General features: G+C 53.1%; 9 protein-coding genes (2 of these 9 running past the window's edge). 8 read left to right on the top strand and 1 reads right to left on the bottom strand.

The window, feature by feature from the left end; all coding sequences use genetic code 11:
* On the top strand, positions 1-104 hold the 3' portion of the coding sequence (locus ACKKE8_RS25420; protein ID WP_409175468.1) for a DoxX family protein. Its footprint begins 61 nt before the window's first position; only the last 104 of its 165 coding nucleotides appear in the window; its start codon lies off the left edge, out of view; it ends in the stop codon at positions 102-104.
* 94 nt (positions 105-198) lie between these two features.
* On the opposite strand, the gene loaP is transcribed toward ACKKE8_RS25420, so the two are convergent.
* Entirely contained in the window at positions 199-729 is a 531-nt protein-coding gene (gene loaP, locus ACKKE8_RS25415) for an antiterminator LoaP (RefSeq protein WP_409175467.1), read from the bottom strand.
* 233 nt (positions 730-962) lie between these two features.
* On the opposite strand from loaP, the gene ACKKE8_RS25410 reads away from it, so the two are divergent.
* From ACKKE8_RS25410 to ACKKE8_RS25380, 7 genes are all read left to right on the top strand, one after another.
* Entirely contained in the window at positions 963-1,742 is a 780-nt protein-coding gene (locus ACKKE8_RS25410) for a 4'-phosphopantetheinyl transferase family protein (protein WP_409175466.1), read from the top strand.
* A gap of 98 nt (positions 1,743-1,840) precedes the next feature.
* Positions 1,841-2,533, top strand: coding sequence for an MBL fold metallo-hydrolase (locus ACKKE8_RS25405; RefSeq protein WP_409175465.1), 693 nt, complete (start codon positions 1,841-1,843; stop codon positions 2,531-2,533).
* A 13-nt stretch (positions 2,534-2,546) separates the two neighbouring features.
* Positions 2,547-5,840 (top strand): ACP S-malonyltransferase, encoded by a 3,294-nt coding sequence (fabD, locus tag ACKKE8_RS25400; RefSeq protein ID WP_409175464.1) that lies wholly within the window; start codon positions 2,547-2,549, stop codon positions 5,838-5,840.
* Between the two features lie 17 nt (positions 5,841-5,857).
* Positions 5,858-10,417, top strand: coding sequence for an SDR family NAD(P)-dependent oxidoreductase (locus tag ACKKE8_RS25395; protein ID WP_409175463.1), 4,560 nt, complete (start codon positions 5,858-5,860; stop codon positions 10,415-10,417).
* Positions 10,418-10,466: 49 nt separating this feature from the next.
* Positions 10,467-20,204: an SDR family NAD(P)-dependent oxidoreductase gene (locus ACKKE8_RS25390; RefSeq protein ID WP_409175462.1), complete on the top strand. Its 9,738-nt coding sequence runs from the start codon at positions 10,467-10,469 to the stop codon at positions 20,202-20,204.
* Between the two features lie 40 nt (positions 20,205-20,244).
* Positions 20,245-28,131 carry an SDR family NAD(P)-dependent oxidoreductase gene (locus ACKKE8_RS25385; protein ID WP_409175461.1) on the top strand — a complete coding sequence of 2,629 codons (7,887 nt, stop codon included), beginning with the start codon at positions 20,245-20,247 and terminating at the stop codon, positions 28,129-28,131.
* Between the two features lie 140 nt (positions 28,132-28,271).
* Positions 28,272-42,172, top strand: partial view of an SDR family NAD(P)-dependent oxidoreductase gene (locus tag ACKKE8_RS25380; protein ID WP_409175460.1) — the 5' portion only. 1,705 nt of this gene lie beyond the right edge of the window; only the first 13,901 of its 15,606 coding nucleotides appear in the window; the start codon lies at positions 28,272-28,274; its stop codon lies off the right edge, out of view.

Raw genomic sequence — 42,172 nt, 5'->3', positions numbered from 1 at the left:
TCCGCCACGGTGACGCCAAACCAGTGGTGGGGAACCTGATCTATCTCGCGCAGGCAGCATTCATAGCGTGGGGCCGCTTCGGACCCGAGTCCTTCATCGGCTAACCGATCGCAACAAACGGGGAACGATAGTTAAATAAAACACACCACGAGGCTGCCAGGTAATTGACTCGGCAGTCTTTCTGGGCTATATGGATATTTATTCCAATATTTCAATTCCAACGTCAATCATTCTCTCGTCTCCTAGAAAGTCAATTACAATTTTGGCTCTTTTCTTTCGCCGATTCACTTTCTTTATTATTCCTTCTTTTCCGGCAAGGGGACCTTTCTTGACGGTAATTTTGGAGTCGATAATCATTAAGGTTGAATATCCGAGTACCCCGTCTGTGTCTAGCATTTTTAAAATCGGACTGATTTCTGCTTCTTCGATTTCGGACACTTGCAGTAAACCATCCGATCGTTGTCTTGTCTGCTTATTGTTATTTAGTAGTCTGAAAGTTCTAGGGGTTTCTTTAAGGTCGTAGTATGTCTTCGTGTCCAAATTCGTTTGGATGAGTAGATAACCCGGAAACATAATTTTTAAAGGGTGGGTAATAAGACCCTGTTTTCGTTCAGGAAGCCTTCTTTTCGGTACAACGGCCCTTAATTGGCGAGAAGAGAATTTATCCGAAAGAAATTTGGCCACTCGTTCTTCGTATCCGGTCTCTACATAAAGGGCATACCAATTCATCAATTCCCTCCTCATAGGGTGACATAATTCTAGTAAAATTTACATAATTCGACTTTTGTGGTACAATAAGATTATAATTCACTAAACTATCTTTGTACATAGTCCCAAACGGCACGAACTAATCGTTGTTGCGGCACGTTAGTTCGCTTTGGATTCTGAATATTGGATGCATTTTTTGCTGCTATATAGCCGCGAAATGTCTCGTCATGTCCATTTTTGGGTGGTGGTCATCTTTGCAGTGGCGTTCGTTCGAGAAATGCATCGTGTTGAATAGGCCCGATCTAACCATGAACGCCGGGCTAAGCTTCGTTCATATCGGCGAGGATAAGGAACCTGGGATAGATCCGCTTATATTCGGCCTCGACGAAATGGAATATTGTCAAAAATTGACATTTGATGTCGGAAAAAGAAATTATTTGTTAGGCAGAACAGCTGCCAAACGAGCGGCTTCGACAATGATGAGCCGATCTGATTTAACAAAGATAACCATTAGCCGTGGAGTCTTCGGACAGCCAGTTCTTCATACCGGCAGCCCGGAAAAATTAGCCGTCAGCATTTCTCATTGCCAATGCATGGGAGCTGCTATTGTTTTCCCAGAAGGGAGCCCAATGGGAATCGATGTGGAAGCCATCAATCCGTCAAGAAACGAAACAATGGCCAGTCAAATGACAGTGGCGGAGATGGAGAGCGGCGCAACTGTTATTAGCAGCAAAGCATTCTTGTTAACGTTGTTGTGGTCTAGCAAAGAGGCGCTGTCAAAGGTGCTTCGTACGGGACTTACCATCCCATTCGAATTGCTAGAGATCGAAACGATTCAGGCTTACGACGGGTTTTATGTGAGTACGTTCACGCATTTTCCGCAGTACAGCGCCAAAACATACCTGACTTGCGGCTACGTCTGGTCAATCGTAGCCCCTCGCAAAAGCGAGTGGCATTTAGATCCCTTGCAAATGCAAAATCATTTTCTGGCATTCGATTGCGGCTGCCGTAAACGAAGTGCAATTATAAAATAAAAGCCGTGTTTATAGAAAAATGATGTTTCGAAGGATAAGCTCCACTTAATGGGGCTTTTTTGTTTTGGGTTTTGCTCCTGAAGGGAGAGTTAGCTGCAATGAGCGAATCCTATCAGATCCATACCATTTCTACTAGCTATCTCAATGAATTGTCCAATTACAATTATTTAATCGTCGATAAAGCGACAAAGCTGGCTGCTCTTGTAGATCCTTCTTGGGAACTCGATCGAATTTTGACGGTGATCGAGGGGCTGGGCGTGAAGTTGCATGCCATTTTGTTAACTCACTCCCATTTTGATCACGTCAATCTTGTGGAATTGCTAAGTGTACGGTATGCGCCCAATTTGTACATATCAGCGAAGGAAGCGCGGTATTACGCGTTTTCTGCGCCCAATTTACATACGTTTAACGATCTGGATACCATTTCGCTGGGCAACACCACGATTACTTGCATGCTTACGCCGGGTCATACGGCCGGAAGCGCCTGTTATCTATTATCCGGTTGTTTGATAACAGGAGATACGCTATTTATCGAAGGGTGCGGCAGATGCGATACAACCGGCGGAAATCCGGATGATATGTTCGACAGCTTGCAAAAAATACGAGACACCGTGCCGATCTACGCCAGAGTCTATCCTGGACATTCATACGGGAAAGAGCCTGGATATCCGCTTTGGTATTTATTGGAGAACAACATCTATTTTCACCTTGTGAATCGCGCGCAATTCATTTCGTTCCGAATGCGTCATGCTCAAGGCTATGGCTCGGATGCGAGAGAGAGACGAAAGTAAAACGGAGGGGACAATGGAGAAAAAAGTCGTGTTTATGTTCTCGGGTCAAGGCTCCCAATATTATCACATGGGTGAGACGCTCCTGGCTGAGGGAGATGTATTCGAAAAATGGATGACCCGGCTGGATCAAATTGCCGAACCGTTAGTTGGCCGATCCATCATGCAGCTGCTCTATGACCCTCGACATTCGAAAGCACAATCCTTCGATAGAACGCTTTTTACTCATCCGGCTCTTTTTATGGTGCAGTACGCCTTGGCACAAGAGATGCTTCATCACGGGATCTTTCCTGATTATGTATTGGGCAGCAGTCTCGGGGAATTTGTCGCGGCCGCTGTCTCCAATATTATAGACCCGGAGCAGGCCCTCATTGCTGTCATCAAACAGGCTCAAACCTTTGAGATGAGTTGTGAAGGCGGGGGGATGCTGGCCGTATTGGATGATCCGCGCACCTTTCGGGAGAACCCACTCTTATATAACAACACCGAGCTGGCAGGAGTTAACTACGATGAGCATTTCGTGATAGCAGGCGGTAATGTGGGCTTGGACGGCATTCATACGCAATTGAGGGATAAAGGTATTGCTTCCGTTCGACTTCCTGTCTCCTACGCGTTCCATTCTAGGGAAATTGATCCTGCCGAAAACGCGTTTATCAGTCATCTTCGTACTTTATCGCTTCAGAAACCGGCCGTTCCTTTTTTATCCGGCATGTCTGGAGAATTGGTTGAAGCTTTGAGGCACGATTACTTCTGGGATGTGGTCAGGCAGCCGATGAGGTTTCGGGAAGCAGTAACTGCTATGGAGCGGGAACAGCCGGCCGTTTATTTGGATTTGAGCCCTTCAGGGGTGCTCGCAAATTTCACGAGACGTCTCTTTAAGGACGATTCAAGCTCTGAAAGCGCCGGGCTTCTGACGGTTTACGGTTTTGACTTTGAGAAAATGAATGAGCTCAAGCGAACGATCGCACGACCAAATGACTCGATTACGGGAGGGAAAGACGAAAGCATGATCGCATATCTTTTTCCAGGACAAGGCTCGCAGCATGTTGGCATGGGGGAGGGACTTTTTGATGAATTTCCGGATATGACTGCAAAGGCGGATGCCATTCTTGGTTATTCGGTAAAGGAGCTATGCCTGAACGATCCGAAGCATCAGCTGGGCAACACCGCTTTTACCCAACCGCTTTTATACACCGTCAATGCTCTGATGTATATGAAGAAAAGAAAGGAAACAGGCAGACGTCCCGACTTTGTAGCCGGTCATAGCTTGGGCGAGTACAACGCCCTGTTTGCGGCAGAGGTTTTCGATTTCGAAACCGGACTGCGTCTCGTTAAGAAGCGGGGCGAGCTGATGGCCCTGGCTACAGGGGGAGGAATGGCGGCAGTAATCGGCATGCAAGCGCAAGAGGTTGAAGACATTATTCGCCGGAATGGACACTTGGAAATAGACGTTGCCAATTATAATTCGCCCGTGCAAACCGTCTTGTCGGGGCGTAAAGACCATATAATGGAGGCGCAGCGCATTTTTGAACAGGCCGGGGCAGGGATGTACATTCCGCTTAATGTCAGCGGCGCGTTCCATTCCCGGTATATGAATGAAGCAAAGAAAGAATTCGAGCAATTTCTGAATAACTTTATCTTCAGCGAGCCTGTTATCCCTGTCATCGCAAACGTGTCTGCCCGTCCCTATCCGTTCAACGAAATTAAACGCAACTTGACTGAGCAAATCACAAGCTCCGTCAATTGGACGGACACCATTCGCTATTTAATGGGAAAAGAGGTAGAGCTGTTCGAGGAGGTTGGGCCGAAGGACGTGCTTACAAAGCTGACGGAGAAGATCCGGCAGTCGAGCTCTCCGTTATTCGTAGAGGAAGAAACGCCGGAGGAGCCGAGCACAAACGAACAAATGAACGACCTGTCGTTCGTTGACAGGGAATCGGTCTCCATGCCCAGCGCCCGGAAGACGATCACTGCAGCTTCGCTTGGCAGCCCGGCGTTCAAGGAAAGGTATGGTCTGAAATATGCCTATGTTTTGGGCGCGATGTACAAGGGGATTGCCTCGGCTGAAATGGTTGTGAAAGCCGGAAAGGCCGGCATGCTCTGTTTCTTTGGCTCCGGAGGACTAAGGATTACGCAAATCGAGGAAGCGATTCGGGACATTCAGCGCCAATTACGCGGCGGCGAGCCCTATGGAATGAATTTTCTTCACCATCCGGATAACCAGGCTCTCGAGGAAGCGGTTGCCGATCTTTACTTGAAGTACGGTATAACCGTAATAGAGGCTTCTTCCTTCATTACGATGACTCCCGCGCTAATTAAATATCGGGCGAAGGGGCTGACAAGAAGAGCGGACGGAACGGTGGAGATTCGAAACAAAATTATCGCCAAGGTTTCCAGACCTGAGGTCGCATCCAACTTCCTAAGGCCGGCACCGGAGCGGATCATCGAGAGGCTTGTTCAAGAAGGTAAAATCACGCAGGAAGAAGGCCGCTTGCTACAAATGGTGCCGGTTGCCGACGATCTGTGCGTCGAAGCGGATTCGGGCGGACATACCGATCAAGGCAGCGCGTATGTGCTCATGCCGACATTGATTAGGCTGCGTGACGATATGGTACGCGAACATGGTTATACGAGCGAAATTTCCGTAGGTGCTGCCGGAGGGATCGGAACTCCTGAGGCTGCGGCTGCCGCGATATTGCTAGGTGCGGATTTCCTTGTGACCGGTTCCATTAACCAATGCACGGTGGAGGCTGCGACTAGTGATGCCGCTAAAGACCTTTTGCAGCAGGCGAATGTGCAGGATACCGATTATGCGCCGGCGGGCGATATGTTTGAAATTGGCGCCAAGATACAGGTTTTAAAGAAGGGCCTGTTTTTCCCCGCAAGAGCGAATAAACTGTATGATCTGTACCGGCATTTCAACGCCTTGGAAGAATTAGACGAGGCGACAAGGGAGCGTCTTCAGGATAAGTATTTCCATCGCTCCTTTGAAGAAATCTATCAGGAAGTCATAGCACACAAAGCTCCTGCCGAAATCGAGAAGGCGGAGCGTAATCCGAAGCATAAAATGGCCCTTATATTTAAGTGGTATTTCTCTTATTCGACGCGGTTGGCGATGACGGGCAGCAAGGAATATAAGGTAGATTACCAAATTCATTGTGGTCCTGCGCTCGGAGCATTCAACCAGTGGGTGCTGGGCACGGAGCTGGAGCATTGGAGAAACCGTCATATCGATCAGATTGGAGAGATGCTGCTGAATGAAACGGCAGCCCTGTTGAACCGCCGAATTTCCGAATTGGTTGGCAATTGACTGAGAAGGAGAACGTTATGGTTGATATAGCAATCATCGGTATGTCCTGCAGACTACCTGGGGCGCGGAATTATCATGAATACTGGTCCAATCTGATCGAGGGCCGTTCATCCATCCGGGAAATTCCCAAGGAGCGGTGGGACTGGAGAGACTATTGGGGAGATCCGAAAGTTGAATATACGAAGACTAACAGCAAATGGGGCGGCTTTATTGACGATGTAGACGCTTTTGATGCTGCGTTCTTCGGCATATCGGCCAGAGAGGCGGAGGTGATGGACCCGCAGCAGCGGATGATGCTTGAGCTTTCCTGGTCGTGTCTTGAAGATGCTGGGGTCGTCCCGTCAGCGTTATCGGGCAGCAAGACAGGGGTCTATATCGGTGTGTTCAACTTGGATTACAAGGAACTTCAGGAGAGGCCCTCCAGCCTTATTGAAGCTCATTATTCGACGGGAACCGCAGCTGCTGTTATCGCGAATCGAATATCCCATTTTATGAATCTGAGAGGGCCGAGCCTTTCAGTGGACACCTCTTGCTCAAGTTCGCTGCAAGCGATTCATTTGGCGGTCCAATCGCTGCAGGCAGGTGAGTGCAGCATGGCTTTGGCGGGTGGTGTCAGTCTGATCCTGACTCCGACCCGCCATATTTCATTTTCCAGAACAGGCATGCTGTCACCTACAGGCTCCTGTAAAACGTTTGATGATAACGCGGATGGCTATGTCCGTAGTGAAGGCGCCGGTCTTATTTTGCTTAAGCCCTTGGCACTGGCGGAAAAAGACGGCGATTTAATCTATGGCGTCATTAAAGGAAGCGCTGTGAATCATGTCGGCAAGACACACACCTTAACTTATCCGAATGCACAGGCGCAGGCTGAAGTCATCGAGGAGGCGTTCCGCAAAGCGGGTCTAACACCGGATCAGGTGAATTATATGGAGGCACACGGCACAGGAACGCCTAAAGGCGATCCGATTGAGTTTCAGGGCCTTACGCTTGCGTTTCAAAAACTCGAAGCAGAGATGGATAAGCCGCTTAGTCATCGTTATTGCGGCATCGGTTCAGCCAAAACAAGTATCGGGCATGCCGAATCCGCAGCAGGCATCGCGGGCGTGATTAAAGTGCTGCTTTCCATGAAGCACCGAACACTCCCCGGATTACAAAATTTCAAAACGTTGAACCATCGGGTTGAATTAACCGGGACTCCTTTCTATATGGTGGACCGGACGCGGGAATGGGAGCCGCTTCTGGATCATAATCAACAGCCGCTTCCGAGAAGAGCCGGCGTAAGCTCGTTCGGCTTCGGCGGGACGAATGGGCATGTGCTGATCGAGGAAGCGCCGCAGAGGCCGTCTCGCAAGATGGCGCAGCATGAATTGCCGTGCCATCTATTTTGTTTTTCCGCAAAGTCTGAAAAATCGCTTCTTCTATCGCTAGAGACGTTAGTTGCATGGTTGGACAGCGAAGGAAGCGAGTGCGAAGCTGCGGACCTGAGTGCCGCCTTGCTACTACGTAAGCAGCATTTTGGCATTCGTACCGCTATCGCGGCTCAAAGTGTGGAGGAGCTTAAAGGTCGTTTAAAGGAGCTGTTATCCGACCGGAAAGAAGCACAGCAATTTTTGAAGCAGGAAGCTTCAAAAATAGAAAAGACCAAAACTGCGCTTTTTCAAGAGCTGGCAGGTCTACTGATCCGGGAGCTCCGAGAATGTGTGAATGATACGCAAAAGTATCGGGAGAAAATATCGGCTTTGGCAGAGCTGTACGTAAAGGGCTATGACTTCGATGCATTGGCGCTCTTTGAAGGAATGGACCTGAACAGACTTCGATTGCCTACCTATGCTTTTACCAAAGAACGATACTGGATTACGGGCAATGCTCCGGAATCCGCCATTGTGCCGACGTCAGGCAACGGAGGTGTAGGTGAGCTTCATCCTGTACTGCATCGGAACACATCGGACTTTGCCGGAGTTCGCTACAGTTCGGTTTTCACAGGAGAGGAATTTTTTCTCGCTCATCATGTCGTCGCCGGGAAGCGTGTATTGCCGGGTGTCGTTTACTTGGAAATGGTCCGTGAGGCGGCTGAACAGGCCGGCAGGAAATGGTTAGGCGAACGTAAGCGTATCGTGCTGAATCGGGTGGTCTGGTCGAAGCCTGTTATTGTGACGGATAGCTCCGTTGAGGTTCATGTGTCGCTTTCGGTTCAAAATGACGATAGCTGCAGCTTTCAAGTGTACAGCGTATCCGGTGAATCAGAGCAAGATCGTGTTCTTCATTGCGAAGGTCATGTCTCGTTTCGTTCGGCTGATCCGGCTTCCAGAAAACTGCAAATTCAAGATTTCTTAAACTCCGGGCGAACCCCTGTCCCATCGCTCGTCTGTTATGAACATATGGGGGGGATGGGTCTTCATTATGGTCCGGCTCATCAAGGAATTGAGCAATTGTATCAAATGGACGGCTTTATTGCCGCTAAGCTGTTGCTGCCGGAACCCATTTCCGATACGCGAAATCACTTTGTTCTTCATCCGAGCTTGATGGACGCAGCTCTGCAGACGGCGGTTTACGGTTATTCAAATGCCGGACAAACGGCCGTTGGTGAAAGCGGCAAGCCCTTGCTGCCTTTTACACTGCGGGAGCTCGAAATTATACGTCCGTGCGCTTCTGCTGCTTGGGCGATTGTAAGCGAGGAAGAAGCGGAAGACAGCAAAATGACTAAACGTCTCCGTATTGATGTATGCGATGTGGACGGCAGCGTCTGTGTGAGCATCAAGGGCTTCGTCCTAAGGCCGCTGGAGGGCGGGTTCGCCGGCAGCGTCCCAGACCCTGCAAAACCGGAGGCGTCAAAGGCATATGCGGGATTAATGGTGCCGCTATGGGACCCGATCACACCGGCTGCACGTAAAACGGATGCTCCGAACATACGAACCGTAATAACCGGGGGTTTGGCAGCGAGCCGTGACAAGATATGGCGGGTTATTCCGAATGCGCAGGATGTACAGCTGCAGGCGGAGGATGACCTGGAAGTATTGGCACGAAAGCTGGAGCAGTGCGGCGAGATCGGTCATTTTGTTTGGATTGCGCCTGCCGATTCGATAGAGTCAGCGGAATCGGATGTGATGCTTGCGGCGCAGCATGAAGGCGTGCTTTTCCTGTTTCGGATCATCAAAGTTCTGCTTATGCTTGGATATGGCGCAAAGCCGTTAAAGTGGAGTGTCATCACATTCCAAACGGTGCAGGTATTCCGGAAGGAAACAATTCGGCCGGCCTATGCAAGCCTGCATGGGCTTATCGGCTCAATGGCCAAGGAATATCCGAACTGGTCGGTTAGCTTTGCCGATTTGGAGCGGGAAGATGCTTGGCCGATCGAAGAGTTGATCGCATTGCCGCCTGATGAGCGGGGCGACGTATGGGCATACCGGTCCAAGAAGTGGTACCGGCAGAAAATGATCCCGGCGCGGATCCCCAAACCTGAAGGTACAGCATACCGGAAAGGAGGGGTCTATGCGGTAATCGGCGGAACCGGCGGAATCGGAGAAGCATGGAGCGAATATATGATTCGCCGGTATCAGGCGAACATCGTCTGGATTGGCCGACGGGAGATTGACGCCGGTATTCAGGAGAAGATCGATCGGCTGTCAAAACTGGGGCCGTCTCCGTGCTACATCCAAGCAGACGCAAAGGACGGGAAGGCGCTGGAACTGGCGTACGAGAGTATAAAATCCAGCTACGGACGGATCCATGGTGTCATACACTCGGCAATTGTGCTTTTGGATCAAAGTTTGGCGAATATGTCGGAGGAACGGTTCGCAGCGGGATTGACGGCAAAGGTGGACGTGAGCGTAAGGATCGTACAGGTATTCGGAAGGGAACAATTGGATTTCGTCCTGTTCTTCTCTTCCATGAACTCTTTTGCAAAACCCGGAGGTCAGAGCAATTACGCGGCAGGGTGCACCTTCAAAGATGCATTCGCACAGCGTCTGGCGCTGGAATGGCCATGCAAAGTGAAGGTCATAAACTGGGGCTACTGGGGAGGCACAGGAATCGTTTCCTCGGAACATTACCGAAAGCGCATGGCACAAGCAGGGGTTGGCTCCATCGAGCCGGAAGAAGCGATGGACGCACTGGAAACGCTCCTTGCCGGGCCGTTTGACCAAATGATGCTAATCAAAACAACAAAGCCTTATCCGCTAATTGATATGAAGCATGATGAATGGATTGCAAACTATCCGGAACAGCTCTCGTCCAATATCCAACGGCTGATAACGGAGCGAAAGAGGCGCAGTGTATCGGAGCAGGAGTATCCTGTCCCAGCTTCTTCGGTATCGGCCGATGAGACAGCCGATCCTGTGCTGACGTATTTATCCGGTTTAGCCGCTCAATGGCTTCAAGTGGATTTCGGTGAAATTTGTGTGGATACTCGGCTGGAGGAATACGGGATCGATGCGGTTGTTCTTAACGAAATGCTTGTGTCCGTAAACCAGCAATATCATATCGATATGCAGCCGGCTGAGCTGTCTGCTCAAGCATCGCTACGTCAGATCAGTTCATGTGTGCGCGAGGCAATAGGAATCGGCGCTGACAAGGGCTGATACCCAATATCCGAAGGCGATGCATAATAAAAGAAAGGATGGCCTGCTAATGTCGGGATTTAAGGTTGGAAGTCTGCAAATGAAGTGGAACGATCCGCTTCTTTGCCGGTTGCTCTGGGCTCAACTGCAATCGATTGGCATGTTTAGGGAACGAAATACGACACTGGATGCGCTAAAAGCAGCTGCCGGCTTGCGCGGGATATACGATAGATGGCTGGAAGAAAGTGTCGCCGCACTTGCGCGGCACGGTTATCTCGAGGTTAGCGGCAGCAATATCAATGTTTACGATCCATCGCTTGTCCATATCGAGACCATCTGGGCAGAATGGGACCGACAAAAAATGGAGTGGCTCGCCGACCCGAATCTTAAATCGCAGGCCGTCTTGGTCGAAGCCTCGCTTAAGGCGCTGCCGGAGATCATTACGGGCAAAATTCCTGCAACCGACGTTATATTCCCTCAAGCCTCCATGGCGCTGACGGAGGGGATTTACAAGAACAATCTGGCCGCGGATTACTTCAATGAAGTGATCGCAGACCTCGTGGTCGATTATGTACAAGAACGAAAGCGTCAGGACGCATCGGTACGCATCCGGATTTTAGAGATCGGCGCCGGCACGGGCGGAACGAGCGCGATGGTCTTTCGCAAGCTGAAACCGCACCAGGCGAATATTGAGGAGTACTGCTACACGGATCTGTCCCGCGCTTTTTTTATGCACGCCGAGAAAGAATACCGGTCTGACAATCCGTATTTGACCTGTCAAATATTCGATCTGGAGAAACCCCTAGCGGAGCAGCGCATAGAGCCGGGAGCCTATGACCTGGTGATTGCGACGAATGTTCTTCATGCTACAAAGCAGATCAGGCAAACCCTGCGCAATGCCAAAGCCGCGCTTAAAAAGAATGGGCTGCTCCTTCTCAATGAATTAAATGACAACTTCCTGTTCTCCCATCTTACCTTCGGATTTCTGGATGGCTGGTGGAAGTATGAGGATGCAGAGCTCCGAATACCCGGCTGTCCCGGCTTGTACCCCGAGACATGGAAGCGAGTGCTGGAGGAGGAGGGCTTTCGGCACGTATTTTTCCCTGCTGAAGGCAGACATGAATGGGGGCAGCAAATTGTCATTGCAGAGAGCGACGGCATCGTTCGACAGCTTGAAAAACGTCCGGCCTCTGCCAGTGTTGCAGAGACTGCGAGATCCCGGGCTTCGTCTTCGGAACGCTTGGATCGGATCGAAACGCAGCATGGTTACCCAGCGCCGCCTGCCAAGGTAGAAGCGGCGAACGTTCAGGACATCGACCGACACGCGATATCGGAAAAGATTCGAGTGGTTATTCGGGAGAAACTGGCCGAATCGTTGAAGGTGAGTGCCGATATTATCCAAGACGATGAATCGTTTGCTGATTATGGCGTTGACTCCATCCTTGGCATTCATCTGGTGCGTATACTGAATGAGGCGCTAAAGGTGGAGCTGGAAACTACGAGTCTGTTCGACTACTCCTCCGTGAACGAACTGACTGCACATATCCAGGCGGCTTATATGGACGTTTTTATACATAATAATGTGCTTGAACCAAAAGCAGAAGCAGAAGCAGCTAGTGCTGCAGCCGGCAGCGTTGTAATCGATACTCCGGAGCAAGAAAAGGAGATTGCGCGTGACCCGATGACGGTGGAGGGCATTGCGATTATCGGGATGAGCGGACGGTTTGCCGGCTCGGAAACGACGGACGAGTTGTGGCAGCATATCGCAAGCGGCCATGATTTGGTGGGCCCGATCACCCGCTGGGATCTTTCTTCCCACCTAGCCTGGAGCGACTCGGATGCCTGCCGCGACGGCAGCTTTTTGGACCAGATCGACCGGTTTGATCCGATGTTCTTCAATATTTCGGGACTCGAAGCATCGTATATGGATCCCCAGCAAAGGCTGTTTCTCGAAGAAGCGTGGAAGGCGCTTGAGGATGCGGGCTACGCGGGATCGGCAGCTTCAAGCCGGCAATGCGGGGTCTATGTCGGATGCTGCGGAAGCGATTACAATGAATTATTCGGCAATCATCCGCCTGCTCAATCGTTTTGGGGGAACGCCCTATCCGTAATCCCATCCCGTATCTCGTACTTTCTTAATCTGCAGGGACCTGCGGTTACGATTGACACGGCCTGCTCCAGCTCGCTGACGGCTATTCATTTGGCTTGCCAAGCGCTTATGTCCAATGAGGTTGAAATGGCATTGGCAGGCGGTGTTTTCGTGCAAGCGACGACTCGATTTTATGAAAACGCCATTCGAGCCGGCATGCTCTCGCCGAGCGGCCGCTGCTATACGTTCGATGAACGGGCGGACGGCTTTGTACCCGGCGAAGGGGTTGGTGTCGTGATGCTGAAGCGGCTGAAGGACGCATTGGCAGACGGCGACCATATTTATGGTGTCATCCGGGGCTCCGGAATTAATCAGGATGGGACGACCAACGGCATTACAGCGCCAAGCGCCAAATCCCAGGAACGACTGGAGCGCCAAGTGTATGACCGCTTCCAGCTCGATCCGCAGGGGATCCAAATGATGGAGGCGCATGGAACGGGAACAAGACTGGGCGATCCGATCGAGTTTCAGGCCTTAACGCGTGCGTTCCGGCATTATACGGATAAGGAGCATTATTGCGCTCTTGGTTCGATCAAAACGAATATCGGCCATTCGGTCGGCGCTGCCGGAGTAGCCGGCGTTATGAAAATATTGCTTGCTTTGAAGCATAAGCAGCTACCGCCGTCACTGCACGCAGAGCGCATCAATTCGAATATCCGCCTGGAAGGCAGTCCGTTTTTCATCAACAAGTCCATTCGGGCTTGGGAGACGGAGCCCGGCACGCCGCGCCGCGCTGCTGTCAGCTCGTTTGGCTTCAGCGGCACGAACGCCCATGCGGTCATTGAGGAGGCGCCGCCGCATATCGGACGCGATAAGCGACGGCGCCCTCTCTACTTGATTGTACTATCCGCCCGGACAGGTGAGCAGCTGCGCAGGCAAGCGGAACGACTCGCTGCGTTTTGCAGGGGGGAGAACGGCAGTATATTCATCGGGGATATGAGCTTAACGCTTCTTCTCGGACGGAGACATTTTGCCGACCGGCTCGCCTTCTTGGCCAAGGATACGGAGGAGCTTCTTCTCCGGCTTGAAACTTGGCTGATGAATGGAGAGGGTCCGGGTATCTATGAATCTGATGCCTTTACGAAAGAGCAACGGGAGAAGCCGGTTCTGAAACAGTATGGCAATGAATGTATAGCCATTTGCGCAGCGACAGACCAAGATGCCAAGTTTATCGAGAGTCTGACTGCGGTGGCAGACTTATACAGCCAAGGCTATTCCTTGAACTATGAACAATTGTTCGAGGGGTGCAGTTATAACAGAGTGTCTCTTCCAACCTACCCCTTTGCCGATGAGCGGTATTGGGTAAACGAGGGCGAGAACAGTCCGCGTGCAGGAGCACAGGAAGCTTTGCAATCCTCGGAGGCTTTCCATCCGTTGCTGCATCGGAATGTCTCTACGTTTGCCGAACAACGGTTTAAGTCGATCTTTACCGGCAAAGAGTTTTTCTTGGAAGACCATGTGGTGCACGGGCAGCGGGTGCTGCCGGGAGCTGCATATTTAGAGATGGCAAGGGCGGCCATTCAGTCGGTCGTAAGCGATGGGGAATACAGCGGGAAGAAGATCCGGCTCAAAAATGTGATATGGGCTAAGCCCATCACGGCAGGGGCTGCAGCCGTTTCGGCCGAAATTACGCTGACACCGTCGACCGACGGTGATATTGCTTTTCGGGTATACGGTCCGGCAGAAGCCGAAACCGTCTTATGTAGTGAGGGATCCGTATGCCTGGAGGAGCTGGGTGAGCAGCCTCGCATTCCGATCGACCGGCTGCTGAAGGAATGTGATGCACGTTCGATCAGCCGGATGGAATGCTACGAGACATTTGATAGGATCGGTGTCAATTATGGTCCTGCTCATCAGGTCATGGACATTCTGTTCACCGGACAGGGCAAGGCGCTTGCGAAGCTGGTGCTTCCCGAATCCTTAGCTGCGTCTGTGCAGAGTTTTGCGATGCACCCGAGCTTGCTGGACGGCGCGCTGCAGGTAGCTTCATGTCTGCTGCTCGGACTCGATACGGAAGCCGGCTGCCAACCAGGTACTTCTCCGCCGCTTCCTTTTGCGCTGCAGGAGATGGAGCTGCTGAATGAATGCCTGCCTGTTATGTGGGCTTTCGCCCGCTTCAGCAGCGGCAGCGGTCGGCATAATCAGCTTCCAAGCCTTGACATCGATCTGCTGGACGAGCAGGGTAATGTTTGCGTGCGAATGAAGGGGTACTGCGCCAGATCGATGGAGGCGGGTACTAGGCAAGAGGATGTCCTCTTTATGGTTCCAGAATGGAGTGACAAAGCTCCACAGCCTGGAATTGCGAATTCGCAGGTAACCGAGCATACCGTGATACTGTGCGAGCCCGCTCCCATGCTGCAAGCATCGGTGGAAAGCGCGTTTCCCGGCGTCCGTTGTTTGGTGCTGGCGGCTGAAGAGGCCGCCATGGAGCAGAGATTCAGCCGCTTCGCGCAGCGGATCTTAGAAGAGACCCAGCGCTTACTGCGCCAAGTAACAGAGAGAGGCGTCATACAGATCGTTTATACCCCCGGTAGCGGACACGAGCTGCTAGCGGGACTGCGCGGGTTGCTAAAAACGATGCGTCTGGAAAACCCGCATATGGCAGGGCAACTGATCGAAATATCGCAAGACGATACAGAGCTCGCAATCGTGCAAAAGCTTCGCGATAATCTCGATCATCCCGAGGATACGCATATCGGCTATCAAGGTTCCCGCCGTATGGTGATGACACTCAAGAGGCGGGCTCCTGGAGAGGGAACGAACTCCCGGTTATGGAAGGACGATGGCGTTTATCTCATTACGGGCGGAGCAGGTGGCTTGGGTATCATTTTTGCGAAGGAAATCGCCCGAGCCGTACGCGGAGCGACGATCATTCTGACCGGCCGAGCACAGTGCGATCCATATAAGCTGTACGAGATCAAAAATTCAGTTTCGGGAAACGTCGACATTGTATACAAGCAAGCCGATATGACACGGATGGAAGAGGTAAAGCGGCTGGTTCAAGCTATCGAGACGGAATACGGCGGATTGAACGGGGTCCTACACAGCGCTGGCGTGCATGCGGATAATTATTTACTTCGCAAAAGCAAGGAAGAATGGAATGCGGTATTGGCTCCTAAGGTTTCGGGGCTCGTCCACCTGGATCAAGCAACGAAGCATATTCCTTTGGATGTATTCGTCATGTTTTCATCTGTGGTTGCTTGGCTCGGCAATCCCGGACAGGCGGACTATAGCACGGCGAACGCGTTTATGGACGCGTATGCCGCCTTCCGCAGCAGACTGACCGCGGAGGGCCAAAGAAAAGGCCTTACTTGTTCCATTAACTGGCCGTTATGGCAAGAAGGCGGCATGCGGGCAGGCGAACATGCGGAGCGTGAGCTCGCCAAGGCGATCGGATTGATTCCGATGTCCACCAAAGCCGGAATCCGGGCCTTCGATCAGGCGATGTCAATCGGTTCGCCGAACGTGATCGTCGCGGCCGGAAGCGCTGATCGATTGGAGCAAGCCCTGACAGGGGAAATCCAAGTATCGTCGGATGACGTGCAGCAGTACGAATCGGCAATGGACACCCTTTCGACCGAAGTGGAAGAACGTGTCCTCCTAAAAGTGAGGGAGATCGTTTCCTCCGTCATCCGGCTGCCTCTGCATCGAGTGGAAGCGGATGCGCACATGATGACGTTCGGGCTGGATTCCATTATCGTCATGCAATTGACTGGGCAGCTCGAGCGTCTGTTCGGCTCCTTGCCGAAAACGCTGTTTTTTGAATATCAAAATCTGCGTGACTTGGCGAAGTTTTTCATACAGCGGCACGAATCACGTTGTGCGCAATTATTCGGCGATCGTCCTCAGCCAAAGGTGCTGCAGGAAGATGCGCGTATGCCAGAACATTCTGCTGCACGGCAAACGGTACTTTTAACAGAGAAGAAAAGCGAGGATGCCGCCCCTAAGCAGCGCAGCCTTCCCGGAAGCGCCCCCCTTGATATCGCGATAATCGGTGTTGCCGGCAGATATCCGGGTGCGCGAAATATGGATGAGTTTTGGGAACTGCTGCAAGGGGGCGTCGATTGCGTGACAGAAATTCCAAAGGAACGGTGGGATCATACCCCTTATTTCCACCCTGCCAAAGGAACGACCGGCAAAACAAATGGCAAGTGGGGCGGGTTTCTGGAGGGCGTCGATCAGTTTGACCCGTTGTTTTTTAATATTTCGCCGCGTGAAGCCGAGCTTATGGATCCTCAGGAGCGGCTTTTTTTGCAGTGTGTCTATGAAACAATCGAGGATGCTGGCTACACTCGGGACAGTCTTGCAGGAAGAAAAGGGGACGGTTCCAGTTCCAGTGTAGGGGTATTCGCAGGCGTCATGTACGAGGAGTACCAGCTTTACGGAGTTCGGGAGACGATGAACGGTAATCCGGTCGCGCTGAACGGAAGTCCGGCGTCGATTGCAAATCGGGTATCGTATGTTTGTAATTTTAACGGTCCAAGCGTTGCTGTTGATACGATGTGCTCGTCCTCGCTGACGGCCATCCATTTCGCATGCCACAGCCTGCAAAGGGGAGAGTGCGATGCAGCCATTGCCGGCGGCGTAAACGTCTCGCTGCATCCGAACAAATATCTGTTGCTTGGCCAAGGCAATTTCCTGTCCACCAAAGGCCGGTGCGAAAGCTTCGGAGACGGCGGAGACGGCTATGTCCCCGGGGAAGGCGTTGGAGCCGTGCTGTTGAAGCCGCTTGAGAAGGCCGTCGCCGACGGTGACCAGATTTATGGCGTCATTAAGGGGACATCCATTAATCACGGCGGGAGAACGAACGGTTATTATGTTCCGAATCCGAATGCGCAGGCTTCCGCAATTGCGCGCGCGTTGAAGGAGTCGGGTATAGACGCAAGGTCAATCAGCTATGTAGAGGCCCATGGTACGGGCACATCTCTTGGGGATCCGATTGAAATTGCCGGGCTTTCTAAAGCGTTTGAAACTTATACCGAGGACAAGCAATATTGTGCGATCGGTTCCGTCAAATCGAATATCGGTCACTGCGAAAGTGCCGCAGGCATAGCAGGCCTGACCAAGGTGCTGCTGCAGCTCAAGCACCAGAAGCTGGTACCGTCGCTGCATGCCGACACGCCCAACTCATTTATCGATTTTGCTACTACGCCGTTTCAGGTTCAGCAGGAGCTAGGGGAGTGGGAGCGTCCGGTGATGGCGATTGACGGGAAAATCGAGGAGCAGCCGAGAATGGCCGGCCTTTCCTCATTCGGAGCCGGTGGTGCGAACGCTCATCTCATCGTTGCCGAGTATATTCCGGATCGTAAGCGTGCCGTGCATGCGTCAAAAGCTCAGCGAGAATGCATGATCGTGCTCTCCGCCAGAAGTGAAGACCAATTAAAAGAACGGGCTCGGCTTCTGCTGCAGGCGGTTAATAAAAACCTTGAATATGACGATTCTTTCCTGATTAACATGTCTTACACACTCCAGGTAGGCCGGGAGGCGATGGAAGAGCGTATGGCCTTCGTCGTAAGAACGATCGAGGAGCTGCGGGCAAAGCTTATCCAATATGTGGATGGGCAGCTAGGAATTCCGGATTTGTACAGAGGATCGGTAAAACAGAACCGGGAAACCGTTGCGCTCATTGCGGCGGACGAAGATATGATGAAAGCGGTCGGGGCATGGATAGCCAAAGGTAAATACGCGAAGTTCCTGGATCTATGGGTAAAAGGGCTGGATATCGACTGGAGCAGTCTCTATGAAGAAGGCGATAAGCCGGAGAAGGTCAGTCTGCCCACCTATCCGTTCGTACAGGAGCGTTACTGGCTGCCGTCGGTATCGTCTACGGATGAATCAAGGGCGTTCCGCTCTTTAGAACGACATACTTCCGAGTCCGCTCTTGAGCCTGATGAGAAGGCAAAGGTTATTTCTGCTGAGGAATCTAGATCTCCGCTTGCACATAACGGATTGCTCGTGCCGGTGTGGGACCCTGCACCACCGACAGTACGAAACGCGGCTGATCGGAAGCCGTATGGCCGCACAGTTATTATTGGCGGTACGGCCGCAAAGGTCGCGGAGATCAGGCGGCATATGGAGGATGCATCGGATGTGCAGCTACATGCGGGAGAGAGCACGGAGGAATTGGCACGGAAGCTGGAGCTGTCCGGTCCAATCGGGCATTTGATCTGGATTGCTCCGGATGATTCGATAGAAACAGCGCAATCGGAGGCCGTGTTGGAGGCGCAGCGTGAAGGGGTACTGTTCCTGTTTCGGACCTTAAAAGCCTTGTTGGCTCTTGGATATGGCATGAAGCCGTTACGGTGGAGCATCATCACGGTTCGAACCGTCCAGGTTTACCGCGGCGAAGCGATTAAGCCTGCTCATGCAAGCCTCCACGGGCTAATTGGCTCAATGGCCAAGGAATATCCGAACTGGTCCGTTTGTCTTGCGGACATGGAGACGGATAACGGCTGGCCGCTCGAGGAACTGTTCGCACTCCCGCCAGATGCGCGGGGCGATGGATGGGCGTACCGGTCCGGGGAATGGTACCGGCAGAGACTGATGCCGGTGCGCATGACCAAGACTGCAGGTACCGTATACAAGAAGGGTGGCGTCTATGTAGTCATCGGCGGTACGGGCGGCATCGGAGAAGTGTGGAGCGAATATATGATTCGGCGTTATCAGGCCAACATCGTTTGGATCGGGCGACGGGGGAAGGACACCGGCATACAGGCCAAGATTGATCGGCTGGCGGAGCTTGGACCGGCTCCACGCTATATCCAAGCGGATGCGACTGATGGGAATGCGCTGGAGCGGGCGTATGAGGAAATAATAAACCGATACGGACGCATCCACGGACTGGTCCACTCGGCCATCGTACTGCTGGATCAAAGCCTGGCGAACATGGAAGAGGAGCGGTTCGCTGCGGGATTGCGCCCGAAGACAGACGTGAGCGTACGAATGGCGCAAATATTCGGCCATGAAAAGCTGGACTTTGTCCTGTTCTTCTCATCAATGAACGCGTTTCTGAAGCAGGAGGGGCAGAGCAATTATGCAGCAGGCTGCACGTTCAAGGATGCGTACGCGCAGCGTCTGGCGACGGAGTGGCCATGTGCCGTGAAGATCATGAACTGGGGCTATTGGGGCAGCACGGGCGCTGTGTCGTCAGAGCATTACCGCCGGAGAATGGCGCAAGCAGGCATTGTCTCCATTGAACCGGACGAGGCGATGGACGCGCTGGAATTGCTGCTTGCCGGACCTTTCGATCAGCTTGCCCTGATGAAAACGGCGGCAGGTAGCGAAACGTTTGGCCAGCCGATCGCCGATGAGCTGGAAGCTTATCCGGAAGAGGACAGCCTGTCTTTCGAGCATATCGTCAATCATCTTCGTTTGCCCGCGGTACCGAAGGCTGAAGCTTCGGACTTGCTTAGAGAGGGAGAGTCTGCGAACCGGCTTGGAAATTCCCTGCTACGGGCGGCAGCGAGCATATTGAATGTGCAAGCGGAAGAAATCGAAGCGGACATCCCATTCTATGAGTATGGATTCGACCCTGTTAAGCTGGCTGAATTTTCCCGGTGGATCTCTGATCACTATAAGCTTGCTATGACAAGCGATACGCTCCTTCAACAGGCAACGCTTGGACAGTTGGAGGCCCTCCTTGCGGAGCAGATCGGATAAACAACCGGATTCAGAAAAAATCGGAGATGGAGGCTTCTGTATGAGGGAAATGGAAGAACTGCTATGCCGGCTGCTATGGCAGCAGCTTCGAACCATGGGGGAATTTGCGGAAGCCGGTTCTATTACGTCCGCATCAATGGCAGCAGCAGGAATAGACGGTAAATATGAGCGCTGGTTTGAGCACACCCTGGCCGTTCTGACAGAACACGGCTGGCTGAGGATGAAGGATACGGCTTATTTTGCTAACGATCGAGGCACCGGGCTGGAAACAGCATGGAGCGAGTGGAATAACTGCAAACAGGCCTGGCTGGAAGATTCGAGCTTGCGCGCGCGGGTCACCTTGCTTGATGCGGTGCTTCATCGGCTCCCGGACATCTTAACAGGCAAGCTGCCAGCTACAGATGTCCTTTTTCCTAACTCTTCCATGGAATTGGTTGAAGGTATTTATAAAGACAATGAGATTGCGGATTACTTTAATGAGGGAATGGCTAATGCGGCTGTTGCCTATATCGAAGCAAGTTTGAAACAAAATCCGCATGCGCGGTTTCGCTTGCTGGAAATCGGTGCGGGCACAGGCGGGACGAGCGCCATGGTGATCCGTAAGCTTACGCCGTATCAGGACCGGATAGCGGAATATAAGTATACGGACATTTCGCAGGGATTTCTTCAGCATGCTGAAGCCGTCTTTGGAACGAAGGCGCCATACTTGTCCTGCCAGCTCTATCATGTCGAGAAGCCTTGCGCCGAGCAGCAAATTCAAACTGGCGTCTACGATCTTGTGCTTGCGTCAAATGTGCTTCACGCGACGGCGAATATTCGGTCAACCCTCAGAAACGCCAAGACGCTGCTGAAAAAAAACGGTCTGCTGCTCATCAATGAGATCAGCGTCAATTCGCTGTTTGCCCATCTGACATTCGGGCTACTGCAAGGGTGGTGGCTATATGAGGATCATATGATTCGGATCCCGGGCTGTCCAGGCCTTTACCCGGAAACCTGGAGAAGGGTTCTGAGTCAAGAGGGCTTTCAGCACGTGCTGTTCCCCGTTGAGGAAGCTCATGCGCTGGGGCAGCAGATCATTATTGCCCAAAGCGACGGTATCGTTCGCCAAGCGCGAATCAGCGAAGCTGATGCTGCAGGGATGGAGGCAGCAGCCGGTTCTGCTACCATCACGGTGCAGAAGACGGGGAAGGACTCTGTCTCTGTACATGAAGCAATGGACGAAGGACAAGTTAAACGCCGCATCCGGAGTATAGTAATGGATAACTTGTCCGTATCGCTAAAGCTCGACAAACAGCGCATCGATACGGATGAATCGTTCTCCGATTACGGCTTGGATTCCATTACCGGGGTTCAATTCGTTAAGCAGATCAACAACGTCTTGGGGACCGCCTTACCCACGACGATTTTGTTCGATTACAGCTCGATCCGGAAATTGACCGATTATTTGTGGAGTGCTTTCGGTCCGGTTATTACGGCTCAATGGGCAGAAACAGAAACTGATGGCAACGTACCTTACATGTCCTCTGATAAAGAGGCAGGTCATCGAAAGCCGCCCGTGCAGCAAGAGAAGAAAACCGTTTCCTCCTATGATACAGACCAGTTGGGAGAGGCCTTTTATAAAGAGCCGATCGCTATCATCGGCATGAGCGGTAAATTTGCCAAATCGGATACACTTGAGGAATTGTGGAAGCACTTGGAAAATGGCGACGACCTCGTGGAGAAGGTGACGCGTTGGGACTTGTCTTCTTATATGGAGAACGATTCTTTCTGCAATTTCGGCAGCTTCATCGAAGGATTCGATCTTTTTGACCCGTTATTTTTTAACATCTCCCCGACGGAAGCTGCCTATATGGACCCGCAGCAAAGGCTTTTTCTGGAAGAGACCTGGAAGGCGCTGGAGCATGCCGGTTATGCCGGAAAGGGAATGGATGGGCGAGCTTGCGGGATTTATGCCGGATTTAATATGAATTATTACGCCGAGCTGATCGAGGACCGGCCTCCGGCACAAGCGATGTGGGGTAACGCAGGGTCCGTTATTCCCGCACGTCTATCGTACTATCTCAATCTGCAGGGGCCTGCAGTAACGGTAGATACCGCGTGCTCCAGCTCGCTTGTGGCCATCCATTTGGCTTGTCAGAGCTTGTGGAGCCGGGAGACCGAGGCCGCTATTGCCGGAGGGGTGTTTCTTCAGCCTACGCCAGGCTTCTATATTAGCGCAACCCGGGCTGGAATGCTCTCCGCAGATGGGCGATGCTATACATTCGACGACCGTGCCAACGGATTCGTTCCGGGCGAGGGTGTAGGTGTCGTTGTGTTGAAACGGCTGCCGGATGCGCTGAAAGACGGCGATTCCATCTATGGCGTCATCCGCGGTAGCGCCACGAATCAAGACGGGACAACAAATGGGATAACGGCACCAAGCGCGAGGTCTCAGGAAATGCTGCTGCGTCAGGTTTATGATTCATTCAGTCTTAACCCGGCGGACATCCAGTTGGTCGAGGCGCATGGGACAGGAACCCGGTTGGGCGATCCGATCGAGTACCAAGCGCTCAGCCGGGCATTCCGTCAGCATACGAGCAAAACCGGATATTGCGCATTGGGTTCGGTCAAAACGAATATCGGACATACGACAGCGGCAGCAGGAATTGCGGGCTTGCTGAAAATTTTGCTGGCCATGAAGCATCAGAAGCTGCCTCCTTCGCTGCATTTTCAATCGATAAATGGAAACATAGAGGCATCTGATAGTCCATTTTACATCAATACATCGCTGAAGAATTGGGAGGTTGAGGCAGGGGGGAAACGACGAGCCGCCATTAGCGCATTCGGATTTAGCGGAACGAACGCCCATATGGTAATCGAGGAGGCTCCGGATACGGCGCCGCCGCGTACGCAAAAGCCCGCCTACCTCATCGCACTGTCGGCGCGGACAGCCGGACAACTGCGCAGGCAAGCGGAACAAATGATGGCGTACGTTAAAGGCGAACCGGATGTCGATCTTGGACATGTAAGCTTTACGCTTCTTCTGGGCCGAAAGCACTTTCCGCACAGGCTCGCCTGCATCGTGCAGAACGCTGGACAATTGGCGGAGCGGTTGACCGCATGGCTGGAGAACGGGCAAGCCGTAGACCTTTTTCAATCCGATCCCGGAGCACAGCTGCCTCTAGAGGAGCTCCCGAGCGATCATTATGGCTATGCCTGTATGGATGCGTGTGCGCGGGAAACCGAGCGAATCAACTATTTGGAACGGATTGCGTCGATTTTGGAGCTGTATACGCAAGGCTATGAGATGTCATTCGACCGTTTATTCGCGGATGGCCGTTACATCAGGCTGGCGCTTCCTGTTTATCCGTTTGCGCGGGAACGTTATTGGGTGCCTGAATCCACCGCAAGGCCAGCTGTCCGGACAAAACCGCCGGAGGGCGCCGTCCTGCATCCGCTGCTTCATCGTAAAATGCCGGCGGTTGAAGGAACAGGCTTTCGCACCACGTTCACCGGCCACGAGTTTTTTCTGGCGGATCACGTCATTATGGGACGATCGTTATTACCGGGTGTAGCCTTTCTGGAGATGGCCCGAGCCGCTGTCGGGATGGCATTTGGATCAAGCGGCGGAGACTATGAAATCAGGCTGAAGGATCTGTTCTGGACCCGGCCCTATAGCGTGGACGGTCCGCATACGGAGCTTGAAATTCATATGGAAACCGGAGATAACGGTACCATTGACTATGGGATATACGCCACATCAGCTGCCGACAAGGACGAAGCGGTACGCTGCCACCAAGGCAAAGCCGCGGTCGTACCGTTTTCTCGCGCGGAGAATGTAACCCTGGACGCAATCCGGCAGAAGTGCAGCTTGGCGATGCTGGATGCACAGCAGTGTTATACGGCTTTCAGGCAGATCGGCATGCATTACGGTCCGACCTTCCAATGCATCGAACGCCTATATATCGGCGAGGAACAATCGCTGGCCAAGCTTCGGCTGCCGGCTGCCGCCCGGGAAACGGCCAGTCATTACGGGCTTCATCCCGGCATGCTGGATGCAGCGCTTCAAGCAGCGGGTGTCGTAGCTACGGCGGACCCCGCGGACAGAAGCAGCGTTCTTGACCGGATTAAATCGGTCATTCCTTTTGCACTTAAGGAGCTTCGTATTTATAAGAGCTGTACATCGGACATGTGGGCCCATATAAGACGGAGCGCGAATGCGCCGTTCGATGAACGGACCCGGCAGACCGACATTGATTTGTGCGATGAACAAGGGAACGTTTGTGCACGGTTTATTGGTCTAGCATTTCGGGAGCCCAAATTGGAAGACATAGCAGCTGAACAAGGAAATGAAACACTCTTGTGGGAGCCGGTATGGGTAGAAAAGGAGGCCGTCCATGAAGACGACTCCGAAACAGCATCGCGGCATATCGTCTTCCTATGCGAACCGAATGAATCGATCGTCAACTTCGTACAATCGGAAGCCGGCCGCATGACCCGATATGTGACGCTTAGCGCAGGCCGTGCAGCGGAAATAACGGAGCGTTATGAGACCTACGCCGTTCAAATGATGGAAGAACTCAAATCCATCTATTCGGAAGGCGTTCACGGGGAGGCGCTGATACAGATTGCTTCGTTCAGTTCGGAAAGCGATTGGCTGTTCCGAGGTCTGACCGGATTGCTTCGGACGGCATGTCTGGAGTATTCCGGTTTCATCGGGCAGTACATCGAGCTGGAACAAAATGTTCGAGCGGAGGACTTAATTCGGAAGCTTCTCGAGAACAAGAGCTGCCCAGAAGACTTTATGATTCGTTATCGCAAGGGAGTTCGACAGGTTCAGCATTGGGTTGAACGAGAGGAGATCCCTTCGGCGGTGGACATTCCGTGGAAGCATGAGGGCGTTTATTTCATTACAGGCGGTGCCGGCGGGCTGGGCTACGCACTCGCCCAGGAGATCGCAGGGAAAGTCGCCTCTCCGACGCTTGTGCTTGCCGGAAGAAAGCCGGCCGGTGCAGCGATCCATGAGAAGCTTGCCGCGTTAGGAAGGTTAGGCGCACAAGCGATGTACATGCAGATGGACGTATCCGATAAGGAGCAGACCGTTGCCGTCATCCAAGCCGTTAGGTCCAAGTACGGTCGGCTGAACGGAATCATTCATGCCGCAGGCTTGCTGAGAGACAGTCTTCTTATTCATAAAACCAAGACTCAGGTTGCTGATGTTATGGGTGCGAAGGTAAAGGGAGTTGTCCATTTGGATAACGCAACCCGGGAGCTGGAAGTCGACTGGGTGCTTGTATTCTCCGCTGCAGCGGCTGTGCTCGGCAATTACGGACAAGCCGATTACGCTGCGGCGAACGGCTTTATGGATGCCTACGCTGCATATCGAAACGGTCAATCATCCGTTGGCGGTCGTAAAGGCAGAATGCTCTCTATTAACTGGCCATTATGGCAAGATGGCGGTATGCGAATTACCCGCGAAACGGAGCAGAGCCTAAAAGACAGGATCGGTATGGCTCCCATGAAGGCAATGAACGGTATGCAGGCTTTGTACCGGGCATTTGGCACCGACCGGGATCAACTGCTTTTCATGCATGGCGATCCGGAACGGTTAAGGGCCTACATCCGTTTGGTGAACCGTCCTGCCCGTCCAAAGAAACCTAAAGCTCATCATCATGGCGCGGTGCTCCGGGACGAATTAACGGTATGGGTAAAACAGCAGCTGGCCGGTATTATCGGAATATCTGCGGACGATATTCACTCCGATACGGCATTCGATAAATACGGCATGGATTCCATCATGCAGCTGGATCTGATCCGCGAGCTGGAGAAGCTGACCGGAGAGTTGCCCAAAACGCTCCTTTTTGAACATAACACTGTCCGTGAGGCAGCTGCTTATTTGGCCGATCAATATGCGGAACAGATTCGAAAATCATGGCAGGCGGATGTTATGGAGCAGCCTCCAGCCCCGGTCTCTGTCCGTGAAGCGTTTGTCGATACGCAACAGCAGGATGTGAATTCGAATGCCTTGAAGCAGGAAGGTATCGCCATAATCGGGGCAGCGGGCAGATACCCAAAAGCTAATCAATTGGAGGAGCTGTGGGAGCGGCTCCGGTCGGGAGAGAACTGCATCACGGAAGCGTCTGCTGACCGATGGTGCCGAACGTTGCTTCGGGGGTCGTTGGTCAACGAAACCGAACAGAAGGCCCCGTATTACGGCGGGTTTTTAGATGCGGTCGATCGCTTCGACCATCAGTTGTTCGAAATGGATGCCGAAGAAGCCCGGGATCTTCCACCGGAAGCACGGCTCTTCCTCGAGACGGTCTGGGAAACGTTCGAGAGCGCAGGTTATTCCAAATCGGCGATACAGCATTGGCAGAACCGAAAGCAGGCCGGTATCGGCGTGTTTGCCGGAACGATGTACAGCCAATATGGCTGGCAGATGCCGTCGTTGGAGCAGGCGGCGCTTCATTCAAATCGGACCGATTGGCAGATCGCAAACCGGACATCGCATTTCTTCAACCTGACAGGTCCTAGCTTAACGGTCAATACCGCCTGCAGCAGTTCGCTTACCGCGATACATCTCGCTTGCGAAAGCCTTAGGCAGAACGGGTGTTCCATGGCTGTTGCCGGCGGAGTCAACCTGACGCTTGACGTGTCCAAATACGAGGCGCTGGAGCAGGTCAATTTTCTCGCGACCGGCGGTAAGAGCAAATCGTTCGGCGACGGTGACGGTTATGTTCCCGGAGAAGGCGTCGGGGCAGTGCTGCTAAAACCGCTTTCGCTGGCCGAACGTGACGGAGACCAGATCCTCGGGGTCATCACGTATAGCGGCGTTAATCATGGCGGCGGCCGGCAAAAATATAGCGTCCCCGATCCGAAGCAGCAGGCACAGCTCATGGAATCGGCAATCAAGCGTTCGGGGGTCGATCCCGAATCGATCACCTACGTCGAGTGCGCGGCTAACGGTTCGCCGCTGGGTGATTCCATCGAGGTCGCGGCTTTACGTAGCGCTTTCTCGCGATTTACCGACAAGCAGCAATATTGTGCCATCGGCTCAGTCAAATCCAACATCGGGCATCTTGAAGCGGCTTCCGGCATCTCGCAGCTCAGTAAAGTGCTGCTGCAATTGAAATATCGCATGCTCGTTCCATCGATTCATGCTGACGTGCGCAATCCGAATCTTAAACTGGAAGGCACGCCTTTTTACTTGCAGGAGAAATTCGAGCCCTGGGAGCAGAAGGTTGACCCGTCAAATGGGAACCCGCTCCCACGTAGGAGTATGATCAATTCGTTCGGTGCTGGCGGTTCATATGCCGTGCTTATAGTTGAAGAGTATATCGGTCCGCGCATCGGGACAGAAACTGGGGCGGATGCGGCTATTGACCCGCCGTCAGAGTATCTGGCCGTTTGGTCGGCCAAAACCGAATATAGCTTACGAAGCTATACGGATCGTATGCTACGACTGCTAAGCGAGGAACGCAATCTCTCGGCAGAAGCGCTTTCGGACTCGCTCATTCGGATTAACAACGATTTGGAATACCGTTTGGCTATCATTTATCGTTCTGTTGACGATCTGCGACTGAAGCTGGAAGCGTTGAGAGCAGGGGAAGAAGTGCGTGACCCGGATATGTTCATCTCGCCAAATTGCAGGCTGGGCAAATCTGTACAAGTGGTAAACCCGCAACGGCAGGATCATGCTGGGGAGCTGTTCCGGATTGCCCTTCAATGGGTTCAAGGAAGATCCGTAGATTTGGAAAGGCTAAGGCATCACCCTGCAGCGAGAACAGTGAATCTTCCCCATTACGCATTCGATTATGGAACGGATGATGGCGAATCCTCCGTCCACGGAAGCGGGGAAACCCAGCTTCGCGTGATTTTGGAGAGAGTTTCGCGCGGCGAAATGTCCAAAAGCGAGGCTATGCAGTACTTTTTCGATATCGAGGTGTAAGGATGGACATGAAAAAGGAAGAATTGGAACGTCTTCTTGAACGGGTACAAAACGGCAATCTGGAGGTCGAGCAGGCACTTCAGGAAGTCCGGGAAGCCCAGCGGCTTGCGAGGCAGATTCCGCAACGGCCTGCTTTCGAAGTGGCCAACCACCGGTGGACGAGAACCTATCATTACGATGAGACGCTTCTGCGTGACCACAAAGTCGGCGGCAAACCCGTTATCATAGGCGTCGCTCATGCTTCAATGGCTATGGATGCTTATTTTGCCCTCTATGAGAGGGAACGTTGCGGCCGAATTCGGAATCTTTCCTTCATCAGCCCTATAAAAGTCGATCCTGCGCAGCCGGTGATCGTCGAGATGAAGCTCGAGAAGGACAGCTATGAAGCCGCGGGCTTTGAGACCGTGTACGGGGACCTCTCCTCCGAGGACAGACCGCTCACCGCTAAAGGAGAGCTTCTTGTAGGGCCGGCAAGCAACCGGGTTTTGGATCTGGCTGGGCTGCAGGCATCAGCCGAACTGTACGAGCAGCTGGATCGGATCTATGAGATCAATCAAACCGTTGAATTAGGGCCAAGCTTTAAAACCATTCAGCGTGTATACAAAGGACAGGACTATATTCTTGTCCGGGCTGAACTGACCGGTGAATCGGCTTCCGAGGAATCCGAATCGCATATTCATCCTCTGCTTTTGAACAGTGCGTTTCTCTCGGTCGTCCCCCTTTTGAATAAGGCGACCGGTTGGGACGGTTATTTGCCGTTTGCAGTCAAGGATGTGCTCTTCCGTAAAACCGAACGATTGCACCAATGCTGGATCCATATCCATCATTTGAAAGAATCGGACGAAATGATCGTTTTCGATGCAGAGCTGATTGAAAACAACGGCATAGTGGCGGCGGAGCTGACGGAATGTTCGATCAAGCGCCTCCGTCTGTCAGCAATCTCACGTGAAGAGACGGCAACGAATGATTCCGCTGATGGCGGAATCGAGACTCTGGAAGAGCGCATCATCGGCTATTTGGTGCGTCAGGTGGAGACGGTCACCGATGGCCGGTTAAAGTTTTGCAGTATTACGGCGAATTTAATGGAGCTTGGTCTAAACTCCGCTCAGCTTATTGCACTTACCGGCGTTATTGGACGGGAAATTGGCTCCGAGCTCTATCCGACCTTGTTCTTCGAGTACCCAAGCATTGAGGAGCTTGCGTTCTATTTTGGCAAGGAGCATAGGGAGGCTTTTCAGAAGCTGCTGGGAACGGCATCTGCACCGATTGCGGAAGCAAAGCCGAAGACTCATTCGTCGACCGCCGACCAGAACGCAGGAAACGAAGTCGACCATGAAGATATCGCGGTCATCGGGATGGACGCATTATTTGCAGAATCGTCCGATATCAAAACGTTTTGGGAAAATATCGTATCCCGGAAGGATCTGATCAAAGAGATTCCGCTCGACCATTGGGATTTCCGGCCTTGGTTCGACGAAGACCGCCGGGCCAAGGATAAGACGTATTGCAAATGGGGCAGCTTTATCGATGACGTCGATAAGTTCGATGCGGAATTTTTTAACATATCGCCAAGAGAAGCCGAATGGATGGATCCGCAAATCCGTCTGCTGCTGCAAAGCATCTACGCAACCGCGGAGGATGCAGGCGTTGTGAAGCAGTTAAGGGGAAGCAGCACGGGAGTATTTGTCGGGGTGTGTGTTCATGATTACGCGGATCGAATCGCGGAAATGAATCTCCCCGTCGATCCTCATATGGGGACAGGCAATGCGCAGACCGTCGTCGCCAATCGGGTATCGTTCATCTTTGATTTGAAAGGTCCGAGCATGGCGATAGATACAGCGTGTTCCTCGTCTTTGTTCGCTTTACATACGGCTTGCCGTTCCTTGCAAAATGGGGAGTGTCAGATGGCCTTTGTCGGCGGCGTCAATCTGCTGTTGTCGTCCTGGCACTACCGGTATTTCAGTAGTATCGGCGCCTTATCTCCCACCGGCCGCTGCCATACGTTCGATGCAGCCGCCGACGGGTATGTACCAGGAGAGGCGATCGCCAGCATGCTGCTTAAACCGCTGTCGCAAGCGAAGAAAGACGGCAACCGCATCTATGCCGTCATAAAAGGTTCAGCGGCGCTGCATGGAGGACATACACCGTCTCTTACGGCACCAAGTATCGAGGGCGAGGAACATGTCATTGCGAAAGCTTGGGAGGACGCGGGGATTGAGCCGGAATCGATCGGTTATATCGAAGCGCATGGCACCGGTACGGCACTCGGGGACCCGATCGAAATAAGCAGCTTGAAGAAAGCGTTTGAGCGTTTCACCGACAAGAAGCAGTTCTGCGCGGTCGGTTCCGTGAAGTCGAATATCGGCCACACGGAAGGTGCTGCCGGAATCGCCGGCGTCATCAAAGTCATCCAACAGATGAGGCACCGGCAAATACCGGCAATGCCGAAGCTTAATCAAATAAACCCTTACATCCAACTAGAAGACTCGGCGCTTTACATAAACCGGGAGAATCAATACTGGGACACAAGGGACGGACTTCCGAGACGGGCGGGTGTCAGCTCCTTCGGCTTTTCCGGCTCCTATGCCCATGTCGTCATCGAAGAATACGTGGAAGAAGCATCGGCCGCTCTGGTAATAGGAACTCCTTATGCGCTGATATGGTCGGCCAAAAATGAAGAACGGCTGCGTGAGCAGGTTCGCCAGTTCGTCGAGTGGATGAGCAAATCGGAAAATAGCGAAGCGGAATTGGCGCAGATTGCTTATACGCTGCAGACCGGCAGGGATGAGCATGAAGAACGGTTGGCCGTTGCCGTTGAATCGGTTGAGGAGCTTCACTATAAGCTCTCCGCTTATTTGGATGGCCGCGAAGGAATTCCACTGCTGTACAAGGGAAGTGTTGGGTCCGACAGCAGGGGAAGCAAGCTCGAAATACTCGAGCACGAGGAAATATCGAAGGTTCTTGAACGGTGGGTTCAGGGCGGCGTCTATGATTGGAATCGCCGATACGAAGCGCTAAAGCCTCGTCCGATCTCGCTCCCGACATATCCGTTCGCCAAGGAGAGATACTGGATCCCGGATATGAGAAGCACCCAAACGACAGCGGGTGCTGATCCGCTTCATCCGCTGCTGCACCGCAATACGTCGGATTTCACCGTACAGCGCTTCAGCACGCGGTTTGAAGGAACTGAATTTTATTTGGAGGACCACCAGATTGAAGGCAGGCGCATCCTTCCAGGAGTCGCTTATTTGGAGATGGCCCGAGCAGCGGCTGTCCTATCCATCGGCAAGCTGCTGCCGGAGGTATCCGTCCGATTGCAACAGGTGGTATGGGCACAGCCGATCCTTGCAGGCGATGATCCTGTACATGCCCATATCACCTTGAAACCAAGCGACAACGGGACAATTGATTATCGGATTTATACCGGGGCACCAGAGGAACAAGCCGGGGAGAACGTGCACAGTCAAGGAACCGTGCTGGTCGTAGAAGCGGCTGAGCCGCCCGTTTTCGATTACCATGAGATTCGGAAACAATGCTCGCGACGACAGTTATCGACCGGGCAATGCTACGAAGCGTTCGAGGGGATGGGCATTCATTACGGTCCCTCGCATCGCTCGGTATCCGTGATATATATCGGCGACGGGCAACTGCTTGCGCAGCTGTCGATGCCTTCATTGATTGCGGAAACAAGGGATGACTTTGTGCTGCACCCTAGCATGATGGATGGCGCCTTGCAGGCCTGCATCGGTTTGGCTGCAGTAGAATACGGGCAAGCACCGCTTGCGATGCCGTTTGCGTTGACGTCACTTGAGGTGTTCCGTGGATGCACGCCATCGATGTGGGCTTATATCCGGAGCGTCACGGAGGAAGGCAATGGTAAGGACCGGGATCTCACCTTCGATATCGACTTATGTGATGACCAAGGCCGTGTCTGTATCCGGATGACAGGTCTTGTAACTCGGGCGTTAACCGCAAAACGAGAACTTGCCCATCAGGCATGTTCCGTTGAAAGCCGCACGGCCGTTCAGCTGCGGCCGGTTTTGATAAAAGCTGCGGCTTCCATTTTAGGCGTGAAGGAAGACGAGATTGATCCGGGTGCCGAGATGGAGGAATACGGTATGGACCCGATCAAGCTGAATGAATGGGCTCATCAGCTGTCCGAAGCTTGTCAGCTTGAAATGCGGCCATCCGAATTGCCCGCGTTTAAGACGATGACGATCAATACAATAGCGGAGTATCTTAGCGGATCCGGAGGAGTATCGCGAATTTTGGATGGCGATGAAGAGACGGCGCAGGACAAAGCCAAAGTGTCGGAAGCAATCGATCGAATGAACGATATGAACCGCACACTGTGCCGGATGCTTTGGGCTTATTTTTGCGAAACAGGATGGGTGGCCCCTTTATCAGCCTTCGGAGGTTATATACCCTCGGAGACGGAATTGCTGAGCTCCTATCGGAGATGGTTTCAAGAAAGCGTCGCAATGCTGGTCCGCAGCGGCTATTTAATGCCGGAGGCAGACGGCGTTTACGCCCCGGCTCAAGAGCCGGTAACTCTCGGGCAAGCCTGGGTGGAATGGGAAGCGAACAAGAACAAATGGCTGGACCATGACGATGTCTCTGCACAAGTTTCCCTTGTGGAGGCGACGATGCGCGCGCTTTCCGAGATTCTCTCCGATGGCGTTAGGCCGACGGATGTCATGTTCCCGGGTTCGTCCGCGGCGTTGGTGGAGGGCATTTACAAAAATAACCGCGTAGCCGACTTTTATAACGACCTGCTCGCGGATACAGCGGCGGATTACGTGCGTGAACGGATTGCACTTGATCCGAATGCAGAAATACGGATTTTGGAAATTGGCGCCGGAAGCGGCGGAACGAGCGAAGCGGTGCTTCGGAGGCTGAAGCCTTATGAAGCGCATATCATCGATTTTAGCTACACGGATGTATCCAAATCGTTCTTGCTCCATGCGGAACAGAAGTATGGCAAAGAATATCCGTACCTTTCCTTCCATTTATTCGATGTCGAACAAGCGTTGGAAGGGCAGGGAATTGCGAAGGGCAGCTTCGATATCGTGATTGCGGCCAATGTGCTTCATGCGACCCGCGATATGAAAAAGACGCTGTATCATGTCAAATCCGCACTGCGCGCAAACGGACTGCTTCTGTTAAACGAGCTTACCGGCAACACGGTGTTTAATCATGTGACATTCGGTCTGCTGGAGGGCTGGTGGCGTTATGAAGATCCGGAGCTTCGAATTCCGGGATGTCCGGGCCTGCATGTGCCGGTCTGGCAGTCCCTGCTTGCCCGGACAGGCTTTCACGGGATCATGATTCCTTCTGATGGTCACCTTTCGTGGGACCAGCATATTATCGCCGCGTTGAGCGACGGCATATTAGATCAACCTAAGCGGCTTGCGGCCGGAGAGCGGCACGAGCGGCTTCATGACCTAACCAATACGGACCGAAGCGGTGAACATATGGAAGAACAGTGGATTGAAGATTATGTCAAGAAGACGATACGGGAATATGTCGCGCAAGCCTTGAAAATGGACGAGAAGCGTATTCAGGATGAGAAAAGCTTCTCCGAATACGGCGTAGATTCCATCGTGGCAGTCAGTCTCGTGAACAGCCTGAATCATCACTTCAGCCTTATTCTCAAGACAACGGTGCTGTTTGATTACAATAACGTGAAGCGGTTATGTGCGTTTTTGATCAAGGAGCATACGGATCAAATAACCGTTCTTCTCAAGCGGAGCGAACCGGCTGCCGGCAGAGAGGAAGAGGGCGCACGAGCCCTGCAGGCATCGGCAAAGCAGCCCGTCCAAAGCGGCCTTAGCATGCCTGCGGTGAGCAATCGCTTTCGATCGCAACCGGCAGGATCCCCGGTGCCTGCAGTTAGTGAGCATCAGAGCGCTCCCCTTCCTGAGGAAAAGCCGACGTATCACCATGTTGTGATCGAGCGGCCCGGGGGCGTTGATTCGCTGCGGATTGCACAATCCGGCGTTCCGGAGATGAGATCCGATGAAGTTCGCATCGCCGTCCGTGCCTTTGCACTGAATTTCGGCGATCTTCTCTGCTTGAAGGGTCTATACCCGACCATGCCGGCATACCCGTTCACACCGGGCTTTGAGGCAAGTGGGGTTGTTGTAGCCTCCGGTGCCGACGTTTCGACCGTTCGCACGGGCGATGAAGTGATTGTGGCGCTCGGGGCTTCTTTCGGCGGACATTCCACCATGATCACATGCCGGGAAGACCAGCTGTTCAAGAAGCCGGATTACCTCACGTTTGAGCAGGCTTGCACCATTCCGGCCGCTGCCATGACGATGATCAACGCTTTCCGCAAAGCGGATCTCAAGAAAGGCGAGAAAATTCTCATCCATACCGCGGCAAGTGGAACAGGACTTATCGCGGTACAGCTTGCGCGTCATTATGGTGCAGAAATATATGTTACAGCCGGGTCCAACCGTAAGCTTGAATTTTTGGAAACGCTCGGTGTGAACTATAGGATCAATTACAGGGAGACCGATTTCGAGGAAGAGATCGACAGGCTGACCGGTGGTAATGGAATCGATGTCATTATCAATACGCTTCCCGGGGACGCCATTCAGAAAGGAATCAACTGTCTGGCGCCGGGAGGCCGTTATATCGAGCTGGCGATGACGGCACTCAAAACCGCGAAGACGATCGATTTATCAGCGCTGGATGAGAATCAGACCTTTTATAGCATCAATTCAAGAAAGCTTGCTAACGAGAATCCGGCCGAGCTGCGCGGTTATGTCGAAGAGATGCTTGCGCTTGTCGAAGCAGGAACGATAAGCCCTGTCATTGATGGGGTTATCCCGTTTGATCGGGTGGCGGATGCTTACCGGTCTATTGAGGATCGGACGGCCATAGGAAAGCTCGTCGTTACGGTTACAGAGCCTTATCGATATCAAGAAACGGAGACTTTAGTCAAGCGGTTGGACAATGCGGAACTGCCGAGAACACCGCAAAGCGGGGAACAAGGCCGGGAGCCGGAGCCCATTGCCGTGATCGGGATGAGCGGCAGGTTTGCCAAGTCGGAAACGCTGGAGGAATTTTGGGCCAATCTGGCAAAAGGGACCGATTTGATCGAGGAGGCAAGCCGCTGGGATCTTAGCCCATACAAGGCAGGGAAAAACAGTTTCTGTTCGAAAGGCAGCTATGTCGATGCGATCGACCGTTTCGACCCGGTTTTCTTTAACATTTCGGGTTACGAAGCGAATTATATGGATCCTCAACAGCGTTTATTTCTAGAGGAAGCGTGGAAAGCGCTTGAAGATGCCGGTTATGCCGGAGCGGGAATGGATGGGCGAAAATGCGGCGTGTTTGTCGGCAGCAGCGGAAGCGACTATGCCCGACTGTTGGGCAAGCAGGCGCCGGCGCCTGCGTTTTGGGGCAATGCCAGTTCGGTCATTCCTGCACGAATCGCCTATTATCTTAACTTGCACGGACCGGCGGTAACCATCGACACCGCATGCTCCAGCTCGCTTGTCGCTGTCCACATGGCCTGCCAGAGCTTAAGGTCCGGGGAAACAGAATTGGCGCTGGCCGGCGGTGTTTTCATTCAGTCGACACCAAGCTTTTATGAGAGCGCCAATCAAGCGGGCATGCTGTCCGCGTCGGGACGGTGCCACACTTTCGATGAACGGGCAGATGGCTTTGTACCCGGAGAAGGCGTGGGGACTGTCGTTCTGAAGCGGCTCCGTGACGCCCAGGCCGACGGTGATTACATCTATGGTGTCATCATAGGCTCAGGCATAAACCAGGACGGTACAACGAACGGTCTTACGGCTCCAAGCGCGTTATCCCAGGAGCGTCTCGAACGGGATGTTTACGATTCATTCGGCATTGATCCAGAAAGTATACAGCTGGTCGAAGCACACGGAACCGGCACGCGATTGGGCGATCCGATCGAATATCAAGCTCTGACGAATGCGTTTCGCCATTATACGGAGCGGCGGGAGTACTGCGCCATCGGCTCCGTCAAGACCAATATGGGCCATGCCGCAGCCGCTGCGGGTATTGCCGGCTTGCTTAAGGTAATGTTGGCGCTCAAATATAAGCAGCTGCCGCCGTCCTTGCATTTTAGTAACGGCAACCCCGGCATTGATTTTCAAGAAAGTCCATTTTATGTCAATACTGAGCTGAGGAGCTGGGAGGCAGAAGCAGGAAGCAGGCGCCGCGCAGCCGTCAGCTCGTTCGGGTTCAGCGGGACGAACGCGCATCTGGTTGTCGAAGAAGCCCCTGCAAACGATCGTAAGTCCGTCAAACGGCAGGGCTTCCTGATCGTCTTGTCGGCTTGTACGCAGGAGCAGCTGCGACGACAAGCGGAACAGCTCCTGGATTACGGTTTAGCCAACGCTGGCGCTGATTGCGGCAGCATAAGCTTTACACTGCTTACAGGGCGGAAACACTTCCATCATAGACTGGCGCTTGTCGTCCGTGATACCCGTGAATTAGCGTCCTTGCTGTCTTCGTGGATCGGCAGTGAGGCCACGCCGCGGATATTCCAGTCCGAGCTAGACGCCAATGGAGCGCGGCAGCAGCTTGCTTTGAAACGGTATGGAAACCAGTGCATTCGCGAGCTGCAGAATGCGGACGGCGCCGCAGACTATATGGAACGTTTGTCATCGATCGCCGAGCTTTACGTACAAGGTTATGAGCTTGATTATCACGAGCTGTTCGAGAAGGGAAGGAATTTCAAAATTCCGCTGCCTACCTATCCTTTTGCCGATGAACGGTATTGGGTGCCGGAAGTCAAACCGCATGCGGATGCACAGACGGAAAGTGATGCGACAAAGCAAGCTGTACTCCACCCATTGGTACAAAGAAATACATCGGATTTCCAGGACATGAAATACAGCTCGACCTTTACAGGCGAGGAATTCTTCATCAGGGATCACGTCGTGAACGGCGAACCGGTTATGCCCGGTGTCGCTTATTTGGAGATGGCTCAAGCAGCGATTCGGATGATGGCGGGCGGCGAGCGGGAGAGCAGTCTCGGGATCCGTCTGAAACGAGTCGTTTGGGCACGGCCTATGATTGTGGCTGCCAAGCCTCTGGACGTTCGGATCGGGGTGAAGCGGGAACAAAACGGAGACGTCAGCTACCGGGTTACGAGCCAAATCGAGGAAGAGAGCGTTCTCCATTGTCAAGGAGCAGGAGCATTTTTCGAGATGCGGGAACGACCTGTGGTGTTGCTTGAAGCGTTGAAAACTACGCTGACGCAGAAGCGGTCCGTTCAGAGCTGCTACGAGGCATTTGAACGAATAGGTATTCAATACGGTTCCGGGCAAAGAGGATTGGACGAGGTTTACACAGGGCCGGAGGGCGTACTCGCCAAGCTCTTGCTGCCCGCGAGCGTCCAGAGCACGAAGGATCGCTACACGATGCACCCAAGCATGATGGACTCCGCCCTGCAAGCGGCGGTTGTCTTTATGGACAGGGCGGAAGAGAACAAGATGAAGCTCCCGTTTGCAATCGATGAGCTTGAGCTGTTTGACCGCTGCGCAACGGTTATGTGGGCTTGGCTGCGGCCAACACGAGGCGAGGCTGCAGACGGCCACATTCATAGGCTTGATATCGATCTGTGTGATGAACAAGGGAACGTATGCGTGGCAATAAAGGGATTTTCGTCCCGTTTGACGGATCGGAACGCGACGGATAACGCGATGTCGTCGAACACGGATTATGCTTCCGGGAAGTCTGACCAGAACTTGTCGGATTTGCTGACTTACGTCTGGGACGAGGCGGAAGTAGAAACAAGCGGCGTCCAGCCGCCGAACCGAACCGTAATCATTGCGGAAGACGAAAGCGCGGCCGTTCGTGAAAATCAGCATGAGTGGCCGGTAGCGCCGAGCATCATCCTGAAGGCTTCGGATACGATCGAGGAGATGGCCCACAAGTTAAGGGCGTGCGGCGAATTCGAGCATCTGTTGTGGATTGCGGCACGGGAACCGGACGGAGCTGCCGCTTCGGATGCTCCCATCGAAGAACAGGAAAAGGGCGTCCTTCATCTGTTTCGACTCGTAAAGGCCTTATTGGCGCTGGGTTATGGGAGCAAGCGTATCGCCTTGAGCTTCATCACCCAGCAAGCCGTTTCGGTCCAACGCGGTGACGCCGTGCGTTCTTGCGCTGCCAGCGTACACGGATTGGCTGGCGCGATCGCCAAGGAATATCCGCTATGGGCGATACGGGTTGCCGATTTGGAAGCAGGCGGCAGCCTTTCGTTTGATCAATTGTTCCGTCTGCCTGCCGACCCGGAAGGCCACGTATGGGCCTGTCGGGATAACCGGTGGTATCGTCAACGAATACTTCCGGTGGCCGCAGCCGTACCGAAACAAAGCCTTTACCGTCAAGGTGGCGTTTATGTCGTCATCGGCGGTGCAGGCGGGATCGGCGAGGCGTGGACCGAATATATGATCCGTCAATATAGAGGACGAATTGTTTGGATTGGCCGGAAATCGCTGGATGAAACCATTCAGCGTAAGATTGACCGACTGGGTGCGGCTTATGGGATAGAGCCGTGGTATATTTCGGCCGATGCCAAAGACAAACAGTCTTTGCAGCGGTCTGTCGACGAAGTGAAGTCACGCTATGGCGCGGTCCATGGCGTCATCCATTCCGCGATCGTCCTGCTGGATCAAAGCTTGGCAAATATGGATGAAGCACGCTTCCGCGCGGCGCTGTCGGCGAAAGTGGATATCAGTGCTCGGATGGCGCAAGTATTCGCGGCTGAGCAGCTTGATTTTATGCTGTTCTTTTCTTCCATTAATTCGTATACCAAACCGGCCGGTCAAAGTAATTATGCTTCCGGCTGCACCTTCAAGGATGCTTATGCCCAGCGGCTTGGCAAGGAGCTGCCCTTCCCAGTCAAGGTGATGAATTGGGGTTATTGGGGAAGCGTAGGCGTCGTTGCCTCGGAGGAGTACCGGAAGAAAATGGCCTCGCTTGGCGTAGCTTCCATTGAACCGGACGAGGCAATGGCAGCGTTGGAATTGCTGCTTGTAGGAGAGTTGGACCAACTGGTGATGCTGAAGATGACAAAGCCGGTGCCGCTTGCAGGAATGCTGCATGATGAACGTCTAGTCATGCAGGCTGACCGCAGCTCACTGCTTCCAGGAATTCGAAACCGGATGCAGGAAGCAGATGATTCGCGGCTTGACCGTATACAATCCGATATGGGACACCCCATGGCGTTGCTGGACGCTGCCATTTGCAGATTGATGTGGGCGATCTATAGAGAAGGCGGCTGGCTTAGCAGTGTTGAAAACGGTGCGTCCGGGATGCTGCCGGCCTACTACAGCTGGCATCAAGAAACCATAGCCGCCTTCGAACGGGCCGGTTATGTTCGGAGCGAGGACGGCACGGTGCGCATATTGGACACGAGCCCTCTGGATTTGGATGGAGAGTGGCGGCAATGGTACCGGACGAGAAGCGAATGGAAGAGCAACGGCAATATGAATACACAAGCCGAGTTGGCAGAAAAAACGCTGCACGCCCTCCAGCGCATTTTGGTCGGGGAATTACCGGCAACGGATGTTATTTTCCCGAACGGTTCCTTCGGATTGGTGGAGTCTGTTTACAAAAACAATCTGATGGCTGATTTTTTCAATGAAGCGCTTGCGGATACGGCGGCGGCTTATGTGCAGGAACGCTTGGCGCTGGACAAGTCGGCCAAGCTACGGATCCTGGAGATCGGAGCGGGTACGGGAGGGACGAGTGCGGTTGTACTCAAGCGACTAGAACCATATCAATCCCACATGGCTGACTATCTTTACACGGATTTATCAAAGGCGTTTCTGATTCATGGAAAGCAGACGTATGGGGCGGAGGCTCCTTACTTATCCTGCAAAATGGTCGATATTGAACGTCCGCTTGCCGAGCAAGGGATTGAAGAAGGAAGCTTCGATCTTGTCATAGCAACGAATGTGCTCCATGCCACTGCACGGATAAGCCGTACGTTGCGTCATGCAAAGGCAGCCCTGCGCTCGGGCGGGTTATTGCTGGTTAACGAGATCCATGCAAACCGCCTGTTCATGCACGTAACTTTCGGGTTATTGGAAGGCTGGTGGCTGCATGAGGATGCCGAAGTACGCATTCCCGGCAGTCCGGCGCTAACTACGGATATGTGGCAGCGGCTTATGGCGGAGGAAGGTTTCCGGAGCATCTTCTATCCGGCACGGAAAGGTCATTTTCTCGGCGCCGCTGTCATTGCTGCGGAGAGCGACGGCGTGTATCGGCAGTACCTAAGCGGTTGCGCGAGCGTCCCGTCGGATTTCCAGAGGCAGGAGTCGCTCCCGATCAGCCCGTCCACAAGCGGCACAAGCGGCACAAACGGTGCTGCTGACGTTTCGGACCGGGCTCTCGGCTCGTTTATCCAAACCGTTATTCGAACAGCGGTGGCGGATGCACTGCAAATCGATGCAGGCCGAATTCAGGACGATCGGAGCTTCTCGGATTACGGCGTCGATTCCATCATTGCGGTCAACCTCATTAACATCATTAATGAGCACTGTGAGACGCAGCTGCAGACGACGATCATTTTTGACTATAACAGCGTCGAGCGGCTATCCGATTGGCTACTTCGCGAGCATCGGCAGGAACTGCTGAGCAAGTACCGACAGTCGGATAAAACCGCAGCCCAATCCCCGCCGCAGGTCATGGCTGAAGAACGGGCCCTGACGCCGGGGGCATCGGAGGACGGGTATCGAGCCGCAGAAGATGCAGCTGCCTTCGAACTGGCGGAAAAGAGTCAGAAGCTGCGGGTACGCCATCATATAGTCGTTGAACGCCCCGGCGGTATCGACGACCTTCAATTGAAACAGTCGGCAGTGCCGCCGCTGACGGAGCATGATGTGCTGGTTGAGGTACGCGCCTTTTCATTGAACTTCGGCGATCTGCTTTGCGCCAAAGGTCTGTATCCAGTGATGCCGCCTTTTCCTTTTACGCCCGGCTTTGAGGCAAGTGGTGTTGTCATCGATACCGGTAAAGCGGTGACCTCCGTCCGGCGTGGTGATCAAGTGGTTGTGACCGGAGGCGGGAATATAGGCGCGCAATCGACCTACATCGTATGCTCGGAGCAGTCGCTTCTTCCAAAGCCTGACTTTTTGTCCTTTGAAGAAGCTTGTTCGCTGCCGGCAGTCGGCCTTACGATGATGGACGCTTTTCGCAAAGCGGCAGTCAAACATGGCGACAAGGTCCTTGTTCAGACGGCGGCGGGAGGAATCGGCTTGATGGCCGTACAGCTAGCCCGCCATTACGGCGCGGAAATATACGCTACCGCAGGCTCCAAGGAAAAATTGGACTATCTTGCAGGTATCGGTGTTTCGAAGCTCATCAATTACAGGGAAGACGATTTCGAGCAGGAGCTCAAGAGGCTTACGGACGGACAAGGGGTACAGATCGTTGTGAACACACTGTCCGGAGACGCGATGTCGAAAGGATTCCGGTGTTTGGCTCCGGGAGGCCGGTATATTGAGCTCGCCTTAACCGCGCTGAAGTCGGCGCGGAGCATCGACTTGTCGCTGTTGAATGAGAACAGGGCGTTCTATTCCGTTGACTTAAGAGCGTTGTCAGCCGAACAACCGGCTGTGATACAAGCTTATTGGGGCGAGTTGACAGCTCTGATTAGGCAAGGGGTCATACGGCCGACAATCGGCGGCGTTTACACGCTCTCTGATTTTAAAGAAGCCTATCGTCAGTTGGAGAACCGGAAAAATATCGGCAAGATTGTGGTGCGTATACCCGGAGGCGATTACCTGTCCGAACCCGAATCCAGTTCTTCTGCTATGGAGGATGCAAGCATGCCGCAGGTTCCAACACCTTTAGAACCGGTGGCTATTGTCGGGATAAGCGGCCGTTTTGCTCGTTCGGATTCGGTGAAGGAGCTATGGTCACATCTTGAGGCAGGGACCGATCTGGTAGAAGAAGTGACGCGCTGGGAACTCCGTGGGAGCGGCTCGGATCCGGAAGGGGTCAAAAGCTGCCGCCATGGAAGCTTTCTAAGCTCAATTGATTGCTT

Origin of the sequence: Brevibacillus fortis (assembly GCF_046196545.1) — a bacterium.
Classification (GTDB): domain Bacteria; phylum Bacillota; class Bacilli; order Brevibacillales; family Brevibacillaceae; genus Brevibacillus; species Brevibacillus fortis_A.
The sequence above is the reverse complement of the archived record's forward strand: the minus strand, read 5'-3'. Positions and strand labels throughout refer to the sequence as shown.

Coding starts and splice junctions, on each gene's coding strand:
- loaP (WP_409175467.1), bottom strand. CDS start 729: ATGAATTGGTATGCCCTTTATGTAGAGACCGGATACGAAGAACGAGTG.
- ACKKE8_RS25405 (WP_409175465.1), top strand. CDS start 1,841: ATGAGCGAATCCTATCAGATCCATACCATTTCTACTAGCTATCTCAAT.
- fabD (WP_409175464.1), top strand. CDS start 2,547: ATGGAGAAAAAAGTCGTGTTTATGTTCTCGGGTCAAGGCTCCCAATAT.
- ACKKE8_RS25395 (WP_409175463.1), top strand. CDS start 5,858: ATGGTTGATATAGCAATCATCGGTATGTCCTGCAGACTACCTGGGGCG.
- ACKKE8_RS25390 (WP_409175462.1), top strand. CDS start 10,467: ATGTCGGGATTTAAGGTTGGAAGTCTGCAAATGAAGTGGAACGATCCG.
- ACKKE8_RS25385 (WP_409175461.1), top strand. CDS start 20,245: ATGAGGGAAATGGAAGAACTGCTATGCCGGCTGCTATGGCAGCAGCTT.